The organism is Streptomyces sp. NPDC107581, from assembly GCF_055657175.1.
On the sequence record NZ_JBVKBH010000005.1, the window covers coordinates 55,076 to 112,746 of the forward strand.

40 protein-coding genes and 3 pseudogenes (2 of these 43 running past the window's edge) are annotated in these 57,671 nt (G+C 71.4%); 25 read left to right on the top strand and 18 right to left on the bottom strand.

Annotation, left to right across the window (positions count from 1 at the left end; all coding sequences use genetic code 11):
* The 5 genes and pseudogenes from ACZ7P3_RS13695 to ACZ7P3_RS13715 form a co-directional block, all read right to left on the bottom strand.
* Positions 1-1,344, bottom strand: partial view of a GMC family oxidoreductase gene (locus ACZ7P3_RS13695; RefSeq protein WP_472081115.1) — the 5' portion only. Its footprint begins 510 nt before the window's first position; 1,344 of the gene's 1,854 nt are visible here — the first part of the coding sequence; it begins with the start codon at positions 1,342-1,344; its stop codon lies beyond the left edge, outside the window.
* On the bottom strand, positions 1,341-2,780 hold the full coding sequence (locus tag ACZ7P3_RS13700; RefSeq protein ID WP_472081116.1) for a hypothetical protein: 1,440 nt from the start codon (positions 2,778-2,780) through the stop codon (positions 1,341-1,343). Before ACZ7P3_RS13700 ends, ACZ7P3_RS13695 begins: the two co-directional genes overlap by 4 nt.
* Positions 2,777-3,463, bottom strand: a complete 687-nt coding sequence (locus ACZ7P3_RS13705; RefSeq protein ID WP_472081117.1) for a FadR/GntR family transcriptional regulator — start codon at positions 3,461-3,463, stop codon at positions 2,777-2,779. Before ACZ7P3_RS13705 ends, ACZ7P3_RS13700 begins: the two co-directional genes overlap by 4 nt.
* 486 nt (positions 3,464-3,949) lie before the next feature.
* Positions 3,950-5,081: pseudogene (locus tag ACZ7P3_RS13710) on the bottom strand (IS630 family transposase).
* 24 nt (positions 5,082-5,105) lie between these two features.
* Positions 5,106-6,380 carry a reprolysin-like metallopeptidase gene (locus tag ACZ7P3_RS13715; RefSeq protein WP_472081118.1) on the bottom strand — a complete coding sequence of 425 codons (1,275 nt, stop codon included), beginning with the start codon at positions 6,378-6,380 and terminating at the stop codon, positions 5,106-5,108.
* Between the two features lie 148 nt (positions 6,381-6,528).
* On the opposite strand from ACZ7P3_RS13715, the pseudogene ACZ7P3_RS13720 reads away from it, so the two are divergent.
* A pseudogene (locus ACZ7P3_RS13720) lies at positions 6,529-6,857 on the top strand (transposase family protein); the annotation flags it as partial.
* A gap of 118 nt (positions 6,858-6,975) precedes the next feature.
* Positions 6,976-7,398: a hypothetical protein gene (locus ACZ7P3_RS13725; RefSeq protein ID WP_472081119.1), complete on the top strand. Its 423-nt coding sequence runs from the start codon at positions 6,976-6,978 to the stop codon at positions 7,396-7,398.
* Between the two features lie 48 nt (positions 7,399-7,446).
* On the opposite strand, the gene ACZ7P3_RS13730 is transcribed toward ACZ7P3_RS13725, so the two are convergent.
* Both ACZ7P3_RS13730 and ACZ7P3_RS13735 read right to left on the bottom strand, forming a co-directional pair.
* Positions 7,447-7,584 (bottom strand): hypothetical protein, encoded by a 138-nt coding sequence (locus tag ACZ7P3_RS13730; protein WP_472081120.1) that lies wholly within the window; start codon positions 7,582-7,584, stop codon positions 7,447-7,449.
* A 1,233-nt stretch (positions 7,585-8,817) separates the two neighbouring features.
* Positions 8,818-9,627, bottom strand: a complete 810-nt coding sequence (locus tag ACZ7P3_RS13735) for a hypothetical protein (protein ID WP_472082009.1) — start codon at positions 9,625-9,627, stop codon at positions 8,818-8,820.
* A gap of 17 nt (positions 9,628-9,644) precedes the next feature.
* Between ACZ7P3_RS13735 and ACZ7P3_RS13740 the strand changes: the two genes are divergently transcribed.
* On the top strand, positions 9,645-10,181 hold the full coding sequence (locus ACZ7P3_RS13740) for a hypothetical protein (protein WP_472082010.1): 537 nt from the start codon (positions 9,645-9,647) through the stop codon (positions 10,179-10,181).
* Here the strand turns inward: ACZ7P3_RS13740 and ACZ7P3_RS13745 are convergent.
* A pseudogene (locus ACZ7P3_RS13745) lies at positions 10,117-10,311 on the bottom strand (transposase); the annotation flags it as partial. The gene ACZ7P3_RS13740 and the pseudogene ACZ7P3_RS13745 sit on opposite strands and share 65 nt — an antisense overlap.
* A 1,728-nt stretch (positions 10,312-12,039) precedes the next feature.
* Between ACZ7P3_RS13745 and ACZ7P3_RS13750 the strand changes: the two are divergent.
* The gene (locus tag ACZ7P3_RS13750) at positions 12,040-12,585 is read left to right on the top strand and encodes a hypothetical protein (protein ID WP_472081121.1); all 546 of its coding nucleotides are present in this window, start codon (positions 12,040-12,042) and stop codon (positions 12,583-12,585) included.
* Between the two features lie 300 nt (positions 12,586-12,885).
* On the opposite strand, the gene ACZ7P3_RS13755 is transcribed toward ACZ7P3_RS13750, so the two are convergent.
* Positions 12,886-13,044, bottom strand: a complete 159-nt coding sequence (locus ACZ7P3_RS13755) for a hypothetical protein (protein WP_472081122.1) — start codon at positions 13,042-13,044, stop codon at positions 12,886-12,888.
* Between the two features lie 565 nt (positions 13,045-13,609).
* Between ACZ7P3_RS13755 and ACZ7P3_RS13760 the strand changes: the two genes are divergently transcribed.
* Together ACZ7P3_RS13760 and ACZ7P3_RS13765 are read left to right on the top strand one after the other, a co-directional pair.
* On the top strand, positions 13,610-13,855 hold the full coding sequence (locus tag ACZ7P3_RS13760) for a hypothetical protein (protein ID WP_472081123.1): 246 nt from the start codon (positions 13,610-13,612) through the stop codon (positions 13,853-13,855).
* A gap of 514 nt (positions 13,856-14,369) precedes the next feature.
* A complete protein-coding gene (locus ACZ7P3_RS13765; RefSeq protein ID WP_472081124.1) occupies positions 14,370-14,753 on the top strand; it encodes a hypothetical protein in 384 nt (127 codons plus the stop codon).
* An 897-nt stretch (positions 14,754-15,650) separates the two neighbouring features.
* Here ACZ7P3_RS13765 and msrA read toward each other — a convergent pair.
* The 3 genes from msrA to ACZ7P3_RS13780 form a co-directional block, all read right to left on the bottom strand.
* Positions 15,651-16,172: a peptide-methionine (S)-S-oxide reductase MsrA gene (gene msrA, locus ACZ7P3_RS13770; protein WP_472081125.1), complete on the bottom strand. Its 522-nt coding sequence runs from the start codon at positions 16,170-16,172 to the stop codon at positions 15,651-15,653.
* 133 nt (positions 16,173-16,305) lie between these two features.
* Positions 16,306-17,025 (bottom strand): LmeA family phospholipid-binding protein, encoded by a 720-nt coding sequence (locus ACZ7P3_RS13775; RefSeq protein WP_472081126.1) that lies wholly within the window; start codon positions 17,023-17,025, stop codon positions 16,306-16,308.
* A gap of 52 nt (positions 17,026-17,077) precedes the next feature.
* Positions 17,078-19,270, bottom strand: coding sequence for an MMPL family transporter (locus ACZ7P3_RS13780; RefSeq protein WP_472081127.1), 2,193 nt, complete (start codon positions 19,268-19,270; stop codon positions 17,078-17,080).
* 168 nt (positions 19,271-19,438) lie between these two features.
* On the opposite strand from ACZ7P3_RS13780, the gene ACZ7P3_RS13785 reads away from it, so the two are divergent.
* Both ACZ7P3_RS13785 and ACZ7P3_RS13790 read left to right on the top strand, forming a co-directional pair.
* A complete protein-coding gene (locus ACZ7P3_RS13785) occupies positions 19,439-20,062 on the top strand; it encodes a TetR/AcrR family transcriptional regulator (protein ID WP_472081128.1) in 624 nt (207 codons plus the stop codon).
* Positions 20,063-20,154: 92 nt separating this feature from the next.
* Complete coding sequence (locus ACZ7P3_RS13790; RefSeq protein ID WP_472081129.1) at positions 20,155-22,143, top strand: glycoside hydrolase; 1,989 nt, start codon at positions 20,155-20,157, stop codon at positions 22,141-22,143.
* A 145-nt stretch (positions 22,144-22,288) separates the two neighbouring features.
* Here the strand turns inward: ACZ7P3_RS13790 and ACZ7P3_RS13795 are convergent, their stop codons facing one another.
* Together ACZ7P3_RS13795 and ACZ7P3_RS13800 are read right to left on the bottom strand one after the other, a co-directional pair.
* The gene (locus ACZ7P3_RS13795) at positions 22,289-23,407 is read right to left on the bottom strand and encodes a PP2C family protein-serine/threonine phosphatase (protein ID WP_472081130.1); all 1,119 of its coding nucleotides are present in this window, start codon (positions 23,405-23,407) and stop codon (positions 22,289-22,291) included.
* A gap of 200 nt (positions 23,408-23,607) precedes the next feature.
* Positions 23,608-26,427 (bottom strand): lectin, encoded by a 2,820-nt coding sequence (locus tag ACZ7P3_RS13800; protein WP_472081131.1) that lies wholly within the window; start codon positions 26,425-26,427, stop codon positions 23,608-23,610.
* A gap of 634 nt (positions 26,428-27,061) precedes the next feature.
* On the opposite strand from ACZ7P3_RS13800, the gene ACZ7P3_RS13805 reads away from it, so the two are divergent.
* Positions 27,062-28,135 carry a fatty acid desaturase family protein gene (locus tag ACZ7P3_RS13805; RefSeq protein ID WP_472081132.1) on the top strand — a complete coding sequence of 358 codons (1,074 nt, stop codon included), beginning with the start codon at positions 27,062-27,064 and terminating at the stop codon, positions 28,133-28,135.
* A gap of 292 nt (positions 28,136-28,427) precedes the next feature.
* Here the strand turns inward: ACZ7P3_RS13805 and ACZ7P3_RS13810 are convergent, their stop codons facing one another.
* Positions 28,428-28,835 carry a RidA family protein gene (locus tag ACZ7P3_RS13810; RefSeq protein WP_472081133.1) on the bottom strand — a complete coding sequence of 136 codons (408 nt, stop codon included), beginning with the start codon at positions 28,833-28,835 and terminating at the stop codon, positions 28,428-28,430.
* 142 nt (positions 28,836-28,977) lie between these two features.
* Between ACZ7P3_RS13810 and ACZ7P3_RS13815 the strand changes: the two genes are divergently transcribed.
* The 13 genes from ACZ7P3_RS13815 (at position 28,978) to ACZ7P3_RS13875 (ending at position 44,724) form a co-directional block, all read left to right on the top strand.
* On the top strand, positions 28,978-29,358 hold the full coding sequence (locus ACZ7P3_RS13815; protein ID WP_472081134.1) for a winged helix-turn-helix transcriptional regulator: 381 nt from the start codon (positions 28,978-28,980) through the stop codon (positions 29,356-29,358).
* Positions 29,359-30,071: 713 nt separating this feature from the next.
* Positions 30,072-31,385, top strand: a complete 1,314-nt coding sequence (locus ACZ7P3_RS13820) for a hydroxymethylcytosylglucuronate/cytosylglucuronate synthase (RefSeq protein ID WP_472081135.1) — start codon at positions 30,072-30,074, stop codon at positions 31,383-31,385.
* Between the two features lie 48 nt (positions 31,386-31,433).
* Positions 31,434-32,468 carry a cytosylglucuronate decarboxylase gene (gene blsE, locus ACZ7P3_RS13825; protein ID WP_472081136.1) on the top strand — a complete coding sequence of 345 codons (1,035 nt, stop codon included), beginning with the start codon at positions 31,434-31,436 and terminating at the stop codon, positions 32,466-32,468.
* 48 nt (positions 32,469-32,516) lie between these two features.
* Positions 32,517-33,476 (top strand): CGA synthase-related protein, encoded by a 960-nt coding sequence (blsF, locus tag ACZ7P3_RS13830; protein WP_472081138.1) that lies wholly within the window; start codon positions 32,517-32,519, stop codon positions 33,474-33,476.
* A gap of 205 nt (positions 33,477-33,681) precedes the next feature.
* Entirely contained in the window at positions 33,682-34,905 is a 1,224-nt protein-coding gene (gene blsG / locus ACZ7P3_RS13835; RefSeq protein WP_472081140.1) for an arginine 2,3-aminomutase, read from the top strand.
* A complete protein-coding gene (locus ACZ7P3_RS13840; protein WP_472081142.1) occupies positions 34,902-36,080 on the top strand; it encodes a DegT/DnrJ/EryC1/StrS family aminotransferase in 1,179 nt (392 codons plus the stop codon). Before blsG ends, ACZ7P3_RS13840 begins: the two co-directional genes overlap by 4 nt.
* Entirely contained in the window at positions 36,077-37,324 is a 1,248-nt protein-coding gene (locus ACZ7P3_RS13845; RefSeq protein ID WP_472081144.1) for an ATP-grasp domain-containing protein, read from the top strand. Before ACZ7P3_RS13840 ends, ACZ7P3_RS13845 begins: the two co-directional genes overlap by 4 nt.
* A gap of 73 nt (positions 37,325-37,397) precedes the next feature.
* A complete protein-coding gene (locus ACZ7P3_RS13850; protein WP_472081146.1) occupies positions 37,398-38,627 on the top strand; it encodes an MFS transporter in 1,230 nt (409 codons plus the stop codon).
* A gap of 109 nt (positions 38,628-38,736) precedes the next feature.
* Entirely contained in the window at positions 38,737-40,611 is a 1,875-nt protein-coding gene (locus ACZ7P3_RS13855; RefSeq protein ID WP_472081148.1) for a hypothetical protein, read from the top strand.
* Positions 40,612-40,649: 38 nt separating this feature from the next.
* Positions 40,650-41,291, top strand: coding sequence for a class I SAM-dependent methyltransferase (locus tag ACZ7P3_RS13860; RefSeq protein WP_472081150.1), 642 nt, complete (start codon positions 40,650-40,652; stop codon positions 41,289-41,291).
* A 10-nt stretch (positions 41,292-41,301) separates the two neighbouring features.
* The gene (locus ACZ7P3_RS13865) at positions 41,302-41,826 is read left to right on the top strand and encodes a nucleoside 2-deoxyribosyltransferase (protein WP_472081151.1); all 525 of its coding nucleotides are present in this window, start codon (positions 41,302-41,304) and stop codon (positions 41,824-41,826) included.
* Between the two features lie 228 nt (positions 41,827-42,054).
* Positions 42,055-42,828, top strand: coding sequence for a YqjF family protein (locus ACZ7P3_RS13870; RefSeq protein WP_472081153.1), 774 nt, complete (start codon positions 42,055-42,057; stop codon positions 42,826-42,828).
* 198 nt (positions 42,829-43,026) lie between these two features.
* Entirely contained in the window at positions 43,027-44,724 is a 1,698-nt protein-coding gene (locus tag ACZ7P3_RS13875; RefSeq protein WP_472081155.1) for a DUF885 domain-containing protein, read from the top strand.
* 18 nt (positions 44,725-44,742) lie between these two features.
* On the opposite strand, the gene ACZ7P3_RS13880 is transcribed toward ACZ7P3_RS13875, so the two are convergent.
* Positions 44,743-45,732 carry a helix-turn-helix transcriptional regulator gene (locus ACZ7P3_RS13880; protein WP_472081156.1) on the bottom strand — a complete coding sequence of 330 codons (990 nt, stop codon included), beginning with the start codon at positions 45,730-45,732 and terminating at the stop codon, positions 44,743-44,745.
* Positions 45,733-45,824: 92 nt separating this feature from the next.
* Here ACZ7P3_RS13880 and ACZ7P3_RS13885 point away from each other — a divergent pair, with 92 nt between their 5' ends.
* Positions 45,825-46,223 (top strand): VOC family protein, encoded by a 399-nt coding sequence (locus ACZ7P3_RS13885; protein WP_472081158.1) that lies wholly within the window; start codon positions 45,825-45,827, stop codon positions 46,221-46,223.
* An 860-nt stretch (positions 46,224-47,083) separates the two neighbouring features.
* Positions 47,084-48,442, top strand: coding sequence for an FAD-dependent oxidoreductase (locus ACZ7P3_RS13890; protein WP_472081160.1), 1,359 nt, complete (start codon positions 47,084-47,086; stop codon positions 48,440-48,442).
* 97 nt (positions 48,443-48,539) lie between these two features.
* Here the strand turns inward: ACZ7P3_RS13890 and ACZ7P3_RS13895 are convergent, their stop codons facing one another.
* On the bottom strand, positions 48,540-49,427 hold the full coding sequence (locus ACZ7P3_RS13895; RefSeq protein ID WP_472081162.1) for an SDR family NAD(P)-dependent oxidoreductase: 888 nt from the start codon (positions 49,425-49,427) through the stop codon (positions 48,540-48,542).
* Between the two features lie 72 nt (positions 49,428-49,499).
* Here ACZ7P3_RS13895 and ACZ7P3_RS13900 point away from each other — a divergent pair, with 72 nt between their 5' ends.
* The gene (locus tag ACZ7P3_RS13900) at positions 49,500-50,471 is read left to right on the top strand and encodes a LysR family transcriptional regulator (protein ID WP_472081164.1); all 972 of its coding nucleotides are present in this window, start codon (positions 49,500-49,502) and stop codon (positions 50,469-50,471) included.
* A 274-nt stretch (positions 50,472-50,745) separates the two neighbouring features.
* Here the strand turns inward: ACZ7P3_RS13900 and ACZ7P3_RS13905 are convergent, their stop codons facing one another.
* Positions 50,746-57,671, bottom strand: the 3' portion of a protein-coding gene (locus tag ACZ7P3_RS13905; RefSeq protein ID WP_472081166.1) for a type I polyketide synthase. The gene runs 1,660 nt beyond the window's last position; only the last 6,926 of its 8,586 coding nucleotides appear in the window; its start codon lies off the right edge, out of view; it ends in the stop codon at positions 50,746-50,748.

Below are 57,671 nucleotides of genomic sequence, written 5' to 3' on the forward strand. Positions count from 1 at the left end.
GAAGGAGCCCATCCCCGGCGGGGTGGCCGTGGCTTCGATGAGGACGCCCTGTGCGTGGTGCTCCTCCACTCCGACGCTCTGCAGCACGCCCTTCCATGCGGTGACCGGTTGAGCGAAGCGTCCGGCGACGCTGGTGGCCGGGTGGATGCTGAGGTTCTGTCCGAGCCGGGGGTGTCGACCGAGTCCGGAGCGGCGCAGCAGCGGTGGAGTCTGCAGCGCGCCCGCCGCGACGACGACCAGGGGCGCGAGGATCTCGAACGCGCTGCCGGGTTCGGATCCACCGGCGTGCCGCACTACGCGCACCCCGGACGCACGCGGCCCGCCGGGACCGTCCGGGTCGACCAGCAGGCGCTCGACCCGTGCACCGGTCACGATGCGGGCTCCGGCGGCGCAGGCATCGGGCAGCACGGAGAGCTGCACGCTCTGTTTGGCGCCGGTCGGGCAGCCCACCACGCACTGGCAGGAGCCCCGGCAGCCGGGCGCGTTGCGGCGCAGGGGCGCGGCCTGCCAGCCCAGTTCACGGGCGCCGGCGAGCGCGATACGGCCGTTGGCGCCGAGGACGTCGACGGGCTGGGCGGCGACCCGAAGGGTGCGCTCGGCCTCGTCCAGATACCGGTCGAATCCGTCCGCGGGCGTGAATCCGAAGTCCTTGCTCCAGTGGTCGAGGACGTGGTCCGGAGTGCGGTAGCAGGTGCCGGCGTTGACGATCGTGGTGCCGCCGACGGCTCGGCCCGTCGGCAGCAGCACCGGCGGGTTGCCGACCGCGACGCTCGCTCCGCCGTCCCGGTAGAGCTCGGTGAAGCGGTCCAGGGGCGTGCGCCGGCCGAAGGAGGCGGTGGAGTGGTGGTGCCCTTCTTCGAGGACGACGACGTCGAGCCCGGCCCGGGCCAGCGTCCGCGCGGCCATCGCTCCGCCCGCGCCGGAGCCGATGACCACGGCGTCGGCGGTGGAGCGGGCGGGCCAGGCGTGGGCGGGCGTCATGTCGAGCGGCGGGTCCGGGGGTGGTGTGCTGCCTCGCGGCGCGGGGCTGTCCTGAAGCATCCGCTCCGTTCCGGCCGCCAGGAGGACGGGCACCTTGAGCACGTCGATGAGCGGGAGCAGCGCGGGGCGCGCGGCGAGTTCCCCCAGCACGGACTCCCGCTCGGGCGTGGTGAGTGTGCCCAGGGTGCGTCCTGTGCGCGCCACGGCGTAGGCGTCGAGTGCGTGCGCCGCCGCCTGCAGGCCGGCGCGGGCGGCGAGCGGCATCGCGGTGAGGACCGCCTCCAGTCGGGCCGGTACGCGTCGTGGCCAGGTGGCGCTGCCGTCGTCGGCGATGAGGGCGGCCACGAGGCCGGTGAGCTTCATCGGGTGCCCACCTCCGCGTGTGCGGTGCCCTCCAGTGTCCACTCGGCCTCGGTGCGCCAGCCGCCGAACCACCACCGTTCCAGCAGGACGTGCGCGTCGGCGCGTTCGCTGTTGCGGCACGTCGCCCGGCTGCCGTCGGGGTCGGTGTAGTCGAGGGTGAGGGTACGGTCCGTCGGCTGGGTGACCTCGACCCGGATGCGGCGCAGGCCCGCGCGGCCGGTGACGGTCCACGTGGGCAGGGCGATGCCGGCCCGGAAACGTCCCGCTCCGGCCCAGCCGACCGCCGGCCGCTCGGGCCGGCGGGGCCAGGTGCGGCCCTGCCGGCGCAGCCGGAGAAAGGCCAACGGAGGAAGCCTGCGCAGGCCGGGACGGGTGGAGACGGCGGCGACGATCTCCAGGACGTCTCCGCCGCCGAGGTCCGCGTGCAGCCAAGCCCAGCGCTGGGCGTTGCCGTGTCCGTAGATCCTTGCGGAGGCGCCCGGGGCCGAGGTGAGCGTCAACGTCGTGTCGTCGTGGGTGAAGGTGCCGTCGTAGGCGGCCGTGGCCGCGGGCAGCAGCTGGGCGGCGGGCAGCAGGGGCCGGCGCCAGGACCAGCGGGGGAAGGTGAACAGCGGTACGTCCGCGGACCGTTCGGTCAGGTCCCAGCGCAGGGCACCGTCCTCGGCCGAACCCGACAGGCGCCCGGGTCCGGCCTCGACCCCGTCGGCCGTGAAACCGGAGGTCGCGGGGGTCCACTCGGCGGGGCCGAAGCGGGCGTGCCGCACGGGGCCGCCCTTGGGGAAGACCGCGGCCCAGCCGTGCGCGTACGGCTCGGATCCGTCGGCCGGCGCGGTCAGTTCGTGGTGCAGCCACAGTCCGCTGCCGGTGTCCGGGTCGGTGATGGTGGTGTACCAGACCTCGGTGCGGCCCGGCTCGCCGCGCCAGCGGGGTGCGAGGAGCGCGGCGGGATCCTCGCGCCGCGGGAACCGGAAGCTCGCAAGGAACGGCAGGAGTTGGGTGCCGAGCGGAAAACGAAGGGTGCCCGTGCCGATCCGTGCGCCGTCCTCGTAGAGGGTGTACGGCAGCACGGTCATCGAGGTCACGGGCCGGCGCGGGGTGACGGACTTCCAGCCGTCGAGGGTCAGCCGGCGGCCGTCGGCCGTGAAGGTGATGCGGTAGCGGATCCTGCGCCGGGAGAGCGGGGAGATCTCCATCTCGCCCTCGGCGCCTGGGTCGTCGGTCCAGCCTGCGACCCGTATCCGGCCGGCGGCCCGGGCCTGTGTCGTGCCGCGGAGCCGTAGGCGGTGCTCCGCCGAGACCGTCAGATCGAGGTGGACACGGCGGGTCCGGTGCTCGTCGTCGAGGTGCAGCGTGCCGAGCATCGTCTCGTGGAAGACGGTGCCGCGAGCGGGCGGGGCGCTGCTCGTGCCCGTGGGTGAGGTCGTCGCCGCGTTCATCCGAGGCCCTCCAGCATGATCCTCTCGGTTGCCGTCAGATACTGCTCGGCCGCCCGCCGGGCGGCGGACTCGTCGCCGGTCTGCACCGCGTGCACGACCGGCTCCAGTCGCCCGTGCGCCGCCCGTGCGTCGACGAACGGCCCCTTGAGGGCGGCGCGTACCGGCAGATAGGCGTTGAAGAGGGTGTTGGTCAGCAGGACGTAGACACGGTTGCCGGTGGCGCGGGCGAGGGCCCGGTGGACCTCGATGTCCGCGAGCTGTACGGCGTCGGCGTCTGCCGCTTCGCCGACGGCTGTCAGCAGCGTGCGCAGCTCGGCCCGTTGCCGGTCGCTCGCCCGGGCCGCGGCCCGCTCCGCGATCAACGCTCCGATGCTGTACCGCACTTCGAAGACCTCACCGATCCAGTCGGGGCTGTGCCGCACGAGCATGGGCAGCAGGTCGGCGCCGCCCAGGCGCAGGTAGTCCCGCACCCGGGTGCCGACGCCGTGCCGGGTCTCCAGCAGTCCGGCCTGCATGAGACGCCCGAACGCGTGCTTGAGGGTGGTGCGTGTGACGCCGTAGCCGTCGGCCAGCGTGCGCTCGGGCGGCAGATAACTGCCCGCCGGATGGCGCCCGTTGAGAATGTCCTTGCGCAGACGGTCTTCCAGGACATCGACGATGGTTTCGCGGGGCAGTGCCTCCACGCCGTCCTCCAGTGGCTCAGTGGATGAGCCACTCAACCAATGGATGTCCGTGAAGTCAACCGCCCCGCACCATGATTGGCCGACTCCGGCCAGGTGACGGAGGAGCGGGCGGCGACCGCTCGCCAGGTCATCCCGCCCACGCACAGATCACCGGCCGGGGGCGTGCCCACCTGTACGAACTGACCTGGCCCGCCCCGGAGATGGAGCTTCCGCGTCTGCCACGGGAGGTCGGACGGGCCGCCGGAGCCAGCGGGAAGCCCGGCGCCAATGGCACAACGGCGTCGGCGGGAGGCCGGGGGTCGGCTGCCCATCAGCGCCAGCGGGGCACTCGGCGTCAGCAGCACAACGGCGTCAGCGGTGCATCGGTCGACAGCCGGGCCACCCGTCCGCGCAAAGGCTCACGCGGCGGGCGGCCTCGGTTTCCGGCCCGGACGACTGCTAGTTCGTCGAGGACGAAGCCCGGCCTGGACGACTGCTAGTGCCGCATCAAGCAACGTTCGCCCTGTTCACCACCTCACGGAGACGGTCGTCGGCAGCATGCTTGTTCCGCCAGATGACGTAGCGCCGGATCATGCTGCCCTGCTCCATGTGGCTGACGTGGTCGGTCCCGTCCAGCGCGAAGTAGCGCAGGGCGGTGAACTCGGCCTCGATCCGTTTGAGCCAGGAACTGTTGGTCGGGATGTAGGCGATCTCCACGTTCTTCGCCGCGGCCCACGTCCCGACTCGCTGACACCGCTTCGTCGTCAGGTGCGGGGAGTAGTTCTCGCAGACGATCGCAATGCGCACGTCCATCGGGTGCAGTGAGCGCAGGTAACGGCAGAACTCCAGGAACTTCGAGCGGTTCTTGGTCTTCTTGATGTGCCCATGGAGCTGGTCTTTGGCCAAGTCGTATGCGGCGAACAAGTGCCGGACCCCCTGCGGGCGGGTGTAGGTCGCCCGGCGGCGAGGCCGGGGATCGCGATTGGGGTCCTTGTGCCTACCGCCGCGTTCGGCCCAGTGCCGACCTGGGTGCGGCTGGAGGCTGAGCGGTCCGAACTCATTCACGCAGAAGATGACTTCGGGCTCGCCTTCCTCGGGTATGACCTCACCGTCAGCGATCGCGTAGAGGTATTCGACACGGGCCTTCTTGGCCGCGTAGTCAGGATCGCGTGAGGTCTTCCAGGTCTTCACACGTTGAAACGAGACGTCCTCCTCACGGAGCAGGACCCGAAGGCCCTCGTGGCTGATGTCGTCGACCACCCCCTCGGCGACCAGGAAGTCGGCTAGCTTGGCCAGGCTCCAGGTCGAGAACGGCAGACTGTGGTCGGCCGGCCTCGACTTGGCGATCTTCTTGATCTCCCGGCGTTCTGGAAGGGTGAAGGTCTTCGGCCGGCCACCCTTGTACTTCGGGTAGAGCGAGCCGAAGCCGTCCGCGTTGAAGTTGTGGAGCACATCGCGGACCCGGTCCGGACTGGTGAACGTCACCTCGGCGATCTTCGCTACAGGCATGCCCTGCGGATAACAGCACCATCTGAGCCCGCCGCCAGGTCACCACCAAACCAGTGCCCCGGCGGACGATCCGCAGCAAGCGTTGTCCCTCGTTGTCGTCGACCTCACGGACCCGCACGCGTTCAGCCACGTAGTCATTCTGACGTGGTGCGCGCTATCGGTAGCGGGCGACGATGGGCATGGTGGTGTTGAAGACGCGGGCAAGATTTGCCGGTCGGTTGCCGCCTGCTCCCAGCGGTTCGCCTTCGTAGGTGAGGTTGGGGTTGGAGAAGTAGGCGATGCGTTCACATCCACCGCATGCGCCGGGGTAGGACATGATGTCGCGCCATTTGCCACTGGCGGCAACGTAGCCGTGGTTGGCCGGGTACAGCTTGCTGCGGATAGGGGTCGTCTTCCAGTCATGGACCGCGCCCATGGTGTGGGCGATCTCGTGGGCCATGCCCATGACGGGGAGCTTTCCGACAGCGATGTCGCTGTATGCCTGCCCGGCTGTCTGGGCTGTGGGATCGACGCGGCGCGCCATGCCGCCGGTCCCCCCCTGGTAGTTCGGGGCGACGAGTGTCACCAAGTCCGCGTTGTATTTGTTGCGGAGAGCTGGAACGCCGTCGAGGTATCCGTCCTTCGGCGCGTAGAGGCGGTCGAGGTCGCCTTTGGCCGTGGGGGCGTTGACGTAGTTAGTCAGCTTGGCGAGGTGGACCGTGCGGACCCGGCCGGTGACGCCGCTGCGGGCCAGTGCTTGGTTGAGGCGGCTGACCTCGTTATGAAGAGCGGTCCGCGTGGCGGCGGGTCCACCGAGGGCGTCCTCTGTGGCCTGGGTATAGAGGATCATGAGGTTGACCACCGGAGTTGCAGCGGCGGCCTGCGGTGAGCGAGCGGCCTTGGTTCGGATGACCTGGCCCGTGTCCTGAGGCGCTACGGCTTCGTCGTCGTTGCCCTCGCCGTCCTCGGGAACTTCGGCGACTCTTACCTCGTCGCCTGCTGTGCCGCTGCTGGTGATCCGGAAAGCGCGGTTGCCGTACATGACGTCTCCCGCGATCACGACTGGTCCCTGGCCTGCGCACAGGTGGGCGGCAGTGAGGGCGATCTCGACGTCCAGTTGTCCGGTAGAGGCAGGTTCGGTGGATTCCCAGAAGACTTCATCGGCTTCACGGGTCCTGGAGCCCGTTCCTGCCGACAGGGTCAGCTTGTTTGTGAGCGCGACCTGTGCCCTCTCCGTTTGGTCGGTGCACAAGAAGGTACGCAGGTTGCCGTACTGCACCCGCCCGAGGTACTCGCCCGGAGTGCCGGAGGGGGCCATGTCGCTGAAGAGCGGCAGCCCTGCGGCGCGCAGTGGTGAGCCATTCAGCTCCGCAGATGCAGGCCCTGTGACTGCGCAGAGGCCGGCGGCAAGAGCTGAGCCCAGGACGCAGGCCATGATGGACTTCCGCATGTGACCGTCCTTGAGTCGAGTGCCAGCCTCAGTGAGCCCTTTCAGCGCGGCCACTGATCGGGTGATGACGTCGGTGCCCGCAACGCACGAAGCCCCCCGTGCGGTTGAGGAAGGTGTGGAAGTCTCGACCCACTAGCCCGGGCGCCTCGTGGGTTCCTATCCTGCCGCACTTGACCTGCCGCACGCCCTGGTCGAGTTGGTCGCCATGCTCATCGTCACCCGTGAGGGTGACCGCCGCTGCAATCCCCGCCGCACCAACGTGCCCTGGTCGGCCTGGTGTACCTGCGCAGGTACGACACCCTGGCCCAACTTGCGGTCGGCTTCGTCCTCTCCCCCGGCACCGCCCACGCCTGCGCAGCCGCTGCTTTTGACCTGCTCGCCGACTGCGCGTCCGGCTTGCTGCGCGCCCCAAGAAGAAGGCGAACGTTGCCTGATGCGGTACTAGGGACTGTCTCCAGAACATGCGATGGGACGGGTGCCGGACCCTCCCCTGGAGGGGAGACGCCGCAGGCAGGACAGCCCGTATGGGGGTTCCTGGGACGTGGTGTCGCGCGCCGCCCTGCTCGGGTGCTGTCCCACGCGGTACGAGTACGCAGTGACGCACAACTTCGGTTTCCATCTCACCCAGGAGCTGGGCAACCGCTTCGGCTCACCCACCAGCAGCTGGCCCGAGAGCGCGCAGCAGGTGACCCCGTTCTTCGCGATCGTCGTCAACGCTCTGAGCACGGACGCCGCCACGCGGTGGTTCGAGGCGGCCCGCAAGGCCCACCAGAAGGTGGTGACCGCGGAGCGGAACCGCGCCCACAACTTCGGCTTCGCCATGTACCTGGACGTGGAGACCGAGGCGCACCAGGCGCCCACTCTCCCCGTAGTAGCCGCCTTCGAGGCGACGAAGGCGGCGTACGAGATCACACGCCGGGACGCCGGCGCCGACATCGACGTGTTCTTCGACTGCGCGCTGCGGGCGTGCAGCAGCAGGGGCGAGGGCGCCCCGGTGGCAGCAGGCGCGAACCCGTAGACGCTCCGGATGCAGCGGCCGCCCGCTGCACCGGTGAGGTCAACCCTGCTACACGAGCAGCAGCAGTGCGCCGCCCCGGTCGTGCGAATGCTGCGCTGCACCCCGGCAGATCAGCAGCAGCCCGAGCAGCAGAGTCGCCTTGCACCCTTCACCGCCAAGGGCATCAACTGCAGCAGCGAGCAGCACGTCTGCTGCACCTGATTGCTACCGAGGCTCGCGACCGGGCCGCGGGGAGCCGCCTTGCACCCCAATGTAGGTAAGTACTCGTAGTACCTATGCGCGGGTTGCAGATCTCTCCCCCTGAGAGCAGAGCTGGTGGCCGGGAATGGCGGAGAGGCCGGCGGCGAGTAGGCCCGCGTGGGTGGTCTGCCGGGTGCCAGCTCCTCCAGATTGACGACGCTGTGCGAATTCGCGAGGCGCTGTACGCCGCTGTGAGCGCCTGGGAGGCATTGATCACCGCGAGGGCTGGACAGGGCGCCAGAAGGCCACAGAGGGCCACACAGGGCCGGGAAAGATCATGTGGGCGGGCGCGGCGACGGGCAGCGGTGCAAGAGAGCGGTAGATGACGGGTGCCCGCGGGCGAGCTGTTGCTCTCAGGGGGGAGATCTACAACCCGCACATAGGAACTACAAGTACCTACCTACATTGGGGTGCAAGGCCGTACTCGGCTGGCCCGGGTCCGAACTCGGCCGGTGGACTGCAACACCCGGGTGCAACAGGCGCCCGGTTCCGACTGGGTGGAGAGTTGCCAGGTCAGGGCTGCAACACGGGCTCTGTTGCACCCGGGTGTTGCAGGCCGTGTTGTACGGGGCGCCGACCTCTCTGGTGGAGGCGGGCTACACCGGGGCTGAGGTGCAAGGCCGGGTGTCGAGCGAGGCAACAGGCCTTGAGCGGGGGATTTGCAGTAGCCGCGGGACGTTGCCACCACGCGGAGGTCGCCCCGCGGGCTGCGGCCTGTTGAGGCCACGTCCATCAGCAGGGCGCGGACCCAGGACCCAGGTGGACCCAGCTTCCGGCCCATTTCCCGCGGCCACCAGGGAAAACACCGGTCTCCGGACCCAGGGACCCAGGTTCTGGGGGTGTCGAAGGGGCCACCTGGGTCCTGGTCCCTGCTCGACGACGCAGCCAGATCGGCGAACTGTTCAGCGGGCGATGGCGGATCGGATCCGGATGCGGACCTTAGCCGCTCTGGGACAGGTGTCACGCTGATCGGCACGGTGGCTCACAACCGGTGCCGGGCCCGTGACTCCGGGCCAAATCGCCAGCGTGACACCGCAACGTGACAACCGGATCGGGACGCGTGACAAACGGGAGGGTGACAGCGTGACAGCCACCCTCCGTGATCACGGGCGGGCCTGCTCCCCGCGTATGGGCGGAGCGCTGCTTACTGGGTCAGCGCACCCCAGTGACTCCGTCCGGTCAACAGGCGATCGGAACCCAGGTGTGCACGGGCCAGGAGTAGGGGGAGGAGGAGGTGTCCCGGAGGGTCGACACGATGTCGAGTTCGGCTTCGGTGGGCGGGGCGACCAGCCTGAACGTCTGCCAGGAGTCACCGGTGGAATCGGTGGTGCCGGACGCTCCCGAGGTGTAGCCCTTCTTGCCGGAGATCCAGTAGTCGGTCCAGACCGGCACTCCCGCGGAGACGGGCTCGTCGTGCGAGCGGCGCACGGTCACGTCCACCGCGCGGACGGAGAACGGCCATGCGCCGACGGTGGTGCACTGCTGGAAGACGGTGACGGGGGCGGGGTCCTGCCACCACCTTTTGTCGACCTCGCTCGTGTTGTCCCGCGTGCAGTGGAGCAGGGGGCGCGTCAGCGTTTCGCTGTAGTAGGTGCCGTCGGGCCAGGCGATCTCGAAGCTGATGCTCAGCGTCGAGTCGGCGGGCGGGTAGTCGATCGTGTAGTTGAAGACGGCGTTTGCCCTGGCGGGGTCGTACTGGCCGAAGAGGGTGCCGTATTTACTGGTGCCGGGGATGGTGTAGACGACGGTGATCTTGGACCCGGCGGGGTCGTGCCCGATGGATTCGAAATTCAGGCTGAGCCGGTCCACGGGCACGGCGATGGTCGTCTTACCGCTCCCGATGGTGTCTATGCCGCAGTGCTGGTCGATCCAGGGATCCCGCCCATCAATGCCGGCGAAGGCGGGCAAAGTTCCGGCGGCGGTCAGGCCGATGAGTACAGCCAGACTCGCGATCAGTGCTCTCCAGGTTCTCCAGGCTCTCCAGGTCATCGCGGATGCTCCCTCAGATGGTCGATGCCGACGGTGCTGTGCACTTGCGGCGCCATAGACGCCGCCGATGGGCACCCGGTTCCGGGGCTGAACGGCTTTTGCTAGAGCCAGTAAGACCGGACGCTGGCGAGGAACACGGCGAGGGCACCGGCGGCTTCGGACTCGGTGGTGGCAAACCGGGCCGCGAACGCCAGCTGGTCGACGTCGACGCCGGGGACCAAGCGGGTGAGTTCGGCGAGCAGCGCGGCGTGCGCGAGGACCGGCGGGTTGAGAAGGCCAGCCGCGGCCTCGCGGACAGCCGGGTCGCGGTGGTGCCCGAGGTGCGCAGCCAGGGCGTGGGCGAGCCAGGCGTCGACATCGGCCTGGACGTACCCGCCGGCACGCCGGATGAGTTCGCCGCGGACAGCTTCGTCCCCGTCGCGGGGCTCGGTCTGCTCCAGCAGGCCGAGCTCGGCCTGGACGACGTCGTCGGTGTCCGGGTCGTACAGTCTTCTCCCGGTGGCCGTTGCGGAAGGCGGTGCGGGCCTCGGTGTGCTCGTTCCACTGGGCGCTGATCCGGCCGCTGAGCTCGGCCTCGATCAGCTCCTGCAGCATGCGCTCGGCGACGTTGCGGACGAGCTCGATGCCGTCCGCCATGCGTAGTGACTCCTGCAGGCGTTGCAGGTCAGACTGGGACAAGGCCATCGAGCACCTCCAAGGTTGAACTGGCCGTTCACCAGGGAGATTTGCACGGTGGCCTGCCCTATGCGCAGGGAGCGGAGACCGTCACCGGATGCACGCCCCGGGCACCCGCCCGCGCACACCCGCACGGTGATCGCCTACACCATCACGCGGGACGCCATCTGGCCGAGAAGGCCGGGCATCCGGCGCCGGACCGCATCCACCGACTGCCTCGTTCGAACTTCTCCGGACCCGGATCCTCACCCAGCCATGAGCATCACGGAACTGCGGTCGGAGCCCGAATTTTCCCCAGCGATACTCTTCGTCTCAGTTGGTTCACGGAGTGAACCAACTGAGGAAGGTAGGGAGCGGAGAGTCGAAGGACTCACCGCTCCCTGAGTGGTGAGTCCTTCGGTGCGGAGTCAGTCAGTGAGGAGAGACGAAGCCGTCCGACTGGTCCAGGTGGAATGGGGAGCCGGGGCTCTTGGGCGCCCATCCGCGGGTGCGTGCAGAGCGGATACTCTCAGCGACTGCGGAGGGGACGACCGCGCTTGGCGACTCGAGCATCCAGTTGCCTGGATGGGGGTGGTTGGTTGTAACCACCAGGGTGCTGCCCGGTGAGTCGGCGAGTTCGACCACGTAGGTGAGCGGGCACCAAGCCAGGGCCTGGCTGTAGGTCGGCTTTCGCCGGATTCTCCAACGGTAGGAGATGCCGTCGACCGTGATGCGTCGGGACCCCTTCTTCACCAATGCCATTGGCACCTCCTTTCCCGTGGAGACTATCGAACAGCCGCTGACACTTCGCTCCTGCTTTTTATGGAGAAGCTCAGTCTCTTCGCATCGGGATCACATCAGCGTCTTGGCCATCTCGTCCAGCAGGTGCCAGGGACTGGTCTCCCGGTGCCGGGCCGATTCCGCTCTGGCGGGCCAGGTAACGGAGGTACGCACTCCGCAACAACGCGGCCCGTGCGAGGTGACGAAGGGATCCGGCCACTCACCCTCCCAGATTCGCCGGGGCTAGCGTGCCGCCCATGGTGAACCGGCGGGAGGAGACGACGATGCAGGCGGTCGGGGGTACGGCAGACGGGCGCGGGGGACGGCGGCACTGACCGCCCTGGCGGTGTGCGGGCTACTGGCCCTCACGGGCTGCCGGGGTGACGACGGCCAGGAGCTCGGCGCGGCGCCCGGCACCGGCGCCACGCACTCCCCGGCCGCCCCGGCGCCCGGTGCCCCCTCCGCAGTATCCACGGACACGCCCGAAGCGACGGCTGCGGCCACGGCGACCAAGCCCTCGCCGGCCCCGACGAAAGCTGCCGAGCCCACAGCCACCACCGGACCGACGAAGAAGCCGCCGGCCCCGGTGCCCACACCGGTCTGCGCCACACCGGCTCCCCGCACGGCCGCTGCCAGGGAGGACGTCGATGCCGTGGCCGCTGGCGCGGCATGCGCCTGGCTGCCGAGCCGCGCCGCCCCAACTGCAAGACCGGCAGCCGAGGAGCCCTCCCCCTCACGGGTGACACCAGGCGCTTGCGGTCCGATGCCCAGGTTTGCGAGGTCATCGTGCCCACTCACCCGCATCCCACCACCGCGTCGGCGCCCGCCGCGCCCTGGTCATGGGCCCTGCCATGCCCTTGCAGTGCGTCAAGGAACCTCACACCCGGAAGCGGACACCGACACTAGGACGGCCTCCCGACGAATGGATTCCGTGTGTCTGGGCAGGCCAATACGTCTTGGCTGGGTGAAGCTGAAGACGTGAGCACCAGCAGCGAGCGCCCGGTAAGTGCAGTGCAGGTCCATGCAGCGCTGGCCGCCCTCGCGGCCGAGCCGGTGGCAGACCCGGAGAAACGACCCGAGGGGCCGCAGGAAGAAGACCGCCTGCACCTTCTGGGCAGCCTGCTGGCGAAAACCGAGCTCGAGATCACCGCCGCAACCCGTCTGAACGAGGAAGACGAGATCGAGGACGTCCTCGAAACGTTGGCCGGCTGGGGAGAACAGCTGGGAGCGGACCCCGGCTTCGCGGTCAACGTCCTGACGAACCGGCTGCAGCGCACCGCACTGCAGGTCTCCGAACCCGAGGCGGAAGAACTCCCACCCGGCCGGGAGGCCGCCTTCGCCGCCGTCATGACAGCGGTGTACGCCCTCAGCGCCCAGCTCCACGCGGAACGCGGCGACCCAGAGGGAACCCGACACGCTCTGAGCGGGGCGGAAGAAGCCCTCATCGACATTCTGCAAGGGATGCACGACCTACGCGTCGCCATCGGTGACGCGCCCGGGTCGGAGGACGAGGCCGACGCCTGACCCCGCTCGGCATCTGACCCACGAGAGCCGGTCTTCGCGCACAGGTTCCTGAACCCATGCCGACGCGGGCGGACGTCAGCTTGTTCGGCTCGGCCGGATTCTCCCGGGGACGCCGGAGGTCGGTGGCGAGTGGCCGGGCGAGCCGGAACTGCGCATAGGCGGCGATCACCAGCCAGGTCCACCAGCTTCCGGTCCGCCGACCCGAAACACGCCAGCCCCGATAGGGCGGATCCGCGCCGTCATCGTCCCGCGGCGACTGCGCCGCTCCCGCACCACCGCCTCCCAGCGCGCCTCCCACTCCTACCAGTCGCCATCGCACGCCTCGACGCAGACCAGGGGCAGCGGCAGCGGCAGCGGCAGCGGCAGCGGCAGCGGCAGCGGCAGCGGCAGCGAGAGAAGAGCCCGGCGCGATGCCGCGTGTGCCAGGGACGAGGCGGAGAACACCGCACGCCCGGCCATCGCCCGGTACGGGGCACCGACGCAATGCGCCTCGCGTGAGGTGACGGAATGCCCGCGTGGGCTCAGCGGGGCCGGGCGGCTGTCACCGGGCTGGCGGCGCTCGTACTGCAGCGGGTTCCCAAGCGGGCGGGGATGAGCCCCAGCGGGCCGCCCGCTCCGCGGCGAGGCGGTCGTACCACTGCAGCACGGCCACCAGCCGCTGTTCCATGGCTCAGTACGGAATCCGCCGATACACGTGCCATGAAAGCAAGTTTCGCCCATTCCGTCGCCGTGCGGAGCCCATCCCGTGGGCCTCGCACCCAGCATGGTTGGCATGCACTTCGCCCCTCCCCTGACCGCGTCAGCGTCGGTGGACCCGCGCCACGGAAGGAGCACCCGATGAGCCACGACCCACGCATCTGGTTCCCCGGCCTGATCGGCTGACCGACAGTACCTCCAGGGCCGCCACCGGCGGCCCTGGAGGGAGCCCGCCGCGGTTCTCGGAGCACCTCGAGTTCGACGGCAGCCTGAGCGGCTCGGGGCTTGATCGACACGGACGAAGATCCGCACTCGCACAGGAGTCAGGATGAAGATCTCTCGGCTGGCCACAGCAACCGTTGCAGCCGGTGTCATTGCCACCATCGCTGCAGTGCCGGCAGTCGCCGCGGTCGACCAGTACCAGGACCCCATCGCGGCGGTCACCCCGGCGAACTTCCACAGCGACGGCACTACGGCAGTCGCCCCGGCAAACTTCCACAGCGACGGCACTACGGCCGTCACTCCGGCCCACTGGATCCCGAACACTCCGGGACACTGGATACCGAACGTCTGAAACCGGCGCTGAAGGCGTTCCGTACAGCCTTCCTGGTCACCGTGTTGCTCCCCTCCGCAACGCGGTGTCAGTCCGGCTGCAGACACGCCATCGCTGGTGACGACCATCGCCGCGAGGCACATTCGCCGGGAATCTCCACGTCCCAACGCGGGACCTGCGCATCTCGTGAGCCACGTTTCAGCAGGTCAGCGAATTCCGTCGGTTCCTCGGCACGTCGGACCGCCGACTTTCGCCATCAACTCGCGTAGCGCGTGGGCCAGTTGCTGCACCGGACCCGCGCTGGAATCCAGTGGAATCTCCCGACGACCCATCGAACAATCCACCCGAATCCACCCCCGTGATCGTGCCGACGCGACGCTACGGGATTGTCCGAAGTGGCAGCAGGGGCTGCCCTGACAAAGCCGCGGCCGGAAAGCTCGACGCCCCGGCAGGACCTCGACCGGCCCCGCCCAGCCCGACGGCACGCGCCACGGGGGATCCTCAGGCCCGACGGGCCGACGAGAAGGGAAAAATCATGACCAGGTATCGGAAGACGGGGCGCGCACTGACCGCCGGCGCGGCTCTGCTGGGCGCACTGGCGCTATCGGGGCCGGCGCAGGCCGCCGACCGCACCTCCCTCGTCGCCTACGGCGCTCACACCCGCGCGAAGGCCGTGTCCTACGGTGCGAACGGCGCCGTCAGGGTCTGCGACGTCTATGGGGATGGCTACGGGGTCGCCGTCCGCTACTACCGCAAGGTCGGAAACCTTCAGACGCTGTATCACCTCAACGAGAACGACAACAACAAATGCAGCGAAACCACCGATATCCGGAGCAATCCGATCATCCTCTTCACGGCGTGCGTGGTCATCGACAACGTCGACTACTGCGCCTCCCCGTACCAGGACACCGACCGGTAGCCCGCGCGCTCCCACGAGGTGCCGCACTGGCGTGACCACTCCGGACAGCAGCCGTGCATCCAGGCGGGCGCCGGCCCCGCACGGCGCCCGCCGCCGCCACGGGGTGGGCGCCCGTCGGTCAGTCGACCGGCTGCTCGTCGGTGCGCAGCCCCGCCACCCACGCTGCCCGGTGTCTGCGGTGGCTGCGTCCGGTGCCTCAGGTGTGATCCAGTCAGGTTGCGACCGTGGCACCATCCCAGGAATGCGGGCGGCCCGGAAGCGCTGCTGGTCGGCACGGAGTTCAGGGTGCCAGCGGGGGGGCCGCTCCTGCTCATGGCGAGGCCGGGGTGCCCGCGGCTCCGGCTCCGCCGCACAGGGTTGCGATGAGGACAGTCGCCTCATGGCGGACCGCTGGCCCGTCGTGTCTCGTGGCGAAGGCGCGGTGCCTCTTGAGGCGATTGATTCCGCACTCGACCGCATGGCGCTCGTGGTGGTCGACCGGGCCGAACTTCGGCGGCCGGCCGCCGCCGGAGCCGCGCTGATTGCGGTTACGCGCCTGGTCGGCCTGGTACGGAGGTGCAGCGCATACCTCGTCTACGCAGGTAGGTGCAGTCCTTGCGGGAGGCGTACGCCTTGTCAGCGCGCACGCGATCGGGACGGATGCGTGGCCGGCCACCCCGATACGGGGCACACGAACATTCTCAGAAACGGATCCTCCCCGGTCATCCACCTCAGCCTTGCCGAAATCAGACGTCAGATCGCCCGGCTCACCGACCGCCGCCCCGCACCCATCGACCACATCCTGCACTGGTCAATCTGGCGGCGTCGACGCCAATACCAAGCTCGCACCAGCCACTACAAGCAACGCGGACACAGTCCGTGAACTGCCCAGCGGTCACGACAAGGGCCGTTGCAGTACTAGTTCGTCGGGGAGGAAGCCCGGCGCGGCAGCTTCCAGTTCGGGCGCGGGAAGTGGCACGTGTACCCGTTCGGATAGCGCTCCAGGTAGTCCTGGTGCTCGGGCTCGGCCTCCCAGAAGTCGCCCACGGGCTCGACCTCCGTGACCACCTTCCCCGGCCACAGCCCGCTCGCCTCGACGTCCGCGATCGTGTCCACGGCGATGCGGTGCTGCTCTTCGTCGGTGTAGTAGATGGCGGACCGGTAGCTGCGCCCGATGTCGTTGCCCTGGCGGTCCCTCGTGGTCGGATCGTGGACCTGGAAGAAGAACTCCAGGATGTCGCGGTAGCTCGTGGCCGTCGGATCGAAGAGGATCTCGATGGCCTCGGCGTGGTCGCCGTGGTTGCGGTACGTGGCGTTCGGGGTGTCGCCGCCGCTGTACCCGACGCGTGTGGAGACCACGCCCGGCTGCTTGCGGATCAGGTCCTGCATACCCCAGAAACAACCGCCCGCCAGTACGGCTCGCTCGGTTCCCGCTGTCATCGGTCGCTCCCTCATGCTTGGGCCGCGGTCCGGCACGGTCGTTGACGTGCCGGTTCTCACGTTCATCCAGCTTATAACCACCGCCGGGCAACCATTCGGAGTACCGGGGCACTGTCGTTCGGGGTCCGGCGGATCAGGCCGCTCCGCCGCCCGGGTCCGGCGTCGGGCCTGCGGCGATGGAGAAGGCGAGGACGAGGCCGTCGTCGGCGGCGTGTGCCGAGGTGAGCGCGACGCCGTGGGGCAGTCCGGTGACGGCCACGGTCCGGGGCTGCAGTTCGTCCCGCAGTCCGGAGGCGGCCGGCAGGGCGGAGAGGCCGTCGACGGTCGCGCTCCGGCCGAGGATGCCGATGGTCGTGGGCGTGACGGTGAGCGCGTTCGAGGTCGTGGACACCTTCGCCCGGACGGTGACCGGGAGTCCGAGCCGTCCGACGCTGCCACTGAGGATCAGGTCGCCACCGTCGCCGCCCGCTGCCAGGCCGTCGCCGAGTGCGCCCAGGCGGCGGGTCACCTGGTCGTATCCGACGGTCGCGGTGGCGGTGCCGCCGGCGCTGTCGCCGTCGGTCGTGACGTCTTTCAGGCTGACGGCCACGTCCACGACGGCCTGCTGACGGTGCACGCCCTTGGCGCTCACGTCGATGTCGCCGACCTGCCCGCCGAGGGTGCGCAGCCCCGCGAGCGGGGTGGTGAGTGCGACGTGCACCGGCCCGTGGGGCTTCAGGCGGTGTGACGCCCGGGCGGCGACCCGCGCCTCCGTCCTGTGCTCGACGAGCAGGTCGGTCGCGCAGGTGAGGGCGCCCAGTGCGGCGGTCGCGGCGACCAGGATGCGGATCAGGCTCCTGCGGTTCGATGTCACGTGGTCTCTCAGTCCGGGTCGGTCGGGTCGGGGCGGCGGGACGGGCCGGCGGTCAGGCATGCAGGTGCGGCAGGACCCGGTCCAGCCGGCGGGGTATCCACCAATTCGCCCTGCCCATGAGGAACATGGCGGACGGCACCAGGACCAGGCGGACCACGGTGGCGTCGACGATCACGCTGATCGCCAGACCCAGGGCGAGCATCTTCACGACCACGGTGGGCGAGGCGGTGAAGGACAGGAACACCGCGGTCATGATGAAGGCCGCGGCGGAGATGACACGCGCCGTCGCGGACAGCCCCTCCCCCACCGAGCGCCGGTTGTCGCCGGTGCGCTGCCAGGCTTCGGCGATGCGGGAGAGGAGGAAGATCTCGTAGTCCATGGAGAGTCCGAAGACGATCGCGAACATCATCATCGGGACGTACGACTCGATGGGCACCGGCTCCGAGAGCCCGAGGAGCGAGTCGCCCCAGCCCCATTGGAAGACCGCGACGAGCACACCGTAGGACGCGGCCGTGGTGAACAGGTTCAGGACGACGGCCTTGAGGGGGATCACCACGCTGCGGAAGACGGTCATGAGCAGCAGGAAGGCGAGGACCAGGACGATGCCGATGACGATCGGCAGCCGCTGCTGGATCGTGGCGCGGAAGTCGGCCTGGCCGGCCACGCTGCCGGTGAGATAGGCCTCGGCGCCCGTGCCGCCGAGGGCTTCGGGCAGCGTGTGCGCGGAGAGGGTGTCGAGCAGGGCGCCGGTGGCGGCGTCCTGCGGGCCGGTGGCCGGGGTGAGGGTGGTGACGAGGATCCGGCCGTCGCCGCTCGGCGCGAGGGGGGTGAAGGAGGCGACGCCATGGGTGCGCTTCAGCGCCGCGGTCACATCGCCGGAGATCCGGTCGACGGGCGTATGGGCCTTGCTCACGTCGACCACGGTGACGACGGGGCCGTTCGCCCCCGTTCCGAAGCCCTGCCCGCCGGCGTTCGCGATCCAGTCGTAGGCGCTGCGGGTGCTGCTGCCCGGCCGGTCCGCGCCGGCGTCGACGTGGCCGAGGCGCATGGACAGCAGCGGTACGGAGCACACGCCGAGGACGGCGAGGCCGATGAGGAGGAACGTCCAGGGGCGCCGGGCGACCAGTTCCGCATAGCGGTGCCAGCCGTCCCGCTCCCCCGTGCTCTCGGCGACGGGGCGGCGCAGCCGGAGCCGGTCGACGTGCCTGCCGACCAGGCCCAGGCCTGCCGGCACCAGGGTGAGGGCGGCAGCTGCGGTGACGACGACGGCGAGGGTGGCCGCCAGGCCGATCTTGCCGATGAAGCTGAGTCCGCACGCGTAGAGGCTGAGCATGGCGACGGCGACGGTGAGGGCGGCGATGAGGACGGCGCGGCCGCTGGTGCGGGCCGTGCGGGCCGCGGCCCGGACCGGATGGTGTCCGTCGATGAGGTCCTGGCGGAAGCGTGTGGTCAGGAACAGGGCGTAGTCGATGCCCACGCCCAGACCGATCATGCCGGCCAGGGTCGTGGCGGAGGTCGCGAAGGAGAGGGTGGCGGCGACGATGCCCACGATGCCCAGGCCGACTCCGACGCTGATCAGCGCGGTGACCAGGGGCAGCAGCGCGGCGAGGACGCTGCCGAAGGCCAGCAGCAGGATGACGAGCGCGGTGACGACGCCCACGCCCTCGCTGAGCCTGTCGTTGGCGGGTTGCCGGACCACCTGGTCGAGGTCGCCGCCGTAGGCGACGCCGAGCCCCGCCGCGCGGGCGGGCTCCGTCGCCGCGTCGAGCCGCGTGGTGTAGTCGTGGCCCAGGTTCTTCAGCTGCTCGTCGAAGGACACGGTGGTGTACGCGGTGCGCCCGTCGTCGCTGGTCACGAGTGCGGACGCGGCGGTGACACGGGGCAGGCCGCGCAGGTCGGCCAGGGTTCGGTCGAGTGCGGACCGCTGGTCGGCCACGGTTCCCGAGTCGGTGTGGAAGACGACCTTTCCGTTGGGCCGGCCGGCCTCGGGCATGGAGGTGGCGAGGAGGTCGGCGCCGGTGTGCGAGGCGGTGCCGGGCAGGCTGACCTGGTCGCTGAAGGTGGGTGCGGCGATGTGCCGCCCGGTCAGGGCGGCGGCCAGGATCAGCAGCCAGGCGGCGAGGACCGCGGCCGGATGCCGGGCGCAGAAGGCGCCGAGGCGGCCGAGTCCGCCGGGTTCGGGGGCGGGGGCCGGCAGCGGATGCGTGTCGCCGTGCGTTTCGGTCGGCCCTGAGGGCTGCTGCATGGGTCGGGGCACTGTGTTCTCCCAAAGAAAAGTGTCACGAGTGACACGAACTCTAGAGAGAAAGTGGCACGAATGACAATTGGCAGCCACGACAGATTCGCTGATGCGACCCGCCGCGTGACACGTGTGCCAATTGACAGACGCGACACCATGGCGGAGGCTCGCCCCATGCCGAGTGAGATCGCCCCCGCTGGACTGCGCGAACGCAAGAAGGAGGAGACGCGGCGCCTGCTGCTGGAAGGGGCCGCGCGCCTGTTCAAGGAGCAGGGGTTCGAAGTCACGACGGTCGCGGACATCGCCGCATACGCGAACGTCTCCGTGCGCACGTTCTTCCGGTACTTCGAGAGCAAGGAAGCGCTGCTGCTGCCGGACGGCGTCGAGATCTTCGCCTACGTGGAGCGTGCGCTGTCCGAGCGTCCGGCGGACGAGGAGCCCCTGGACGCGGTGTGCAACGCGCTGCTGGCGGCGGCCGAGCCGTTCGCCGCCTCCACCCTGACCGCCCTCAGCCACCCGCTCGAGGACCTCGAGAACGTCATCACGACCCGTCTGGTGCAGGCCTTCTCCGACTTCGAGGAACGGCTCACCGCTCTGGTCCACCGCAGGCTGCCCCCGGACACGCCCGACGCCGACCTGCGGGCGGCCGTGGTCGCCTGCGCGGCCCTCTCCGCGGTACGCGCGGTCCTGCGGACGCGCCGGGCGCGGCGCGCGTCCGGCATCACGGACACGGGCCCGGCAGCCCTGCAGCGGGCCTTCGGGATCCTGCGCGAGATCGGCACGCCCGAGCGGCCCTGATTCCTCCGGGCCCGGGCTCTTCCTGACGGACCGTCCGGTCGCCGTCACGTCTCTCACAAAGTTCTTATGCGGCACCCCGACAGTGGCCGCCCATGGGAACTCGGAAGATCAAGAAAGCCAGGAAGAAGGTCATCGCGCTGAGCGGTGTCCTCGCGGTGATCGGCGCGGTCGGCACGGCCACCGCGTTCGGGACCGGCACGACGGACCGCCCGCTCATCGAAGCGGACGGAGACCGGCTGACCGTGCCTGTCGCCGGTGGGCGCGCGGTGGTGGATCTCGCGTCGCTGGCCGTGCGGGCCCGGGCCGACGACGGCCGCACGTGGCGGCTCTCCGACCCTGCGGCCGGCGGCCTGGGCCCCGCCGGAAGGGTCTCGGTGCGCGGAGGGACGGCCACCTGGCGCTACCCGGAGAAGGGGCTCAGGGTCACCGCATCCGCACGCGACGGACGGCTGGCGGTGTCCCTGCACGCCGATCGGACGACCACGCTCGACTGGCCGGTGACCGCGACCGATCCGGCCACGAAGGAGTTGCAGATTCCGCGCGGAGAAGGCCTGTCCGTACCCGTCACCGACACGTGGTGGAACTCGGCGTCCGCAGGGCTCGCGGGCACGGAAGCCGGCCTGGCCGACGGGCTGACCATGCCGTTCTGGGGCACGAGCACATCGTCGCGGCACGGGTCGAGTTACATCGTCCCGTCCGACATCGGCACGACGCTGAGGTTCGTCTCCACCGGTGGCCGCCTGCACGCGGAGACCGAGCACCGCTTCTCGCCGCGGGACTCCACCACCGGCTACACGGTCACCTTCGCGCTCACCGACGGATCGCCGGTGGCAGCGGCACACGACTACCGCGCCTGGCTGCAGGGCCACGGAGGCATCACCACCCTGCGCGAGAAGATCGCCCGCAATCCCGAAGTCGGCAGGCTGGTGGGCGCGTTCCACGCCTACGCGTGGGGTCAGGCGCGCACTGCGGAGGGCATACGACGGCTGCGGCAGCTCGGCATCGACCGGATGTGGATCGGCTACGACGCCGACGGCTCCCCCATGGGCCGCGAGGCGACGAGCCGGGCCGAACAGGCCGGGTACCTCGTCGGACCGTACGACTCCTGGGCGAACGCACAGGATCCCGCATCGGCCGACACCTCGGTGTCGAAGTGGCCCGCCCCGGTGTGGCCGGACGCCTGCGTGCACGGATCCGACGGAAAGATCGTCACCGGTTTCGGCGGGCGTGGCTGCTACGTCAGCTCCGAGGCGCTCCGACGGGCCGAGCCCGCCCGGCACTATCTGGCCGACCGTACCCGGGAGATGACTGCGGACGGCGCCACCAGCTACTTCCTTGACGTCGACGCCGCCGGCGAGTTGTTCACCGACCGCTCCCCCGCACACCCGATGACCCAGGCGCAGGACCGCCGGAACCGGCTGGCCCGGATGGCATGGCTATCAGGTGACCGCAGGCTGGTGCTCGGTTCGGAGAGCGCCGGTTCCTGGGCCAACGGCGTGCTGTCCTTCAGCCACGGATCCGCGACACCCGTCGACGACCGGCTCTGGAAGCTGGAGCGGGACCGGACCACGTGGGGCGGCTACGCGCCCTACGGCGCGCCCGCCGTCTTCTTCAAACCGGTCCGCCTGCCCGCCGATGTCGCCAAGGCGATGTACGACCCCAGGTACCGGGTGCCGCTGTACCAGACGGTGCTGCACGACTCGGTCGTCAGCACCGAGCGCTGGGAGCTGTCATGGTCCAAGCTGCCCGACCAGAGCCGCACCCGCGCGCTGCTGGCCATGCTGTACAACGTGCCGCTCAACCTGGTCCTCGACCGGTCCGAACTCGACCGGCACGGACGCCGGATCGCCGAGCTGCAGAAATACTTCGAGCCGTTGCACAAGGCGGCGGCGACCCGGCCGATGACCGACTTCCGCTGGCTGACCGCCGACCGTCTCGTGCAGCGCACGGCGTTCGGCGACGGTGCGCTGACGGTGACCGCGAACTTCTCCGCCACCCCTCACGACGGCCTGCCCGGCGGGTGCGTCGACGCGGTGATCAAGGGCGGCACGGCCCGGCGTCTGTGTCCCGAGGGCCTGTGAGACTCGGAGAAGCGAGCAGTCGGTGACCGGCGTGGCGGACCGAGGGCGTGTGACGCGTGGAGGCCGGGGGCGGCAGGGGCCGTAGCACGGTCTCGGCCGCCTCCGGCCGCCGCGCGCCGGCCGGAGGCACCACCGCGGTCCCTCCTCAGCTCGTGTGGTCGGGGCGCCCCATGGCCAGGGCGAGCACGGCCCGGTCGTCGTTGTCCGGGGCCGCCGACCAGTGCTCCACATCCGCTCGGAGGAAGGAGACCACGGCCTCCGGTTCCGGTGCGCCGTCGCCGCCGAACCGGTCTGCGAGCCGGTCCGCGATGGGGTAGAAGGCGCCGCTCGCGTCACGGGCCTCGCTGAGCCCGTCCGTGTGCACGACGAGCACCTCACCGGCGGACAGAGGATGGACGGTGGCCTCGATGCTCACCGCGGACAGGGTTCCGAGGCCCAGGGGCAGCGCCGGTGAGGTGGCCAGCTGCCGCACCCCCCGCGGTCCGATGACGAGCGGCGGCGGGTGCCCCCGGTCCACGATCCGGACCATGTCAGCCGATGCGGGGATCTCCACGACCAGTGCGGTGACGAAGAGTTCCGGATCCTCCGTGTGCCCGGACGGGCTGTTGCGGGCGATGCTGAGCTCCAGCCGCTGGGTCAGCTTCCCCAGGCTCGACCACTCGTGCGCGGACACCCGGAAGCTGCCCAGGACCGCGGCCACCGTCTGCACCGCCTCCAGGCCCTTGCCCCGTACGTCGCCGATGATCGCGCGCACACCGAACGGCGTCTCGCACACGTCGTAGAGGTCTCCGCCGACGAGGGTTCCTCCCTCGCCTGCCGCGTAGTAGCCGACGGCCCGGACCCGTCCGATGTTCTGCGGCACCGGGCGCAGCAAGGTGCGCTGCATGGCCTCGGCCGCCGAATGGGCACGCGTGAGATGGTGCTCCGTCCGCTCCCGCTGCCAGGACTGGACCGTACTGGCAATGCCGATGAGCAGGGTCGACACATACAGCGCGATGTGATGCTGCTCCGCGAAGTGCCCGGGACGTCGTGCGGCCATCCAGAACTGCAGTCCCAGACACACCACCGCCGACAGGGCCGTGCCCCGTGGCCCGCGCGTCGCCGCCGCGATCGGCGGCACGGCGATGAGCAGGAAGCTCACCGGCTCCTTGCCGTGGATGGCCAGCTCCGCCACGATGTCGGCCACGACGGCGACCAACGGCAGCCACCAGATCCATCCCTGCCGCAGGGGCGCACGCCACAGTGCGGCAGGCTCCCGCCGCACGGTGTCTTCTCCGCCCGGGTGAGGGTGATGTCGAGGCATATGCGCACCTTAAGATCCCCCCTCTCCTCAGCCGTTACGCGGCGTGCCGTGTCATGGGGGTGGAACCCTCCCGTGGGCCCGAGCCGCGGACGTGCTCGCGGTCCCGCCGGAGGACGGGACCGCGAGCTTCATGGGTGCGGGATCGCCCGGAGCGGCGCGGGTCAGGCCGGGGGCAGCGTCCACTTCTGTGCCGCGGTCCCGTTGCAGGTGTAGATCTGCAGCCGGGTCCCCTCCGTGGTGGACGAGTCGGGATCGTCCAGGCAGAGGCCGGAGTGGGGGTTCGTCAGGGAGCCGTCGGCGCCGGTCGTCCACGTCTGGGCGCCGGTGCCGTTGCAGGTGTACAGCTGGACGAGGGTGCCGTTGGTCGTCCCGCTGTTCGCCACGTCGAGGCACTTTCCGAGGGTGCGCACGGTGCCGTCGGCGGCGACCGTCCAGTCCTGGGCGTAGGTGCCGTTGCACGTCCACAGACGGATCGCGGTGTGGTCGTCGGTGCCGGAGCCGGCGTCGTCGATGCACTGCGCGGAGGTCACCGCGGACTTGACCGGGCCCACCCGTGGCTTCGGCGGGGCGGTGGTGTCACCGGGGTAGGAGGGCGGGGCTGCCGACGCGGCCGTGGCCCAGCCGGTGTTCGGGGCGGTGCCGAGGGTGTAGCCGAGCGTTCCGCCGGAGGTGATCGCGCTCGTGGGTGCGTAGGCGTTGTTCCACGCGGACCCGTTGAACGCCGCGGACTGGACGTAGGGTGCGTCGTCCGCGGCACCGTCGGCGTTGATCGTCAGCGTCCTGCCGGAGGGCAGGGTGATCACGGCCTGGGTGAACAGGGGCGAGCCGAGGGCCAGGTCCGGCGTGCCGGGTGTCATGGGGTACATGCCCAGCGCGGACCAGACGTACCAGGCGCTCATCGCACCGAGGTCGTCGTTGCCGTCGGCGAGGCCCGCGGGGGCGTTGGCCCAGATCTGGTCCTGGATGGAGCGCACGGCCCCCTGGGTCTTGTAGGGCTCGCCGATGTAGTCGTACTCCCACGGCAGTTCGATGCTGGGCTCGTTGCCGACCCACGCGTAGCCGTGGTCGCCGGTGTAGCTGCGCAGCACGGTGTCGAGGTAGTCGCCCATCACCTTGTTGCCTCCCTTGGCGGTGGCCAGCCCGGCCACGTCGAAGGGGACCATGCCGGAGTAGATCCACGAGTCGGCCTCGACCATGTCCGTGCCGCTGGTGGGGTCGAATCCACCGGTCCAGGAGCCGTTGGCGTTGCGGGGCTGGACGAAGCCGGAGGCCGGGTTCAGTGTGTTGCGCCAGTCCTGCGCACGATGGGCGTAGGTCTGCTGGCTCCGGGTGTCGCCGAGGGAGCCGGCGAAGGCGGACAGGGCGAAGTCGGCGGTGTCGTACTCCAGGGTCGTGGCCACCGGGCCGTAGAAGTTGCAGCAGCCGTACGTGCCGTCGTGGGGTTCGTAGCCCGGGTTGTCGAGGTAGTTCAGGCCCGGCCGGTCGTTGTTCGCGGTGCTCGCCTGTTTCAGCAGGCCGGCCAGCGCCTTCGCGGTGTCGAAACCGTGCGCGCCGAAGGCGTAGTAGTCGGCGATGATCGACGCCGCCGGGTCGCCGACCATGACGTAGGACTCGCCGTTGTTCTCCGACCACTTGGGGAAGATCCCGGTCTGGGCGTAGTCGTCGGTCATCGACTGGGCGGTGTCGGAGGCGGCCTGAGGACTCACCAGCGCCTCCAGCTGGGCCTGGGAACGGTAGATGTCCCAGCCGGAGTAGTTCGCGTAGGCGGCGCTGTGTCCTGCATCGACGGTGTGCGTCCTGCCGTCGAACCCGTAGTACTGGCCGTTGGTGTCGCTGATGACGTTCGGGTGCAGAAGCGAGTGGTACAGCGCCGTGTAGAAGATCTTCTGCTGGTCCGCCGTGCCGCCGCCGATCCGCACCTTGCCCAGAGCCGTGTCCCAGGCGGTGTGGGCCGCGGTGCGCACGTTGTCGAAGTTCCAGCCGGCGTTCTCGGCGCTCCGGTTGGCGGCGGCGTTCGCGACGGAGACGTAGGAGATGCCGACCTTGGCCTGGACGACCGGGTCGGTGGTGGTGTCGAAGGTGACATGTGCGTTCGACGCGGCGGCGTCGTGCGGTACCGCGGTGCCGGCGCGCGGCTTGGGCATGGAGCCGTGCAGGCGCGGTTCGTTCGGCTTCTCCGGGTCGTTCTTGCCGGCCCGCCGGGCCGGGGGCCCGGACGGCTTCGCCCGGGGGGCGAGGGCGCTGCCGCTGGAGGTGAACGGACGGTCGAAGACCATGTCGAAGTAGACGGTGTAGGTGTTGCCGGCGCCGCAGAACTTCCCGCTGGTCACCTGGCCGCTGACCTCGGTGCCGGAGACGACGTTGAACTGTGTGGAGGTGCCGCCGTTCTGACTGCCCGCCAGCTTGAAGAGCAGGTTGGCCTGGGAGGTGGCGGGGAAGGTGAAGCGCGCCATGCCGCTGCGCGTGGTGGTGGTGAGTTCGGTCGTCACCTTGTTGTCGAGAGCGACCTTGTACGAGCCGGCCGAGGCGGACTCGCCGGCGTGCGAGAAGGAGTCCGTCGCCGTGTTGTCGACGGCGCCCACGGTGGGCAGCACCGGTACGTCGCCCGAGGCCCCGCAGCCCGGTCCCGCGATGTGGGTGAGGCTGAAGCCCGTGACCAAGGAGTCCTTGTACTCGTATCCGCCGCCGGGGGGCCGTGACGAGGTGTCGGGGCTCCACTGGACCATGCCGAAGGGGACGTCCGCGCCGGGGAAGTCATTGGCGTCGTTGGACGTGCCGATGAAGGGGTTCACCAGGTCCGCCGGTGACGACACGAGGTGGACCGTGCGCGCGGGCGCCGCCCAGGTGACGGGAGCGGGCAGTGCGTATGCGCTCAGGAGGGCGGCGCCGGCGGCGACACCCAGGGTCGTACGGATCCGGTGACCGCGGACCGGTCGTCTGCGCGTACCAGGCCGACGGGCGCCGGCCGGAGTCGAGAACATCGCGATCTGCCTCCAGAAGGGGATGCGTTCGGGAGCACGCCGAGCGGGACGGACGAAGACAGACGGGTGGGGCGGCGCAAGGCCCGGGTGAGAATCGGGCCGCGGTCCCGGTCACAGCCGCGGCCTCGGTCATGGCCGCGGTCGCGGTCACGGCCGCGGTCACGGCCGCGACCGACGGTTCCGCGGGCGCGAAGGCGGCAAAGACGAGGGAGACAACGTTGTCGGATGCCTCAGGAACTCTGTGACAACGTTATCCAACCGTGACCGGATTCTTTCGACCGAGAGAACACCACAGGGAACTCGGAACCCCTCCCGCCTCTCCAACCGCTGGACGTCAGACCGGCTCGGAGCACTGTCGCAACGTAGTCATCGGGCGTGCTCACGTCAATACTCGCGGGCCTCTTCGGATTACTCCAACATCGCTGACTTCAGGCCTGGTTGGCCGCAGAGACCCGGCTCGGGCAGGAGTACGGCCGCACCCGCAGTGACGGTGGGCCGGTCATCGGACGGGCGCCCGGATCCCGGTCCCGGGACCCGGGGGAAAACCCCCGAGGGTTTACGTGGGGCAGCCCGCGTGCACATACGGTGGCTGGCACGCTGTCGCCGATGGGACGGCCTCTCCAGAATTTTCGGTATGACGACTTCTCCCGAAGCCTCCGTGGCGACCCGGCCCTCCACCGGCAGTGCGCGCACGCCCGGCGCCGGCGCCGGCAGCGACTTCGCACGGCTGTCCCAGCGCATCTCCGAGGCAGGACTGCTGAAGCGGCGCCCCGGCTACTACACGGTGCGGCTGGGGCTGGTGATCACTCTGTTCGCCGCGGGCTGGGGGGCCTTCTTCGCTCTCGGCGACACCTGGTGGCAACTGGCCGTCGCCGCCTTTCTGGCCGTGATGTTCGGCCAGGTCGCGCTGGTGGCGCACGACCTGGCCCACGGTCAGGTCTTCCGGCGCCGTCGGCACAGTGAGATCGGCGGGCGCCTGTTCGGGAACCTCGGTATCGGCATGAGCTACGGCTGGTGGATGAACAAGCACACCCGCCACCATGCCAATCCCAATCATGAGGAGCTCGACCCTGATGTCTCCCCGGACATCCTGGTGTGGTCCACCGAACAAGCCCGTGCCAGCCGCGGCCTGGCCCGCCTCTTCGGCGGTCACCAGGCGCTGCTGTTCTTTCCGCTGCTGACCTTGGAAGGCTTCAACCTGCACGTCTCGAGCGTGCGGGCGCTGCGCTCCTCGTCCATGAGGAGCCGGCTGCTGGAGGGCGCGCTGCTCCTGGCGCACATCGTGGGTCTCCTGTCCGCCCTGTTCCTGGTGCTCCCGCCGGGCAAGGCGGTGGCGTTCCTCGCCGTGAACCAGTGCTTGTTCGGCGTCTATCTGGGCTGCACCTTCGCCCCCAATCACAAGGGCATGCCCACGATCACCGGTGAGCAGCGACTCGATTACCTGCGCCGCCAGGTGCTGACGTCCCGCAACGTGCGCGGCGGCCGGTTCACCGACGTGATGCTGGGTGGGCTCAACTACCAGATCGAGCATCACCTGTTCCCGAGCATGCCCACGCTCCACCTGCGCCGGGCCCAGGTGATCGTGCGGGAGTACTGCGCCGAGGTCGGGGTGCCCTACCACGAGACCGGGCTGATCCAGTCCTACCGTGAGGCCCTGACGCACATGCACCGGGTGGGAGAGCCGATCAGGCAGCAGCGCAGGGCGTGACCGGGTCCTCGGGGCCACGGCGGCGCGGCGCGCTGGCCGTGACAAGGCCCTCCCGGCCACGGCAGCACGGCCCTCGCCGCGGCGAGGGCGCGCGCACGAGGGCGCGCCGACCAGCCGCCGACCGCTCTGGTCCCGCACTCCTACGCACCCCCGCACCCCCGCACCCCCGCACTCCCCCACTCCCGCACTCCCGCCGCGATCAGCGCGGCCTGCTCCGCCTTGCGCCGAAGTGTTGCCCACCGAGCCTTACAGGTGGGCAACTTCGGCGCTCCAGGGGGCGAAAGGGATCCGGTCAGGCGAGTACCGCGGTGGCTTCGATCTCCACCAGATGTTCGGGGACGTCCAATGCCGCCACGCCCAGCAGCGTGGCCGGCGGGACCGGAGTGACCCCCAGCTTCACGGACGCCCGACGGATCCCCTCCAGGAGCTGGGGCATTTTGTCGGGGGTCCAGTCGACGACGTACACGGTCAGTTTCGCCACATCGCCGAAGGAGCCGCCGGCCTCGGCCAAGGCGGTGGCGATGTTGAGGTAGCACTGCTCGACCTGGGCGGCGAGGTCGCCTTCACCCACCGCGGTCCCCTTGCTGTCCCGGGCGACCTGTCCGGCGATGAAGACCAGCCTCGTCCCCGTCGCGATCGACACCTGCCGGTAGACATCGATCGTGGGCAATCCGTCGGGGTTCACCAGTGTGATGGCCATGCTGTCTGCCTCCTTGTCACGGAGCCCGTGGGCCCGCCGGCACCGGGCCAAGACGTCCCTTGGTCTCTTGTGGATACTCAGGAACCGTAGGAGAGTGTGCGCTGACGTGGAAGTACGCACTTTTGGGTGACTGGAGAACCTCATGGTGACCAAGCAGTTCACGGGCTCGCCCGACGAAGCGGATCTGAGGCGCGTGGACTCCCTGGCGCGGGAGATCTTCTCGGACGTCGCCAACAAATGGGCGCTCCTGATCATCGAGTCCCTGGGGGAGCAAACCCTGCGCTTCGGCGAGCTGCGGAACGAAATCGAGGGCATCAGCCACAAGATGCTCACCCAGAACCTGCGCATGCTCGAGCGCAACGGCCTGGTCGAGCGGACGGTGCACCCGGTCGTGCCGCCGCGGGTCGAGTACACACTCACCGAGCCGGGTCAGGCCCTGCGGGTCACGATCGACGGACTGTGCGACTGGACCCACCGGTACCTCGGCCACATCGAGACCTCCCGCCACCGCTACGACGCCTGATCGAGACCTCCCGCCACCGCTGCGACGCCTGACGGGGGCGGCCGGGCAGCGGCCCGGCGGCCCCGTGGGATGCTCACGGCGGCCAACCAGCGGGTGCTGACCGCGGTTTCGTGATCGCCGTGCCGGATGACCATCGCCCGCCACGACATCACACGGGCCCCAGGCCCGCCCCGAAGCGGGGGTGCACGCGGCGGGCGGGCTCCCGGCGGTGCCTGCGCCGGGGTGAGCCGGGGTGAGCCGGAGCGGCCGACGACACCGCCGGCACCGGCGATCGTGGACGTGTCACCCACAACGATGAATCCGACCCTGGCATATGAGCCAACCTCATGCCTGCTCCTATCCTCTTCATGGGCGGGAGCCACGAGGTGGAGGCGAGGTCCCGGGAAGGTTCTCCGTGCCGGGGAGGATCCGGTCCCGCGGCTTGCGGAGCGTGGGCCCTCGGGCCGCGCCGGGCCCACGCCGCAAGGCCGACGGACCCCAAGTTGGTCACACAGAGTCGCCGCGCGTGGCGGAGGACCGGCCTCCGCAGCGCGAGCGTGCGGACGACCGAACTCGCCCTTCATGCACATGAGTTGTAAGTGCAAACCTGTGGCTCGAAGTCGCCATGACTCCCTTGCGTGCCGCTTCCGGCCTCGCTGAGCATGAGAGTCGTCCGGAAGTCCGTGATGCGGCCGGTACATTCGGCCGTGCGCGAGGAAGGGCTCGCAGGCTTCATGCAGATGCAGTCACCCGATCCCACCGTCACCGTCGCCCTCTCGGGAGCCGAGTTCGGCTGGGGCAGCACCGGCAAGCTCAGCGCCTTGGTCACCACTCTCCGTGACCGGTCACCGATTCCGCTGCGCTTCGTCGGCATCGCCTCCGGACTGAGCCGTACGCTCCTCGAAGAGCACGGGATCGACCGTTGGTACGACACGCCCGCCGACGACCGGCAGGCGCTGGCGGACCTGGTGCACCGCGAGAACGTCCGTGCCGGACTGGTCGTGCTGGAAGGCCCGGTGGCCGTCGGGCTGGAGGCCGCCGGGGTGCCCACGGTCTTCGTCGACAGCCTGCCCTTCCTGTGGACCGAAGGGGACCGGGAGGCGCTCCCGACCGACGTGTCCGTGTACTGCGCCCAGCGGTGCGTCGACCTGCCGGCCGAGTGCCAGGACGTGCTGGCCTCGGTCACGAACCTGCGGTGGGTGGAGGCGGTCATGGCGGTGCCGGGCCGGGGGAAACCCGCCGGCCCACCGGCCGGTCCCGTCCGCGGCACCCCCGTGCACCGCGCGCTGGTCAGCCTCGGCGGGCTGCGTTCACCGACCCTCGCCGACTGGACCTGCTACCCGCGCCTCGTCGTACCCGCCGTACTGAGAGCGCTGGACTCGCTCGGCGTACAGGAGGTCCATGTCGCGGGCAATCTCCCCGCCGGGTTCTCCGCCGACCCGGAGCACGCCGTGGCGGGCGGTCTCCCGGTCGCGTTCAAGGCCGACGCGGAGCACGCCGTGGCGGGCAATCTCCCCGCCAGGCTCCCCGCCGGCGCGGAGCACGTCTCCCCGATGCATGTCACCTACGGCCCCCTCCCGCACGAGGTCTTCCTGGAGCGGCTGGCGGACACCGACGTCCTGCTCACCTCGCCGGGGCTCACCACCTTGCTGGAGGCCGGTGCGCGGGGCACGCCCACCGTGTGCCTCCCTCCGCAGAACCTCAGCCAGATCTTCAACGGCCGCTTCCACAGCCGCGCGGTCGGCGCGGACGTACGCGTGACCTGGCCCGGCCGTGTCTTCGCCGAGGCCGACGTTCTCCGCGACCGCACGAGCGCCGAGGAAGCGGCACTCCGGCAGATCTACGCGGGCATCGCCACCGCGGCCGGCGACCACGCCGCACAGACCCGGGCCGAGGTGTACGACGGTGTCCTCGCCGCGCTGCGCCGCGCCGGCGCGGGCGCCTGCTGGACCGCTCTCACCGACGCCGTCGGCCGCAACGGTGCGGCCCAGGTCGCCGACCACGTCCTGGATCTCGTCCTGCGTACCGCGGCCGCGGCCCGCGGCTGAGCGGACGACCACAGACCGGCCGCCACCGGCCCACAGGAAGGTTCCGCCATGACCGAGCAACGGGAGTCCCGCCCCAGCGGGCCGCGACGGCGCGGCAGCGCGCGTGAGAGATATCTGTTCGTCCGCCTGCTGGAGGCCTGCAACGCGGACTGTTTCATGTGCGAGTTCGCGCTCTCCCGGGACACGTTCCGGTTCTCGGTCGAGGACTTCGACGAGTTGCTGCCAGGGGCCCTGGAGGCCGGGGTCGGCTACATCCGCTTCACCGGCGGCGAGCCGCTGATGCACGCGGACGTGGCGGAGCTGGTGCGCCGGGGCACCGACGCGGGCATGAAGATGTCGATCATCACCAACGGCATGATGCTGCCCCGGCAGATCGAGCGGCTGGCCGACGCGGGGCTCGCTCAGGTGATCGTCAGCCTGGACGGCGGCTCGGCCGCGACCCACGACGTCTACCGCCGCTCCCCGGGCATGTTCGACAACGGCCTGCACGGGCTCCGGGCCGCCGCCGGACTCGGTGTCCTCCCCCGCGTGAACAGCGTGGTGGGACCGCACAACTACAGCGAGATGCCCCAGTTGCAGAAGGTCCTGACGCAAGCCGGCGTGCAGCAGTGGGAACTCTCCGCCCTGAAGCTCGAACGCGCCATCCGCTATCCCGATCCCGAGCATGTGCGGACGGTGTGCGATCCGATCTACGACGCGGACCCCGAGCGGATCCTCGTGCCCCTCGGCAAGCGGTTCTACGGGGACACCCCCGAGGAACAGGAGCGGTACTTCTCGGACTCCGTCACACCGCGGGCCGGCGAACCGCTGTGCCATGTCGTCGACGACGTGATCTATCTCGACGGCAAGTACGGCCGGGCGTACGCCTGCAGCTGCCTGCCGCATCGCGAGGAGGACGGCGCGCCGGGAGGAGCCCCCTTGCGTGAGGACGGTGTCATCCGGCTCGACACACCCGCCTTCCACGCCCATGCGGACTACTTCCGCACCGAGGGGCCGCGCGTCTGCAACGGCTGTTCGGCGACGGCGGCCGGGTACAGCGACGACGTCGCCCGGCTGGGCGGCGTACGGCCGTGGCAGTACTGAACCGCCCGGCCGGCCCGGGTCCCCATCGGTGCAGGCGACAGGAGAGAGATGCCCGAACACGGCCAAGGAGATGTCCCGGCGCACGGGCAGGCACCGGCACGCCGGCGCCTGCTGCTGGTGGCCGCCCCCCGGCGGCTCGACTCGGTGACCGCCCGGCGCCGGATCGCCGCCCATCTGCGCGAGATGGACCTGGTCGAGGAGCCCGCGGCGGCACGGGGAAGAGAGTGGATCCACAAGGACGCGGACCGTCCGGACGCCGCCCTGGTGTGCGACCTTCCCGCCGTCGCGCAGGAGCTGACCGAGCGCGGGGTGCCGGTGGTGTATCTGCACTCCGGGTACCGGTCCCGGAGTCTGCCCGCCGTCACGGCGGCCGCCGTGCGCGCCCACGCCCCCGCCTGGCTGCCGGGCCCCCGCGCGGCGGGACGGGACGGCGCGCGCCCCACGGGCCTGCTCGCACCGGCCCGGCTGGCCCGCGACAGAACCCGGACGGGGTGCCTGCTGCTCGTTTCCGGGCACCGGGTGCCCGGTCATGACCTCGCCGCCTTCGCCGAAGGCCCGCTGCGCACCGTGGCCGAGGAGGCGGTGCGTCGCACCGGCCGGTGCGACGTGGTGTGCGACGGCGAGGCGGCCATCACGACCGCCGCTCTGGCGCACACCGCCGGTGTGCGGGTGCACGATGCCCGCACGGCCGACGTGGACGCCCTGCACGCGGCGGCGCATGTGTTCGTCGCTTCCCCGACGATGACGGCCCTGACGCTGGCGCAGTCCCGCCGTGCCCCGCTCGTCCTCCTCCCGCCCCTCGACCACGACCAGGACGACCTGGCCCGTCGCACCCGCCAGGCCGTGCGGGTGCCGACGGTGACGGATCCCGCCGACCCGGCGCTGTGGGCCCCGTCGGACGCCGACGCCCATGCGGCGTGGTCGGACCTGGGCGAGGACGACCTGCGCGGCGCCCAGCGCGTCGCCCGGACGCTCCGTCAACTCGCCCTCGCCCCGACCGCCTTCTGACCACACCCGCCCACCGCGCCGTCCGCAGGGCAGCCACCGAACGCACCATCCACAGAGCAGCCACCCACCTCACTGTCCGCAGGCAGCCGCCCACCCCCATGTCCGCATGGGCAGCCGTTCGCGCCCGGCCCTGCCGGGCGCTGCACCCGACCCACGCATTTGATCTGCCGACCCGAGTCGCTGGACCGGAGTTGCGATGTCCCAGATGAGCACGGAACACGACGGGATGATGCCTTCCCTCACCCGTCGCGCAGACATCCCCGACGAGCAGTGGAACGACTGGCGCTGGCACATGCGCAAACGCATCACCAACCTCGACAGGGCCCGGGAATGGATCCGGCCCACTCCGCTGGAGGAGAAGGCGATCGCGGAGACGGCGGGCAGGTACCGGTGGTCCGTCACGCCGTACTACGCCTCGCTGATGGACCCGGACGACCCCGGCTGCCCCGTGCGGCAGCAGGCCGTGCCCGCGCTCGGCGAGCTGATGGAGTTCAGCGGCGCCGAGGTCGATCCGGTCGGCGACATGTACTACCGCAGGACCAACCGCGTGGTGCACAAGTACCCCGACCGGGTGATCATGCTGATCACGGAGGCGTGCCCGGTCTACTGCCGGCACTGCACCCGCAAGTTCCACACGACGGACGTGGACGGCACGTACTTCGAGCGCAACGAGGGCGAGGACTTCAGCGAGGACCTGCGCTACATCGCCGAGCATCCGGAGATCCGCGACGTACTGCTCACCGGCGGCGACCCGCTGTCGTACCGGGACGGGAAGCTGGAGGAGATCATCGCCGGCCTGCGGGCCATCCCCAGCGTGGAGATCATCCGCATCGGCAGCCGTTTCCCGGTGCTGCTCCCGCAGCGCATCACACCGCAGTTGTGCGAGATGCTGGCGCGCTACCACCCCGTCTGGCTGAACACCCACTTCAACCATCCCAAGGAGATCACCCCTGAGGCCGAACAGGCCGTCGACCGGCTGCTGCGCCACGGCATCCCGGTGGGCAACCAGACCGTGCTGCTGCGCGGGATCAACGACGAACTCGCCACCATGCGACGGCTCATGACGGAGCTGCTGCGGATCCGCGTGCGGCCCTACTACCTGTACCACTGCGACAACGTCACCGGTGTCTCGCACTTCATGACCTCGATCGAGAAGGGCTGGGAGATCATGGAGGGCCTGCAGGGCCACATCACCGGTTTCGGAGTGCCCCAGTACGTCCTCACCACCCGTCTGGGGAAGATCCCCATGGCCCGCCCCTACTACCGTGAGACACCCGACGGTCTGGCGCTGCGCAACTACCGGGGCGAGGAGATGCTCGTCGACGACAGCGTCTGCCCCCTCACCGAGTCCGCCGCGGCGCACGCCTGCCGGCACGCGCCCGAGGTGGCCGAGAACCGCACGACGGCGACCGGGGAGGGTGCACGATGACGCTCGACAAGAGGCTGGGACAGCGGTTCCTGCCCTACGGTGCCAACTACCTCGACTGGTCGGACATGAGCGAACTGCGCCACGCCGTCGAACAAGGCGTCCTGTTCCGCTACCAGACCGAGTCGGAGAGCATGGCCGACCGACTGGAGCGCCGGGTCACCGAACAGCTCGGCGCGGACCACGCGCTCGCGGTGCACAACTGCACCGAGGCGCTGCGCCTCGCCCTGGTGTCCACCCGGCCCCGGTCCGGCGACGTCGTGTACATCCCGGCCGTCACGTTCGTGGCGGTGGCCGGCGCGGTGCTGTCCACCGGGCTGATCCCGGTGCCGGTCGACGTCGACGAGTCGTTCTCCCTGGACGCCTCCCTGCTGCCGCCGGACGCGCAGCGGGTGGTCGTCGCGCACATGGAGGGCGCGGTCGCCCCGCTGCCCGAGCACGTTCCGTATGTCATCGAGGATGCGGCGCAGGCCCTCGGTGCCGTCTTCCCCGACGGGAGGCGCACCGGCACCCGCGGCTACGCCGGTGCCTTCAGCTTCCACCACAACAAGATCCTCACCTCCGGCGAGGGCGGGCTGCTGGTCACCAACGACCCGGAGGCCTGGCAGGTGATGCGCTGCTACCACGACCACGGTTCCGCACGGGTGCCCGGCCGCTACCCCACCTGGAACGAAGGCGCCTACTACGGCGAGAACTTCGTCACCAGCGAGGAGGTCGCCGCCATCCAGCTGCAGCAGTTCCGGCACCTGGACGACATCCTGGCCGGGCTGGAGCGCCACTACGCCGTCACGGCGCAGGAACTCCCCGCCCGGCGGGACATCGCCCTGCTGCCCCGGTCGGCCGGCGACGCGAAGATCAGTCTGCGGCTGCGGCTGGAGAGCCGGGAGCTGCGGGACGCGGCGGTGGCCCTGCTCAGTGCGCGGGGCATCGCCCACTGGACCCTCGGCAAGTACTTCCTGCCGGAGCATCCCGTCCTCACCTCACGCAACTCCCTGTACGCGGACGGCTTTCCGTGGAACCTGGCCGACGGGGTCCCCCGAGCGCTCAGCCGGGACGGCTTCGCCCGTACCCGCTCGCTGCTGGAGCGCACCCTGTGCGTGCCGCTGTCCCCCGAGCTGTCCGAGACCGGGCAGTACGAGACGGCCAAGACGCTCCGGCAGACGCTGGAGCTGCTGTGACCGGGGCCCCGGAGGCCGTTCTGCTGGCGGACGACCGGGCCTCCTCCTTCACCCGCCATGCCGCCCGTCATCGCGCCGACGGTCTGGTGCTGCTGCGGTTCGAGGACGCGCGTGCCGACATGTCGGCGCAGTACCTGGACGAGACCGCGCACCTGCCGTCGTTCTGGATGCGACGCGGCGCGCCGCTCGGGGCGGAGGCCAGGCGCTATCTCGACTGGATCCGCCGGCAGCCGGTCCGCCCGACCCGCTTCTGCAACCCCTCCGAGCCCCGCCAGGAGACCGCGCAGCGCTTCGCCGGGCTCGTGGGTCTGCCCCACCTGGCTCCCTGGCAGGTGCGGTGGGTGCGCAACAAGGCCGACATGAAGGACAAGTTCCGGGAGCTGGGGCTGCGGACGGCCGCCTACGCCCCGGTCGCCACGCCCGGCGACGTGACCGGCTTCGCCGCAGCCCACGGCTGGCCGGTGGTGCTCAAACCCGTCGACTCCTTCGCCTGCGTGGACACCTATCTGCTGCGCGAACCCGCCGACATCGGCCGGGTCGATCCCGGCGCACGCCGCTGGATGGTGGAGCAGTACCTCGGCGGCACCGAGTGGGAGGCGTGCGCGCTGATCCTCGGCGGCGAGGTGCTGGACGTCTGGCCCAGTGCCATGCCGTGCCGGCCCCTGGACATCGTCGACGGGGCCATGAACGCGAACATCAGTGTGGCGTCCGGCCCCGGACCTGACTGCGACGTCACCGGCACGGTGGGGCGCATCGTCCGGGGGATGGGCCTGGACCACGGCTATCTGCACATGGAGTTCTTCGAGATCGACGGCCTGGTGTACGCCGGTGAGGTCGGGGTCCGGATGGCCGGGTGCGAGATCGCCGCCAACCACGGGCACGCCTACGGGTTCGATGTCTTCGGCGCGACCCTCGACGTGTACGCGGGCCGCCGCCCGGCCCTGGAGTACGGCGAGCGCCGGTGTGTCGGCGATCTGCTGCTTCCGCTGCCCGGCAGCGGCACGGTCACCGCGCTGACCTCCCAGGAAGAGCTGCTGGGCCTGCCCGGCGTCATCGCGGCGAGCCTGCGCACCTCGCCCGGCGGGCGCGTGACGGCCCGCCGGGCCTCGCACAACTCCTGCGGGCACGTCCATGTCGAGGGCGCGACGGCCGCCGAGGTGGAAGGGCGCATGAGACACGTGCTGGACGTGTTCCGCATCGAGGTGAGCGCCGGCGCCGAGGCCGCACCGGCGCCCTCTCCCTGACCCGCACGCCGCAGTCCGCCCGCCGACCCGTACCCGTTCACGACCCACGGAGGACCGACGCACCATGACAGGGATGCCACGGAGGTTCCTGCGCCTGCTGACGCGCCCGCACGTCGCCGGGCTCGCCTGGTGGAGCGTGGTCTCCAGGCTGCCCGTCTACCTGATGTCGCTCGCCATGGTCCTCGTGGTGCGTGAGCAGGGCGGCAGTTACCCCCAGGCGGGCCTGGTCTCCGCCCTCTACACCCTGGGCATGGCACTGGGCGGCCCGCTCGTCGCCCGCCGGGTCGACCGCGCCGGCCGGCGGCCCGTGCTGCTCGCCACGGGGGTGACGTATCCGGCCGCTCTCATCCTCCTGGTGTGGGCCACCGGACCGGCCGATCCCGCACAGCTCGTGCTGGCGGTGCTCGCCGGCGCCGCCCTGCCCCCGGCCAACGCCTGTATGCGCGGCCTGTGGGCGCGCCTGCCGCTCGGCGAGGACGAGCGGTCCACCGCCTACCTGTGGGAGGCACTGCTTACCGAACTCCTCGTCATCGGGACGCCCGTCATGCTCGCGGTCCTGATGACGGCCGGGTCGGCCGGCTCCGCGCTGACCGCGGTCGCCGTGCTGGGCGGCGTCGGTGCGGCCGGGCTGGCGCTCACCCCGCTGCCGTCCGAGGTGGCCGAGCGGGACCGGGCGGCCGGCGGGCCGAACGGATCCCCCGGCGGGCCGCTGGGCCCGCTGCGCAACCGGGCCCTGCTCGGGCTGCTCGCGGTGATGGCCGCCTCGGCCGTACCGATCGGGCTGATGACGCTCGCCGTCCCGGCCTTCGTCGACGCCCACGGCACGGCCGGGCGGACCGGCTTCGTCTACGCCTGCTGGGGCATCGGCAGCGCGGTCGGCGCGCTGTGGCTCGGCGACGCGCAGTCCGAGCGGCCCGTGCACCGCCGCTTCCCCTGGCTGGTCCTCGCCTTCGCGGCGGGTACGGCCCTGCCGCTGGCGGCCACGTCCGAGATCGCCCTCGGCCTCGCGCTGGCGGTGGGCGGCGCGCCCATCGCGCTCGTCTCCGCCGCCGAGATGACCCTGGTCGGCACGCTCGCCGACGAGCGCCTGCTGACCGAGGCGTTCACCTGGGCGTCCCTGTCCACCGTGCTGGGTGAGGCGATCGGGCAGCAGACGGGCGGGCTGCTGGCCGACCCGCTCGGGCCGCACGGCGTCTTCGCGGTCGCGGTGGGCAGCGCGCTGCTCGCCGCGGCGGGGGCGTTCGGATGCCGCGGCCTGTTCGCCCGGACGACGGCGGCACCCGCCACCGCCGGCACCGGCTGACCCGCCCGCCCGGGAGCGGCGCCACCGTCCCCCGTACCCCGTACCCCTCGCTCCATGTCAGCCCGTTCGCACGCCCAGCCAGTGAAACGAAGGACAGAGGTCGACCCAGATGCAGTCCGCCCACACCGATGCGCGTACCGCCGAGCAGAGCGCGTCCGCACGTCCAGCGCTCTTCCGGCCAGTGCTGCCGAGCCGGCTCAGCACCGCGGTGAAGGAGTTCCTCGCGGCACCCGCGGGCGCACCGGTGCCCGTCCTCACCGAAGGCCGGGCCGACCTGGTGCGGGCCGTCGAGCTGGCGGGCCGCCTGTACGACGGTACGCACCGGCCCGAACCGCTCGACCACGCAGTGGTGCTGGGCGGCGAGGAGTTGCCGGACGGTGTCACCGATCTGGTGGCGCCGCTGGCCCGCACGTGGCTGGCGCCCGAGGACCTGCACAGGTTCGGGCACGATCTGCACGGCAGCCTCCTGGTGGTGGGCACCTACGACCGGCTGCGGCTGGACCCGGTGCGTGAACTGCTGCAGAGCACGTACCGGGCAGCAGGGCTCGGACTGTCGTTCCTGAGCGGCCGTGACCCGGTCTCCCTCCTGTGGAACGCGGCCAAGCAGTACGCGCGGACGCGGGACTGCGTCACCCGTCTCGGGCTGTTCACCGACACCGACCGCCCCGCTTCCACGGACCGGGTACGGGTCTACGACGACCGGGACTTCGAGCGCGTCGACATCCAGGCGGAGATCCTCGGCAGCCTCTGGCGCAAGGTCGTCTTCCAGGGGCACGGCAAGGACGACAGCATCAACCTCGGCGAGTTCACCATCTGCGGGCTCAACGACAACGCCCCGAGGGACGAAGGGCTGCTCGGCCCGCGCTGCGCCTACGGTCTGCCCTGCTACAAGCCGGAGGACAAGCTCGTACCGCTGAACGAGGTGACGGCCGCCGAGGTCGTCCTCAGCGCCTGCAACAGCGGACCGCTGTCCGACCTCGCGCTCTACGACCCGCGGTACCAGATCCTGCTCAACGCACTGGACGGTCCGGCCCGCACGGTGGTCTCCGCCGTCTCCGTGCACGACTCCGACCGGCCCGAGAACGCGGCCTGGATGCGGGCGGCCGCCACCGGGACCGACTCCGTGGACACCCTCAACGCCAGCCTGGCCGGCTCGCACCCCTACCCCGCGTTCATGCGTTTCGGCCTGCCCGACGGGCACCGCGACGTCCGGCCCGAGCCGTCGGACCACCGTCCCGACCCGCTGCTCCTCACGGTGGGCGCCCGGCTCACCGCGCTGCTCGGCGGGGAGCTGCTGCCGCACAACCACGCCCTGCGTCCCCGGCTGGCCAAGCTCGCCCGCAAGGTGGACCTGTGGGTGGCCCGTCCCACCCATTGGGCCGATCAGTCGGACAGCGAGATGCGTGCCTCGCTCGAAGCCGATCTGCAGTCCCTCGACCATGCCGTCGCCGAGCAGGTTTCCGACAGCCCGGAGACCGAGCTGATGAACTACCCGGCGCACTTCGGCGACCGCAGCCGGCTGGACGAGCGGGTCGACGAGGTGACCTGCCACTGCGGGCGGCCCGCTCAGCGGTTCACCCGGCGCGGTCTGCTGCCGAACGTCCTGGACACGGTGTGCGTGGTGTGTCTGCGCTGCGGCGACGTGACCTTCCGGGTGCCCGACTCGCCGGAGCTGCTCGCCTTCGCTCCGGACGAGGTCCCGGCGGGCGGGGTGCTGGAGGTCCGTGCCGAACTGACCGCGGCCCGTCCGGGTCCGGTGCGGCTGGGCCTGTTCGTGCCGACGTACCTGCGCGAGGACACCGTCGTGGAACCGGCGTTCGTCAAGGTCAAGGGGTCGGACCGCGCCACCAGGCAGGTGACGTTCCGGGTGCGGTTCGCCGAGCGGACGGCCCCTCAGGCCTACTACTTCACCGTCTTCGCGGTGCAGGACCTGGCGGTCTCCACCGCCCGGCGGCACTTCGGAGTCGTTCCCCGGCGAGGCTGACAGCCGTCGGCCTCCTTACCGTCCCCAGGAGGACAGCCATGGAGCAGAGCACCGGCTCGACAGCCGCGCGGGCCGCCGAACCCGGGATCGAGCTGATCGAGAAGGACGGCGAGGTGACGTTGAGCATCGGCGGAGAGCAGGCCATGCAGGCGTGGGAACGCGACCTGATGTGGGCCGGCGCCGATCTCCTGTGCCGGCACGGGCAGGACTTCTACGAGGTCGGGCTGGGCCTCGGTCTGTCGGCACTGCGGATCGCCCGCCACCCGGCCACCCGGAGCCACACCGTCCTTGAACTCTTCGGCGAGGTCGAGGAGTTGTTCCGTGCCGCCACCCCGGAACTGCCACCTTCGCTGTCCATCGAACGCGGTGACTTCTTCCAGCGGATCAAGGAGCTGCCGAGCGAGAGCTTCGACGGCATGTTCTTCGACCCGGCCCTCGACATGGAGGTGTGGACGGACCAGGAGCTGTGGGCGAGGACGGTACCGGAGGTGGTGCGGGTGCTGCGGCCCGGCGGCGTCTTCATCCCGTTCTTCAGCACCAAACCCGAACTGCGCTGGCAGTACGTCGAGCACTTCCGCCGGGTCCATGTGGAACGCCATCCGTACCAGGCCTACGACACCACGGAATACACCTACGGCACCAGCGGCAACGCCTACATCCAGTGCTTCTACAAGGACTGAAGGACATCTCGTGACCGTGATCAGCAGTACGTCCGAGCCCGTTCTCGACGGCGTGCGCAGCGTCTTTCTCGCCGGTCCCTTCATGGGCCTGGTCAATCCGGAGACCAACAGCATGCCGACCACCGAACAGCTTCCGTTCCTCACGCTCATCGAGCACTTCGAGAAACAGGGCCTGGAGGTGTACAACGCCCACCGCCGGGAGGCCTGGGGCGCGCAGGTGCTGACACCCGAGGAGTGCACACCCCTGGACCAGCTGGAGATCCGCAAGGCGGACGTCTTCGTCGCCATCCCGGGCATCCCGCCCTCCCCCGGCACCCATGTCGAGATCGGCTGGGCGAGCGCGTTCGACAAACCCGTCGTGCTGCTGCTGGAGGAGGGCCGGGAGGAGGAGTACGGCTTCCTCGTCCGCGGTCTCGGTACGGTCGCCGCGGTGGAGTTCGTCCATTACACGGACATCGGCCGGGCCACTGCGGAGATCGACGCGGCGATCCGCCGTGTGGTGGACCGTGTGAACAACCCGGCCACGACGCCCTGAACGACCGTGCGCTTCACGGCGCCCCGCGCAGCGGGAGGTGCGCGGGGCGGGGTGCCGGGGCCTGCGCCGGCCCGCCGTTCCGTTCGCACGGCACGCCGTCGGTCTGGAGCCTTCCGGAATCAGCCCGGGCCCTGGGCGTGCCGCGCACGCGTCCCGGTCCTGGCGTCCCGGCCGTCCCCGCAGGGGCCGCGCGTTCCGTCGGGCGGGGTGTTTGGGGATACTGGCTCGATGTCCCAGCCACCGCTGCACATCGAACCGGACCCCATAACGGCCGACCCGCCCAGTGCCACGGACTGGCCCCTGCTGACTCAGTCCTGGCTCGACCTGGCCTTCCTCCACTGGGCCGCCGACCCGGCGGACGTCGCCCCGCTCCTGCCGGCCGGTACCCGGCCGGACACCCTGCACGGCGTCACCTACGTCGGCCTCGTCGCCTTCCGGATGCACCGCGTCGGCTGGTTCCGCCTCCCCGGCGTCCCGTACCTCGGTACCTTCCCGGAGACCAACGTCCGCCTGTACTCGGTGGACGCCCAGGGCCGGCGGGGTGTGGTCTTCCGCTCCCTCGACGCGTCCCGCCTCATCCCCGTCGTCGTCGGGCGGGCCGCCTTCCGTCTCCCGTACGTCTGGTCGCGGATGTGTATCCGCCAGGAGGGCACGACGATCGCCTACACGAGCAGCCGGCGCTGGCCCGGACCTCGTTCCGCACGAAGCAGCCTCGCGATACGGGTCGGCGAACGGGTCGAGGCCCCGAACGAGCTGGAGCACTTCCTGACGGCCCGCTGGGGCATGCACAGCGCCTTCTTCGGCCGGCCCCTGTACCTCCCGAACACCCACCCCCGCTGGCCCCTGCACCGTGCCGAGTTGCTGCGCTGCGACGAGAACCTCGTGGCCGCGGCGGGGCTGCCCGCGCCGGCCGGGGAGCCCGTCAGCGTGCTCTACTCGCCCGGAGTGCCGGTCCGGTTCGCCCGCCCGCCCCGCACCACGGCCGGCATCCCCACCCCCTGAACCACCCGTGGGGAACGGGAGCAGGACGCCGCGTGGTGGGGCGGGAGGAGCCGGCCCGGGGGTGAGCCCCGGGGAGCCGCCCCCGGTGCGGCCTGGCACTCGGGCTCGGGGGAGGTTGCCCAGGCGGCGATGGCGAGCGGCCGAAAGCCGACTGCGGGCTGCTGACACCGTAGGCGAGGGTGGGTCACCATGGCGCGCATGCCCGAGAAGCCGAGCACCGCGCGCCGGATCGCCGACGCCCATGTGGACCACGTCGCCGCCCTGGACCCCCTGACCTCGACCCGACTCGGCCTGCACCCCGAGGACGACCGGCAGCCGGACCTGTCGCCGGAGGGGTTCGAGGCGCACGCCGAACTGGCCCGGCGAACGCTCTGTGCGCTCGACGGCGCCGAGCGGGACGCCGAGAAGGCCGGCGTGGTGTGGGAGGACGCCGAGCGGAACTGCGCCCGGCTGCTGCGAGAACGGCTGACCGCGGAGCTGGCCCTGCACGAGGCGGGCGACCACTTCCGCGAACTGCGCAACGTCGGCTCGCCCCTGCACCGGGTGCGCAGCGGCTTCACCCTGATGCCCACCGGAACCGACGCGAACTGGGCCGCGGTCGCAGGGCGGTTGCGCAGACTGCCCGGCGCGCTGGACGGCTACCGGGCGACCCTGGCCGAGGGCATCGCCCGCGGGCTGCTGTGCGCGCCCCGCCAGGCCCGGGCCGTCATCGGGCAGCTCGCCGCCTGGACCGGCCAGGACGTCGGCGGCGCGGGCTGGTTCGCCCGGTTCGTGGCTGCCGGTCCGGATCGGCTCAGGCCCGAGCTGGACGCCGCCGCGGACCGGGCGACGACCGCGGTGACCGGCTTCCGTGACTGGCTGCACGACACCTACCTGCCGGCCGCGGACGGCACCCCGGACGCGGTCGGCCGCGAGCGCTACCTGCGCTCGGCCCGCTGGGCCAACGGCGCCCTTCCGGACACGTCCGAGGCCTACGCGTGGGCCTGGGAGGAGTTCCACCGCACGCTCGCCGAGATGCAGGCCGAGGCCGCCCGGATCCTCCCGGGTGCCACCGTCCGGGAGACCATGGACCACCTGAACCGGCACGGCCACACCATCGCGGGCGAGGAGAACATCCGGGCCTGGCTCCAGGACATCATGGACGAGGCCATCGATGCCCTCGACGGCACCCACTTCGACATCTCCGGCCCGCTCCGCCGGGTGGAGACGAGGATCGCGCCCCCGGGCAGCTCGGGCGCCCCCTACTACACCGGCCCCAGCCTCGACTTCAGCCGGCCCGGACTCACCTACCTGCCGACCCTGGGCCAACAGACCTTTCCCACCTGGGAGATGGTCAGCACCTGGTACCACGAGGGCGTTCCCGGGCACCATCTGCAGACCGCCCGGTGGACCGCCGCCGTCGACCGCCTCAGCCGCTACCAGATCACCCTCGGCGCGGTCAGCGCGAACAAGGAGGGCTGGGCCCTGTACGCCGAGCGTCTGATGGACGAACTGGGCTTCCTCACCGACCCGGCCCGCCGGCTCGGCTATCTGGACAAGCAGATGCTCCGGATCATCCGCGTGATCGTCGACATCGGCATGCACCTGGAACTCGTCATCCCCGCCGGTTCCGGCTTCCACCCGGGCGAGCGCTGGACCCCGGACCTCGCCACCGCGTTCATGGCCGCCCACCACGGCAGCGACGCCGCCCGCCGCTCCAGCGAGATCGACCGTTATCTGGGCTGGCCCGGCCAGGCCATCGGCTACAAGCTGGGAGAGCGCGCCTGGTTGCAGGGCCGCGAAGCCGCCCGTCGCCGCCTGGGTGCCGGCTTCGACCTGCGGGCCTGGCACATGAACGCGCTGACCCAGGGCTCGCTCGGCCTCGCCGACCTGGCCGACAGCCTCGCAGCACTGTGACGGGAACGGGGGACGCTGTCAGGCCTGGCGGGCGTAGGAGGCGAGGCGATCGGCGAACGCCCTGACGAGGGTGCGCAGTTCATCGGGGTGCTCGACGACGAAGGGCCGGTCGAGCGAGGAGAGGAGCGGGGGCAACCAGTCGAGCCGCTCCACCCGCAGCTCGACGCGCAGCCAGCGCTCGCTCTCCTCGTCCTCTTCTGCCACGGGTGCGTGCTCCTCCAGGATCGCGACGCCGGCGGGAAGACGGGCGCGGATCTGCCCAGCCGTCCCCTGGATGCGCAAGGTCACCTCGTGCCGGTACTCGGCCGTGGCGAACCCCGACAGCACGCGCTGGGCCGGACCGGGACCCACGGGCGCCTCGAATGAGCCGGGCAGGGTCCGCGCGTCTGCGATGCGGTCGAGCCGGAAGGTCCGGTCCTCGCCGATCCCGGGGTCCGTGCCCGTGACGTACCACCGGCCCGCGTGGGCGACGATCCCGTACGCGTGCAGTGTGCGTTCACTGCGCCGGCCGCCACGGTCGGTGTATCTGACCGAGACCGGCCGGCGGTGACGCACCGCATCGGCGAGGGCGAGCAGGATCCCGGCGTCCGGCGTGCCGGACTCGCCGGGCTGGTCCGTGAAGGCGAGGGAGTCCAGGAGTGTGTCGAGCCGACGGGCGACGTGCCGGGGCAGCACCCGCCGGATCTTGGCCGATGCCGTCTCGGACGCCGTGTGCTCGGCGGTCGTCAGCCCCGCTCGCCGGCCGGCGACCAACCCGAGCAGCACGGCCAGCGCCTCGTCGTCGCTGAGCATGAGCGGGGGCAAGCGGTAACCGGGAGCGAGCCGGTACCCGCCGTAGCGGCCGCGCACCGACTCCACGGGCACGTCGAGGTCGATCAGCTGGTCCACGTACCGCCGCACGGTGCGCCCGTTGACGCCGAGCCGGTCGGCGAGTTCGGCCACCGTCCGGGTACCGCCCGACTGCAGCAGCTCCAGGAGTGTCAGCACGCGGCCGGTGGGTCGAGGCATGTTCACAGACTAGCTCGAATACAGGACCGATTCTGTCCCCTATTCGTCCTAGCCTGCGCAGTACAGCGACTCCGTCGACCAGGGAGATCACCATGGACTTCGTCTCGATCCGCATCATCACCAGCGACGTCGCGCGCCTCGTCGCGTTCTACGAGCGGGCCATGGGGGTGCGGGCGATGTGGGCCACCGAGGACTTCGCCGAGCTCAACACCCCCAACGCCACCCTCGCGATCGCGAGCACCCGCACCGTCCCGCTGTTCGCCCCGGGCTCCGCCCGCCCGGCGGACAACCACAGCGTGATCACCGAGTTCCTCGTCGACGACGTGGACCGCGTGCACCAGAACCTGGCCGGTTTCGTCACCGACTTCGTCAACGAGCCCACGACCATGCCCTGGGGCAACCGGTCGCTGCTGTTCCGCGACCCCGACGGCAATCTCGTCAACTTCTTCACCCCCGTCACCCCGACGGCCCGGGCGAAGTTCGCCCTCTGACGCCGAGCACGGTTCCCCTGCGCAGGACCGCCTGCCCGGTGATCCGAACAGGTCGGCCTCAGGGCAGGATGGGCGCGTGCTGCCTCCCCGACTGCTGTGGTGCGATCCCCGGCCGGTCCCCCGGTTCAACCGGCAGGAGCCGGTGACCACGATCGTCCGCGATCCCGGCTTCCACGAGCCGTCCGACGACTACGGCTGCTGGAGGTTCGGGTATGTCTGCCAGGCGCATGACCGCCCTACCCGCACGAGCCCTGCGGGCCAGGGCCGCATCTCGTCGCGCTGCACTGCGAGGAGCACGGGCTGGAGAACATGTGGCCGCAGCCGGGGATGCTGATGTTCCCCGCGGGGTTCGATCCCCCGCTGAGCGACGCACAGCTGGCCTGGACACAGGCGCAGTGGGACGCCGCCGACTGGACGGGATCCGGAGTCGTCCACCGCCGTTGCCGTCCCGGAAGAGGCGGAAGGGGTGGCCGGGTCCAGCGGCACCCTGACGTCGCCCCGGGGGCAGGTGGCCGGCCTCTCGCGCGCCGGGTTCGGGCGCGGCCTCGGCGGTCTCCCGCCCGGGCAGCCTCGCGCAGAAGCGTGCCGGCGCCTGTTTTGCGTCACCGTCGTCGAGGGCGGGTTTCGGGTGACACGGGCGGTGGGCAGGAGGGCGTCGGCGATCAGGGCGATGTTCCCGGTGCGAGCGGGCCGGAGGCCGGAGGAGTCGTACGTTGGGGGCGCGGCGCGGGTCGGGAGCACGGTCCGGATCGTGAGGCCGCAGCGCGCTCCCCCGGTGCTTCCCGAGCCCCGTGTCCAGCCCCTCGGCGGGGTCGTTGACCTGCTTGATCGCGCTGGTCCGGTCACACACGGGAGACGACATGAGTGCAGAGCGCCCTTGGGGCAAGGCCGTTGTCATCGGTGGCAGCTACGCGGGACTGGTGACCGCGCGGGTGCTGAGCGACTTCTTCGCCGAGGTCGTCCTGGTGGAACGGGACGCCGTCGACGAGGACAGCGGCGTCCATCCGGGCGCCCCGCAGGGCTACCACGCGCACGCGATGCTGGCCAAGGGCGGGGAGATCCTGGAGCGGCTGTTTCCCGGGCTGCGCGAGGAGTTGAGGGCGGCGGGGGCGCCGGTCTTCGACTACGGGGAGGGCATCGACTTCCTGCTGCCCGTCGGGCTCGCCCCCCGCAAGCACACCGGGGTGCGGATCCAGACCTTCACCCGCGACGAACTGGAACGCCGGCTGCGGCGCAAGGTGCTCGCACGTCCCGAGGTCACGCTCATGCCGTCCACCCAGTGCACGGGACTGACCCGGGACGCCTCGGGCCGGGTCAGCGGAGTGACGTGCCGCCCGCAGGGCGCGGAGCCCCTCGAACTGGCCGCCGATCTGGTCGTCGACGCCTCGGGACGCTCCAGCTCCCTGCCCGACTGGCTGCGCGGGATGGGGATCACCGTGCCGCCGAAGCGGACCGTGAAGGCCAAGATCACGTACACGTCGATGAACCTCGACCGGCCCGAGGAAGGCCATCCCGACCACCCCGACTTCTACGTGGCCTACCAGATGCTGTTCGCTCCCCGCGTCCGCCGGGGCGGAGTTCTGCTCGCCGTGGAGCGCAACCGGTGGACGTGCTCGCTGTTCGCCTTCCAGGACCAGGTGCCGACCGACGACAAGGGCTACCTGGCGTTCGCCGAGGGCCTCAACAACCCGCGCCTGGCCGAGCACGTGGGCCGGAGCACCGTCCAGGAGCCCACCTACCGGTACACGAACGTCGACAATCAGTGGCGGCCCTACCACGCCGTCAAGAACTGGCCGGACCGGCTCGTCGCCCTCGGTGACTCCGTCTGCGTCTTCAACCCCGTCTACGGCCAGGGCCTTACCGTGGCCGCGATGGAGGCGGAGCTGCTGCAGGGCATGCTGGCCCGGCAGAGCGCGTCCGCGCGGCTGGACGGCCTGTCCGGAAGCTTCCAGAAGAGGGTGGGCCGTCTGCTGCTGGGCCCCTGGACGCTGTCCACCAACTCGGACCTCATGTGGAACCCCGACCGCCGGCCCCTCGCCGCGCGCTTCGCCCACTGGTACAACCGGCGTCTGTTCCACACGGCGGTGAAGGACGCGGCAGTGTGGGCGAAGTTCGTCCGAGTGGTGAACATGGTGGCTTCTCCGGCCTCCCTGTTCCATCCCGCGGTGGCGCTGAAGGTGCTGACCTCGGCCCCGCCGCGGCGCCCGGCAGGTGACTGATCGCATGGCTGATCGCGTGACTCATCGCGCTGGGGATCCGGCTCGGCCGGCAGCAGCAAGGACCTCCTTGCTGCCGGGGTGGGTGACGGCGGTGCGTTCAAGGTGTGAGCATGCGGTCCTGTTCCACCAGGGGCTCGCCTTCGTGCCAGGGCAGGGCCTTGCCGAAGCGGACCAGCTCGCCGTAGTGGGCAGGATCCACGTGCTCGGCGAGGACCAGGTCGAGCACGGCCCGGGCGGCCTGGGCGGGCGACTGGGCCTGGCTGTAGTCGCTGAACCAGGGGCGTGAGGTGGCGGTGTCGACCATGCCCGGGCACACGGAGGCGATCAGGGTGCCGGCGGCGAGATCGTGCTCACGGCGTTCGGCCGCGACCGCGCGGACGGCGGCGACCTGGGCGACCTTCGAGGGCACGTTCAGCCAGCGTGGCCAGCCCGACTCTTCGGCGGTCCCGTCGTGGACGGCGGTGCGCCAGGACTCGACGGCGTGTTCCACCTGGTCGAGGTTCACGCCGTCGAAGAGAGGGTGCAGCCGCGGGTCGAGGTGACCGAGAGTGCCGAGGCTGCTGGCCACGACGATCAGCCGGCCGCCCGGACGCAGGACCGGGCCGAAGGAGCGCAGGACCGCATGGGTGGCGGTGTTGGAGACGTCGATGCATTCGTCGGCGCGCGCGGCCTGCGACTCGTCCGGCAGCAGCCGGGCGACGGCGTTGGAGATGACGATGTCGACGCCTCCGTGCCGGGCCTGAAGGCCCTCGGCGAGGTGGGCGATGGAGCCGGTGTCGGTGACGTCCAGGACCCGGCCCTCGACGCGGGCGCGGGTGCCGGGCAGTTGCGCCACCTCGCGGGCGGCGTCCGTCACCCGCTGCCGGCTGCGGCCGGTGAGCAGGACCAGGTCGTCCGGGTTCATGCCGGCCGCCAGTCCTTCGACGAGCGCGCGGCCGAGTCCTTGGTTGGCGCCCGTGACGAGGGCGATGCGTGAGCCGTTCATGCCTGCCACGTTAGAAAACGCCGAGTACATGAGTCCAACGAAAGTTCGGCACCGCTAGTATGCGTAATCGTCATGGGTAGGAGCAGCTTCACGGATGTGTCGCTCACCGCGCTGCGGGTCTTCCGCGCGGTGAGCGAACAGGGGACGTTCACCGCGGCCGCGGCGTCGCTGGGCTACACGCAGTCGGCGGTGTCCCGGCAGATCGCCGCGATCGAGCGGGCGGCGGGCGCGGAGCTGCTGGAGCGGCGCCGCGACGGAGTGCGGCTGACCGCGGCGGGCCGCGTCGTGATGCGCCGGGCGACGCTCGTGCTCGACGAGATCGACGCGGCCGCGAGGGAGCTGTCCGGACTGCCCGGACAGTCGGGGACGGTCCGTCTGGGGTGGTTTCCCAGCGCCGGAGCCGTCCTCGTGCCCAGGGCCCTGGCCGCGCTGCGCCGCTCGGATCCGGGCCTGGACGTGGTCGGCCGTGAGGGCGGTACCCCGGCGCTGGTGCGCGCCCTGCGGGCCGGCAGCCTGGATCTGGCCCTGCTCGCCTCGGCGCCGCCGTTCCGCCCGCCGGACGCGGAGTCGCCCCCGCTCGCGCTGCGGACTCTCACCGAACGCCCCCTGTGCGTCGCGGTGCCCGCCGCTCACCCTCTGGCCCGCGGCGACTCCATCGACGTGGCCGATCTGCGCGGGCAGCGCTGGATCGTCGGTTCCCCGGCCGGAGAGGACGGCCTGATGGGCGTGTGGCCGGGACTGGACGAGCGCCCCGAGATCGCTCACACCGCGCGTGACTGGCTGGCCAAGCTCCACCTCGTCGCCGCGGGGTGCGGGCTGACCACCGTACCCGCCGTGCTCCGCCCGGCCGCGCCGGCGGGTGTACGCATTCTTCCTGTCCGTGGCGGGCCCCAGGAGCAGCGGCGCCTGCTCCTGGCCCGTCTTCCAGGACCGCCGGCCGAGCCGGTCACCCGCGTGGCGACCGCCCCCCGTGCCGCGGCCCTCGATGCCGACAGGACCGTTTCCGATCCCGGCGCGACCGCTTCGCCCTCGCCGCCTTCGTGACGACGGCACCGCGCCGGCGGGCAGGAACGCGCGGCGGAACGCCGGTGGCACCCACGCGCGGTGGGACGGCGAGGGCGGCCCGTCGGTGACCCCGTCGGCTCCCTCTCGGCGGCACCCACGAGCAGTGGGACGGCGAGGGTGAGCCAGTGGTTGCCAGTGGTGACCCCGTCGGTTCCCACTCGGCGGCACCCACGAGCAGTGGTCGTCGAGGATGAGCCGGTGGCGTTCCTGCCGGTTCCCTCCGGCGGGGACACCGCACCGTGCGGGCGGTGTCTCACCCTGCAGTTCCTCCGAGACCGCTGAGCCAGCCGCGGATCGCCTGTGCCGTGGTGGGTGCGTGCTCCTCGGTCATGGTCCAGTGGTCGCCCGGGACGTCCGTGGTGTCCGACGTCTGCGGCCAGGAGGCCCGCCAGTCGTCGTTCTGCGTCTCCCGGCCGCCGTGGGTGCGCATCTCCGGCAGCCGCTCGGTGGCGCGGACCAGGAGGGTGGGTACGGCCGCCGGTTCGGGCCTCCAGCCGCGCAGCATCCGGGTGTAGGCCCCGAGTGCGGCCAGGGCCATGTCCTCCACCGCGGTGTCGAACCCCTCCCCCATCGCCAGGGCCGCGCGGGCGGGCAGGGCGAGCAGCCAGGGCTCGGCCTCCCGTTCGGGTGTCACGTGGTAGGTGTCGACGAGGACCAGGCCGGCGGGCGGGGCGCCGGTCGCGGCCAGCCGCGCGGCCACGGCATGCGCCGGGTAGCCGCCCATCGACCAGCCCAACAACACGGGCCGACGGTCGCCCAGTTGCTCGCGCAGGGCCGCCGCGTGCAGGTCCACCAGGGTCTGCCAGTCGCGCGGCAGCACGTCACCGGAGGTGATTCCGGGATGCCGCATCTCCAGAACGTCCCGGTCCCCGTCGAAGTGGCGTGCGAGCTCCGCGTACCAGGGCCTGCCCAGGGCCGGGGAGAACCCGGGGAAGCACACCAGGGGCGCCCGGTGGGCCGGGCCCGTGGCCAGGTGGCGTGGGGGCACGGCGTGCGCGGCGGCGTCCTCGCGGCCGAAGCCGGGGACGGCCAGCGAGGCGGTCACGAGCAGGTGCATCGCCGATACGACGTCACCGGTGCCGCAGACGCGGCGGTAGAGCGAGGCGAGCGTCTGGGGCGAGCGCATTGGTGCGAAGTGTGGCAGCGCGGCGTGTGAGGACGCGGCGTGTGGCAGCGCGGCGTGTGGCAGCGCGGCGTGTGGCAGCGCGGCGTGTGGCAGCGCGGCGTGTGGCGGCGCGGCGTGTGGCGGCGCGGTGGCGGCTGTCGCGCGGCGGGGCCGCGTCTCGCGCAGCGCGGTGAGCAGGTGGCCGGCCAGTCGTTCGGTGGTGGGCAGGTCGAAGGTGACGGTGGCGGGGAGGTCCAGGCCGGTGAGCAGAGTCAGCCGGTTGCGCAGCAGAACCGCTGTGAGGGAGTCGAGGCCCAGCTCCGTGAAAGCACGGTCGACCGTCACGGCGGCCGCGTCGGGATGGCCGAGCACATCGGCCACCGTCTCCCGGACGAGCGAGAGCAGCGCGGGAGCGCGGTCGTCGGCAGGCAGCCGCGCCAGCCGCTCGCGCCACATGCCCGGCGAGTCGTGCGTGGCCGCCTGGGCGGTGCCGGCCGGCGTGCCTCCGTCGCCGAGGTGCCCCTCCGGGGCCGCCGCAGCTGCGGGCGGGCGCAGCAGACCCTGCAGTGGCGGCGGAACCGGTCGTCGTGCCGTACCCGCCGTACCGCCCCTCGTCTCCAGCGGCAGTGGGGCGAGGACCGGCTCGCCCGTCTCCAGAGCGGCATCGAACAGCGCCAGGCCTTCGGCAGGGGTGACGGCGCGCAGCACACCGTCGGCGGTGCGTCCGGTACGGGCCGCCATTCCGCCGGGTCCGGCCCACGGTCCCCACGCCAAGGAGAGAGCGGGCATCCCCAGAGCGACCCTGTGCAGCGCGAGGGCGTCCAGGAACGCGTTCGCGGCGGCGTAGCCCGCCTGGCCGGGATTGCCGAGCAGGCCGGCCGCCGAGGAGAAGAGCACGAACTGCGACAGGGGCAGGTCCTTCGTCAGCTCGTGGAGGTACCAGGCCGCGTCCGCTTTCGGTCGCAGCACGGCCGTGAGCCGCTCGGGCGTCTGTGCCTCCAGCACACCGTCGTCGAGGACACCCGCCGTGTGGACCACGCCGGTCAGCTCTCCCGCGTACCGGTCGACCACCTCGGCCAGTGCGGTCCGGTCGGCGGCGTCGCAGGCGAGCACGTCCACCCGGCCGCCGGCCCGCTCGATCTCCTCCCTCAGACGCCGTGCACTCGGTGACTCGGGACCGCTTCGGCTGGTGAGCACGAGTCTGCGCACGTTATGACGCTCCGTCAGATGCACTGCCAGCAGGGCGCCGAGAGCCCCTGTGCCTCCGGTGATCAGCACGGTGCCGTCCTGTGCGAACGGACGCCCAGTGGAACGTGCGGTGGTCGGCCGTCCGAGCCGTGGCACCTTTACCTCGCCCGCACGGATGGCGAGTTGGGGTTCGCCGGTCGCCGCGGCAGCCGTCAGGCGGCGCAGTGACTCGGGGTGGTCGTCGACATCGATGACCGCGATGCGCCCGGGGTACTCCGACTGTGCGCTGCGCATCAGCCCCCAGACCGCGGCGGCGGGCAGGTCCGGGTCCGCACCGGTCGCGCCGCGGGTCACCAGGACCAGCCGCGATCCCGGAGCCAGGGTGGGCAGCCGCTCGTGCAGAAGGGCCAGGGCACGCGTGACCAGGTCGCGGGCACCGGCGGCCGGGGTGGTGGACGGGCCAGGCGCCGCCAGGGAGACGAGGAGGGTTGGGGCGTCGGCTGCGACGGCAGATGCGAGGGGAAGGCCGATGGAAGCTTCGCGATCGGGGACGCCGGCGGAGGACGCAAGCGCCGCCGCTCCCGCGGAGACCGATGAGGGTGCCTCTGCTTCGGCCGTGCCGGAGAGTGCTGAGGCCAGGTCGAGGTCGTCCGGGGACGCCGTCGTGAAGGCGGGCATGGACGAGCGGGCGAGGGCTGCGGCGGTCCACTCCGGGCGGTACAACGGCCGGGACTGCGCCGGTTCGCCGGCGGCTGAGGTGCCCGGGACCACCCGGGTGGTCAGTGCCTCCACCCGGAGCACCCGCCTGCCGGCCGGGTCGGTGAGGTCGGCGGCGACCGTGTCCGTCCCGGTGGAGCGCAGCCGGACGCGCAGCGCCGTGACGCCTGTGGCGGAACGGCTGACGCCCCGCCAGACGAACGGCAGCCGCGTCGGGGCGGCGGGGTCGGGCTCTGCCGGATCGACCGAAACCAGCAGCGACGCGTGTACGGCGGCGTCGAGCAACGCGGGGTGGACGCCGTAGTGCTGTGCCTCTCCCACGGCCGTGTCGGGCAGGCGCACATCGGCGAGCAGGTCGTCGCCGTCCCGCCACATGGCCCGCACGCATCGGAAGGCCGGACCGTAGGCGTAGCCCGCGCCTGCCAGGCGGTCGTAGGCCCCGGTCAGGTCGACGGGTACGGCGTCCCGGGGCGGCCAGGGCTGCTGTGGCCCGCGGTCCGGCCCCTGGTCGGCGGCCCGTCGTCCCAGCCTGCCGGTGGCGTGGTGGGTCCACGTACCGACCGGACCGGAGTCCTCGGAGCGGGCGTGGATGTCGACGCTCCGGCGGCCGGACGGCTCCGGTTCGCCGAGCGCCACCTGCACCTCGACGCGCTGGCCGGAGCCGGGCAGTTCCAGGGGCAGCAGCAGTGTCAGCTCCTCCAGGACATCCAGCCCGCTGATGCCACCCGCGTGCAGCGCCATGTCGGCGAGGGCGGCGGCGGGCACGAGCAGGCGCCCGGCGACGGCGTGGTCGCGCAGCCAGGGCTGGCCGGAGTCCGACAGGTGGCCGGTGCAGAGCACGCGTTCCGTGTCCGGGAGGCTGGTCGTCGAGGTCAGCACCGCATGACCGGTGGTGGTCCGAGGGGCGCTCGGTGTGGGGTCGGACGGCTCGGCCAGCCAGTGGCGTTGGCGTTGGAAGGGGTAGGTGGGCAGGTCCACCCGCCGGGCGCGCCTGCCTCTGTGGCCCCGGTGCACGGCCTCCCAGTCGATTGCCGTGCCGTGCGCGTGCAGCAGGGCGAGTGCCGCCAGGACCGTGCTGGCCTCCGGTGGGCCGGGCCTCACCGTCGGGGTGAAGACCAGGTCGCCGGAAGCCCCGACGGTGGTCATCGCGGTCGAGGTGAGGTGGGCACCCGGGCCGACCTCGGCGAAGGCGGTCACCCCCGCTTCAACGGCCAGATGCCGTACGGCGTCCGCGAACCGGACCGTGTCTCGGGCGTGGCGGACCCAGTAGGCCGCCGAGCGCAGGTCGTCGCCGGTCGCCCGGCGACCGGTCGTAGCCGAGACGACCGCGATGCGGGGCTCACGGTAGGTGACGCGCGATGCCGCACGGCCGAATTCCGCGAGCGCCGGTTCGACCAGCGGCGAGTGGAAGGCGTGGCCGGTGCGCAGCCGTACGGTGCGACGCCCGCGGGCCTCGAAGCGTGCCGCGAGTGCCGTGACCGTCTGCTCCGCTCCGGAGAGGACGACCGACCGTGGTCCGTTCACCGCCGCGATCGCCACCGGTCCGGCCGCCTGGGGCCATTGCGCCAGCGCCGTCCTGGTCTCCTCCTCGGTGGCGTCCAGGGACACCATGGCTCCGCCCGCCGGGAGCTGCTGCATCGCCCGCCCCCGGGCGGCGACCAGTTCGGTGGCGTCCCGTTCCGAGAGGATCCCGGCCGCATGTGCCGCGGCCAGCTCGCCGACGGAGTGGCCGGCGACGAAGTCCGGGCGCAGCCCCCAGGACGTGAGCAGCCGGAACAGGGCGACCTCGAACGCGAAGAGGCCGGCCTGGGCGGTGTCGGTCCGGCTCTGCCCAGCGCCGGCCGCCGGGTCCGGCGCGTCCCACAGGGCCTCGCGCAGGGGCCGGTCCCCGACGCCGATGGAGTCGAACCGGTCGCACAGGGCGTCGAACGCGTCGGCGAACACGGGGTACGTGTGGTGCAGCTCGCGGCCCAGGCCCGGCCATCCGGCGCCCTGGCCGGTGAAGAGCAGCGCCAGCCGTCCGCCCGGCCGGGCCGGGGAGGGTACGACGGTCGTCGCCCCGGCCGAGAGCCGGTCCAGGTCGCTCAGCAGGGCGGCGCGGTCCTGGACGGGCAGCGCCGCTCGGTGGCGGAGCGCCGTACGGGAGGTCGCGAGGGAGAACGCGACGTCCTGCAGCGGCAGTTCGGGCCGTGCGCGCAGGAGCGCTGCCGTACGCCGCGCCTGGGCACGCACCGCCTCGGGGCTCGCACCGGACAGCAGGACCGGCGGCTCCGGGGCGGCGCGGGTGCTCGCGTGGTCCGGGTCGTCCTGGTCCGGGGCCGCTTCCTCGAGGATCACGTGGGCGTTGGTTCCGCCGATGCCGAAGGCGGACACGGCGGCGCGGCGCGGGCGTCCGGGAGCGGGGTGCCACGGCTGCTCGTGTGTCAGCAGCCGCACCGTGCCCGAGGACCAGTCCACACCCGGTGACGGGTCATCGGCGTGCAGGGTGCGCGGGAGCAGCCCGTGCCGCATCGCCAGTACGGTCTTGATCACTCCGGCGATGCCCGCCGCGGCCTGGGTGTGTCCGATGTTGGACTTCAGCGATCCCAGCCACAGCGGCCGTTCGGCCGGGCGGCCGCGTCCGTACGCGGCCAGGAGCGCCCGGGCTTCGATGGGGTCGCCCAGCGGGGTGCCGGTGCCGTGGGCCTCGACGGCGTCGATGTCGGCCGGGGCGAGCCCGGCGGCGGCCAGAGCGTCGCCGATCACCCGCTCCTGGGCGGGGCCGCTGGGAGCGGTCAGGCCGTTGGACGCGCCGTCGCCGTTGACCGCGGAACCTCGGAGCACGGCCAGTACCGGATGGCCGTGGCGCCGGGCGTCGGCGAGCCGTTCCAACAGGACTAGACCGACGCCCTCGCCCCAGGCGGTGCCGTCGGCCGCGGCCGAGAACGGCTTGCATCGCCCGTCGGGCGCCAGACCCCGCAGCCTGCTGAACGCGACGAACGGCACCGGGGAGGCCATGACGGTGGCCCCGCCGGCCACGGCCAGCGCGCACTGGCCCGAGCGCAGCGCCCGCGCCGCCCAGTCCATCGCCACCAGTGACGAGGAGCAGGCCGTGTCCACCGTCACCGCGGGCCCCTCCAGGCCGAGGGAGTAGGCGATGCGCCCGGATGCCACGCTGCCCGCGGAGCCGAGCGCCAGGTGGGCCTCGTACGCGTGGCCTCCGCGGTGCAGCAGACGGCCCCCGTAGTCGCCGTGCATGATGCCGACGAAGACCCCGGTGTCGCTGCCGCGCAGGGTGCCGGGGGCGATGCCCGCCCGTTCCACGACCTCCCAGGCGGTCTCCAGAAGCAGCCGCTGCTGTGGATCGGTGGCCAGCGCCTCCCGCGGGGACATGCCGAAGAAGTCGGCGTCGAAGTCGGCCGCACGGCGCAGGAAGCCGCCGCGGCGGGTGACCGAGGTGCCGGGCCGGTCCGGGTCGGAGTCGAACAGCCCGGCCAGGTCCCAGCCACGGTCGGCGGGGAACGAGGAAGTGGCGTCCGTGCCGTCCGCGATCAGCCGCCACAGCTCCTCCGGCGAGGAGACGTCGTCCACCAGTCCCGGATAACGGCAGGCCATCGCAACGATGGCCACCGGCTCGTCGGGCGGCGGGGTGTTGCCGCCCGTGCCGTACCTGGCCGCCCGCGCGGGCGGGAAGGGGGCGCCGAGCAGAGCGTCGTACAGCAACTCTGCCACCGCGTCCGGTGTCGGACGGTCGAACACCAGGGTCGCGGGCAGTTCCAGGCCGGTCACCGCCCCGAGCCGGTCGCGCAGCAGCACGCCCTGCAGGGAGCCGACCCCCAGATCGGTGAAGGCCCGGCCCGGCTCCGGGCCGGGCCCCTCGTCGTCGCACGCCTCGGCCGTGGCGTCGACGACAAGGCTCAGCAGGGCGCGGTGCCGCTCGGGGGCGGGCAGCGCCAGCAGCCGGGCCCGCAGCCCGGCGGAGGCCTTCCTCCGTCCGGTGCCGAGGGCCTCGGTCAACCGCTCGGCCAGGACGGCCCGTCGGATCTTGCCGGAGGAGGTGCGGGGTACCGAATCGGCCGGCAGGATCTCGTCCGGCACCTTGTACGCGGACAGCCGCTCTTGGCACACGCGCCGCAGCCGTGCCAGGTCTACACCATCGCGCCGTGCCAAGTCGGCAGCGTCCAGCCGTG

Bases quoted from the DNA above. Each gene is read 5' to 3' on its own strand.
- ACZ7P3_RS13805 (WP_472081132.1), top strand. From the start codon at position 27,062: ATGACGACTTCTCCCGAAGCCTCCGTGGCGACCCGGCCCTCCACCGGC.
- msrA (WP_472081125.1), bottom strand. From the start codon at position 16,172: ATGACAGCGGGAACCGAGCGAGCCGTACTGGCGGGCGGTTGTTTCTGG.
- ACZ7P3_RS13810 (WP_472081133.1), bottom strand. From the start codon at position 28,835: ATGGCCATCACACTGGTGAACCCCGACGGATTGCCCACGATCGATGTC.
- ACZ7P3_RS13870 (WP_472081153.1), top strand. From the start codon at position 42,055: ATGTCCCAGCCACCGCTGCACATCGAACCGGACCCCATAACGGCCGAC.
- ACZ7P3_RS13765 (WP_472081124.1), top strand. From the start codon at position 14,370: ATGACCAGGTATCGGAAGACGGGGCGCGCACTGACCGCCGGCGCGGCT.
- ACZ7P3_RS13900 (WP_472081164.1), top strand. From the start codon at position 49,500: ATGGGTAGGAGCAGCTTCACGGATGTGTCGCTCACCGCGCTGCGGGTC.
- ACZ7P3_RS13860 (WP_472081150.1), top strand. From the start codon at position 40,650: ATGGAGCAGAGCACCGGCTCGACAGCCGCGCGGGCCGCCGAACCCGGG.
- ACZ7P3_RS13700 (WP_472081116.1), bottom strand. From the start codon at position 2,780: ATGAACGCGGCGACGACCTCACCCACGGGCACGAGCAGCGCCCCGCCC.
- blsG (WP_472081140.1), top strand. From the start codon at position 33,682: ATGAGCACGGAACACGACGGGATGATGCCTTCCCTCACCCGTCGCGCA.
- ACZ7P3_RS13800 (WP_472081131.1), bottom strand. From the start codon at position 26,427: ATGTTCTCGACTCCGGCCGGCGCCCGTCGGCCTGGTACGCGCAGACGA.
- ACZ7P3_RS13760 (WP_472081123.1), top strand. From the start codon at position 13,610: ATGAAGATCTCTCGGCTGGCCACAGCAACCGTTGCAGCCGGTGTCATT.
- ACZ7P3_RS13885 (WP_472081158.1), top strand. From the start codon at position 45,825: ATGGACTTCGTCTCGATCCGCATCATCACCAGCGACGTCGCGCGCCTC.
- ACZ7P3_RS13850 (WP_472081146.1), top strand. From the start codon at position 37,398: ATGCCACGGAGGTTCCTGCGCCTGCTGACGCGCCCGCACGTCGCCGGG.
- ACZ7P3_RS13785 (WP_472081128.1), top strand. From the start codon at position 19,439: ATGCCGAGTGAGATCGCCCCCGCTGGACTGCGCGAACGCAAGAAGGAG.
- ACZ7P3_RS13740 (WP_472082010.1), top strand. From the start codon at position 9,645: ATGGTCGATGCCGACGGTGCTGTGCACTTGCGGCGCCATAGACGCCGC.
- ACZ7P3_RS13820 (WP_472081135.1), top strand. From the start codon at position 30,072: ATGCAGATGCAGTCACCCGATCCCACCGTCACCGTCGCCCTCTCGGGA.
- ACZ7P3_RS13895 (WP_472081162.1), bottom strand. From the start codon at position 49,427: ATGAACGGCTCACGCATCGCCCTCGTCACGGGCGCCAACCAAGGACTC.
- ACZ7P3_RS13735 (WP_472082009.1), bottom strand. From the start codon at position 9,627: ATGACCTGGAGAGCCTGGAGAACCTGGAGAGCACTGATCGCGAGTCTG.
- ACZ7P3_RS13815 (WP_472081134.1), top strand. From the start codon at position 28,978: ATGGTGACCAAGCAGTTCACGGGCTCGCCCGACGAAGCGGATCTGAGG.
- blsF (WP_472081138.1), top strand. From the start codon at position 32,517: ATGCCCGAACACGGCCAAGGAGATGTCCCGGCGCACGGGCAGGCACCG.
- ACZ7P3_RS13780 (WP_472081127.1), bottom strand. From the start codon at position 19,270: ATGCAGCAGCCCTCAGGGCCGACCGAAACGCACGGCGACACGCATCCG.
- blsE (WP_472081136.1), top strand. From the start codon at position 31,434: ATGACCGAGCAACGGGAGTCCCGCCCCAGCGGGCCGCGACGGCGCGGC.
- ACZ7P3_RS13875 (WP_472081155.1), top strand. From the start codon at position 43,027: ATGCCCGAGAAGCCGAGCACCGCGCGCCGGATCGCCGACGCCCATGTG.
- ACZ7P3_RS13890 (WP_472081160.1), top strand. From the start codon at position 47,084: ATGAGTGCAGAGCGCCCTTGGGGCAAGGCCGTTGTCATCGGTGGCAGC.
- ACZ7P3_RS13880 (WP_472081156.1), bottom strand. From the start codon at position 45,732: ATGCCTCGACCCACCGGCCGCGTGCTGACACTCCTGGAGCTGCTGCAG.
- ACZ7P3_RS13840 (WP_472081142.1), top strand. From the start codon at position 34,902: ATGACGCTCGACAAGAGGCTGGGACAGCGGTTCCTGCCCTACGGTGCC.
- ACZ7P3_RS13755 (WP_472081122.1), bottom strand. From the start codon at position 13,044: ATGGCCGGGCGTGCGGTGTTCTCCGCCTCGTCCCTGGCACACGCGGCA.
- ACZ7P3_RS13790 (WP_472081129.1), top strand. From the start codon at position 20,155: ATGGGAACTCGGAAGATCAAGAAAGCCAGGAAGAAGGTCATCGCGCTG.
- ACZ7P3_RS13715 (WP_472081118.1), bottom strand. From the start codon at position 6,380: ATGCGGAAGTCCATCATGGCCTGCGTCCTGGGCTCAGCTCTTGCCGCC.
- ACZ7P3_RS13855 (WP_472081148.1), top strand. From the start codon at position 38,737: ATGCAGTCCGCCCACACCGATGCGCGTACCGCCGAGCAGAGCGCGTCC.